General features: G+C 41.2%; 25 protein-coding genes and 1 pseudogene (2 of these 26 cut by a window edge). 24 read left to right on the top strand and 2 right to left on the bottom strand.

Annotated features, from left to right (window positions below):
- The 7 genes from eutH to sucD form a co-directional block, all read left to right on the top strand.
- Nucleotides 1–1,008, top strand: the 3' portion of a protein-coding gene (gene eutH, locus QZ995_RS05855; protein ID WP_301804301.1) for an ethanolamine utilization protein EutH. Its footprint begins 108 nt before the window's first position; 1,008 of the gene's 1,116 nt are visible here — the last part of the coding sequence; the start codon falls outside the window, past its left edge; it ends in the stop codon at nucleotides 1,006–1,008.
- A 1-nt stretch (nucleotide 1,009) separates the two neighbouring features.
- Nucleotides 1,010–1,483 (top strand): cupin domain-containing protein, encoded by a 474-nt coding sequence (locus tag QZ995_RS05850; RefSeq protein WP_301804298.1) that lies wholly within the window; start codon nucleotides 1,010–1,012, stop codon nucleotides 1,481–1,483.
- 257 nt (nucleotides 1,484–1,740) lie between these two features.
- Nucleotides 1,741–3,201, top strand: a complete 1,461-nt coding sequence (locus QZ995_RS05845) for a DASS family sodium-coupled anion symporter (protein ID WP_301804295.1) — start codon at nucleotides 1,741–1,743, stop codon at nucleotides 3,199–3,201.
- A gap of 165 nt (nucleotides 3,202–3,366) precedes the next feature.
- The gene (locus tag QZ995_RS05840) at nucleotides 3,367–6,213 is read left to right on the top strand and encodes a 2-oxoglutarate dehydrogenase E1 component (RefSeq protein ID WP_301804292.1); all 2,847 of its coding nucleotides are present in this window, start codon (nucleotides 3,367–3,369) and stop codon (nucleotides 6,211–6,213) included.
- A 5-nt stretch (nucleotides 6,214–6,218) separates the two neighbouring features.
- Nucleotides 6,219–7,460, top strand: a complete 1,242-nt coding sequence (gene odhB / locus QZ995_RS05835; protein WP_301804289.1) for a 2-oxoglutarate dehydrogenase complex dihydrolipoyllysine-residue succinyltransferase — start codon at nucleotides 6,219–6,221, stop codon at nucleotides 7,458–7,460.
- Between the two features lie 143 nt (nucleotides 7,461–7,603).
- Complete coding sequence (sucC, locus tag QZ995_RS05830) at nucleotides 7,604–8,764, top strand: ADP-forming succinate--CoA ligase subunit beta (RefSeq protein ID WP_301804287.1); 1,161 nt, start codon at nucleotides 7,604–7,606, stop codon at nucleotides 8,762–8,764.
- 20 nt (nucleotides 8,765–8,784) lie between these two features.
- Nucleotides 8,785–9,687: a succinate--CoA ligase subunit alpha gene (gene sucD, locus QZ995_RS05825; RefSeq protein WP_003336193.1), complete on the top strand. Its 903-nt coding sequence runs from the start codon at nucleotides 8,785–8,787 to the stop codon at nucleotides 9,685–9,687.
- A gap of 280 nt (nucleotides 9,688–9,967) precedes the next feature.
- On the opposite strand, the gene pabB is transcribed toward sucD, so the two are convergent.
- A complete protein-coding gene (pabB, locus tag QZ995_RS05820; protein WP_301804267.1) occupies nucleotides 9,968–11,509 on the bottom strand; it encodes an aminodeoxychorismate synthase component I in 1,542 nt (513 codons plus the stop codon).
- Nucleotides 11,510–11,792: 283 nt separating this feature from the next.
- On the opposite strand from pabB, the gene QZ995_RS05815 reads away from it, so the two are divergent.
- Nucleotides 11,793–12,443 carry an anthranilate synthase component II gene (locus tag QZ995_RS05815; protein ID WP_301804263.1) on the top strand — a complete coding sequence of 217 codons (651 nt, stop codon included), beginning with the start codon at nucleotides 11,793–11,795 and terminating at the stop codon, nucleotides 12,441–12,443.
- An 812-nt stretch (nucleotides 12,444–13,255) separates the two neighbouring features.
- Here the strand turns inward: QZ995_RS05815 and QZ995_RS05810 are convergent.
- Nucleotides 13,256–13,453, bottom strand: a complete 198-nt coding sequence (locus QZ995_RS05810; protein ID WP_301804260.1) for a hypothetical protein — start codon at nucleotides 13,451–13,453, stop codon at nucleotides 13,256–13,258.
- A 159-nt stretch (nucleotides 13,454–13,612) separates the two neighbouring features.
- Here QZ995_RS05810 and QZ995_RS05805 point away from each other — a divergent pair, with 159 nt between their 5' ends.
- From QZ995_RS05805 to QZ995_RS05730, 16 genes and pseudogenes are all read left to right on the top strand, one after another.
- Nucleotides 13,613–13,873: a hypothetical protein gene (locus tag QZ995_RS05805; protein WP_301804257.1), complete on the top strand. Its 261-nt coding sequence runs from the start codon at nucleotides 13,613–13,615 to the stop codon at nucleotides 13,871–13,873.
- A gap of 168 nt (nucleotides 13,874–14,041) precedes the next feature.
- Entirely contained in the window at nucleotides 14,042–14,626 is a 585-nt protein-coding gene (locus tag QZ995_RS05800) for a TetR/AcrR family transcriptional regulator (RefSeq protein WP_301804854.1), read from the top strand.
- A 19-nt stretch (nucleotides 14,627–14,645) separates the two neighbouring features.
- Nucleotides 14,646–16,205 carry an o-succinylbenzoate--CoA ligase gene (locus QZ995_RS05795; protein WP_301804254.1) on the top strand — a complete coding sequence of 520 codons (1,560 nt, stop codon included), beginning with the start codon at nucleotides 14,646–14,648 and terminating at the stop codon, nucleotides 16,203–16,205.
- 19 nt (nucleotides 16,206–16,224) lie between these two features.
- Entirely contained in the window at nucleotides 16,225–16,638 is a 414-nt protein-coding gene (locus QZ995_RS05790) for a MaoC family dehydratase (RefSeq protein ID WP_301804251.1), read from the top strand.
- Complete coding sequence (locus QZ995_RS05785) at nucleotides 16,635–17,678, top strand: 3-oxoacyl-ACP synthase (protein ID WP_301804249.1); 1,044 nt, start codon at nucleotides 16,635–16,637, stop codon at nucleotides 17,676–17,678. Before QZ995_RS05790 ends, QZ995_RS05785 begins: the two co-directional genes overlap by 4 nt.
- A gap of 1 nt (nucleotide 17,679) precedes the next feature.
- A pseudogene (locus QZ995_RS05780) lies at nucleotides 17,680–19,566 on the top strand (6-bladed beta-propeller); the annotation flags it as partial.
- 93 nt (nucleotides 19,567–19,659) lie between these two features.
- Complete coding sequence (fabG, locus tag QZ995_RS05775; RefSeq protein ID WP_301804245.1) at nucleotides 19,660–20,418, top strand: 3-oxoacyl-ACP reductase FabG; 759 nt, start codon at nucleotides 19,660–19,662, stop codon at nucleotides 20,416–20,418.
- 542 nt (nucleotides 20,419–20,960) lie between these two features.
- Nucleotides 20,961–21,911 carry a 2,3-diaminopropionate biosynthesis protein SbnA gene (gene sbnA, locus QZ995_RS05770; RefSeq protein ID WP_301804242.1) on the top strand — a complete coding sequence of 317 codons (951 nt, stop codon included), beginning with the start codon at nucleotides 20,961–20,963 and terminating at the stop codon, nucleotides 21,909–21,911.
- 108 nt (nucleotides 21,912–22,019) lie between these two features.
- Nucleotides 22,020–23,276: an ACP S-malonyltransferase gene (gene fabD / locus QZ995_RS05765; protein WP_301804239.1), complete on the top strand. Its 1,257-nt coding sequence runs from the start codon at nucleotides 22,020–22,022 to the stop codon at nucleotides 23,274–23,276.
- 56 nt (nucleotides 23,277–23,332) lie between these two features.
- Entirely contained in the window at nucleotides 23,333–27,070 is a 3,738-nt protein-coding gene (locus QZ995_RS05760) for a non-ribosomal peptide synthetase (protein WP_301804237.1), read from the top strand.
- 25 nt (nucleotides 27,071–27,095) lie between these two features.
- Entirely contained in the window at nucleotides 27,096–33,176 is a 6,081-nt protein-coding gene (locus QZ995_RS05755; RefSeq protein ID WP_301804235.1) for an SDR family NAD(P)-dependent oxidoreductase, read from the top strand.
- A 29-nt stretch (nucleotides 33,177–33,205) separates the two neighbouring features.
- Nucleotides 33,206–34,495: a diaminobutyrate--2-oxoglutarate transaminase gene (ectB, locus tag QZ995_RS05750; RefSeq protein ID WP_301804233.1), complete on the top strand. Its 1,290-nt coding sequence runs from the start codon at nucleotides 33,206–33,208 to the stop codon at nucleotides 34,493–34,495.
- 21 nt (nucleotides 34,496–34,516) lie between these two features.
- A complete protein-coding gene (locus tag QZ995_RS05745; protein ID WP_301804230.1) occupies nucleotides 34,517–35,485 on the top strand; it encodes a 2,3-diaminopropionate biosynthesis protein SbnB in 969 nt (322 codons plus the stop codon).
- 28 nt (nucleotides 35,486–35,513) lie between these two features.
- Complete coding sequence (locus QZ995_RS05740; protein WP_301804227.1) at nucleotides 35,514–43,277, top strand: non-ribosomal peptide synthetase; 7,764 nt, start codon at nucleotides 35,514–35,516, stop codon at nucleotides 43,275–43,277.
- Nucleotides 43,278–43,502: 225 nt separating this feature from the next.
- Nucleotides 43,503–51,266, top strand: a complete 7,764-nt coding sequence (locus tag QZ995_RS05735; RefSeq protein ID WP_301804225.1) for a non-ribosomal peptide synthetase — start codon at nucleotides 43,503–43,505, stop codon at nucleotides 51,264–51,266.
- 113 nt (nucleotides 51,267–51,379) lie between these two features.
- On the top strand, nucleotides 51,380–57,671 hold the start of the coding sequence (locus tag QZ995_RS05730) for a non-ribosomal peptide synthetase (protein WP_301804222.1). Its footprint extends 6,575 nt past the window's final position; the window shows 6,292 of its 12,867 coding nt (coding positions 1–6,292); the start codon lies at nucleotides 51,380–51,382; the stop codon falls past the right edge of the window.

Raw genomic sequence — 57,671 nt, 5'->3', positions numbered from 1 at the left:
GGTATTATGGCGATGGGTTCCTTAACGCTAGCCATGGTAGGTATTATCTCTTTGTCTCCGGTATTAGCCAAAGTGCTTAGTCCGATTGTTGTACCTTTATTTGGTGCACTAGGAGCAGACCCAGCAATGTTTGCTACTACGATTTTAGCAAATGATATGGGTGGCTTTGCTTTAGCGCAAGAACTAGCGAAAGATCCAGAAGCAGGAATGTTTGCAGGGGTTATTTTAGGTGCTATGTTAGGGCCAACGATCGTTTTTACGATTCCAGTTGCTCTAGGTATTATTCGTAAAGAAGATCACAAATTCTTAGCAACAGGTGTTCTATCAGGAATTATTACAATTCCGATTGGTTGTATTGCTGGTGGACTAGTTGCTGGTTATTCAATTGGCATGATTTTAACCAATCTAGTTCCAATTATCATTTTTGCGGCTCTTATCGTACTAGGATTAGTGAAATTCCCGAATGGAATGATCAAAGGCTTTACGATCTTTGGCCAATTCATCGTTATTGTGGCAACGCTTGCATTAGCAGCTGGCATCATTGAACAACTAGTGGGTCTGACTATTATTCCAGGACTAGCTCCTATCTCAGAAGGTATTCAGATTGTTGGAGACATTTCCATTGTCTTAGCAGGAGCGTTCTGTATGGTATTTGTTATTACAAAGGTGTTTAAGAAGCCATTGCTTAAATTGGGTAAAGTACTTGGAATGAACGAAGTTGCTGCAGCAGGCATGGTTGCTACTCTCGCTAATAACATTCCGATGTTTGGAATGATGAAAGATATGGATGATAGAGGTAAAATTATTAACGTTGCCTTTGCTGTATCAGCAGGATTTGTTCTTGGTGACCATTTAGGATTCACAGCAGGTGTTGCAAAAGATATGATCTTCCCGATGATTGTAGGTAAACTAGTCGGTGGTATTACAGCAATCTTTGTAGCGATCTTCATTTCGAAAAAGATGATTGAGGGAAAAAAAGATAAAGATAATAAAACGGAGGTTGCGTAAAATGGAAAACTTAGATATTAAAGCCATTGAAGAAATTGTCCGTAAAATCATTACTGAAAAAGTAGGAGCTACCACAGCATCAGCTCCTGAAGAATTCCCAAAACATCGGGATAGTAGTGGTGTTACCTCTATACCGTTACCAGTTGTGCGTGTAGCAGAAAAAGATCGTTTGGATACTGGCAATAAAGAAGATATCGTATATTGCAAAGATCTATTTTCATTAGAAGAGAGCCCGCGCTTAGGTTGTGGAATTATGGAAATGAAAGAGACAACCTTTGATTGGACCCTTAATTATGATGAAATTGATTATGTAATAGAAGGGTACTTGGAAATCATCATTGATGGCCGCAAAGTTAGCGCAAAAGCCGGAGAAATCATTTTAATTCCAAAAGGAACCAAAATCCAATTCTCCGTGCCTGAGTTTGCTCGCTTTATGTATGTAACTTATCCAGCGGATTGGGCTACTCAAAAGTAAAGCGAATATATGTGTGAAATGCACATTAATAACATTAAAAAAATAAATTTGAGTTGATAATTAGGTTGTCGAGTAAAATCGACGGCCTTTTATTTGTTTCCAGCTATGGAAATACCGTAGAATTCATATATAATTAAATTTGGTAAATAATAAAACAATAAAGTAAATTATAAAACCATCTTGTTTATTCTTTTATTCGTTATAATTTATAGTGTAACAACTTGGTTACACTATAACTAGACAAGGGGGGTATTATAGTGAGCTTTAGTCGAAAGAATATCATCTCGTTAAGCATCGCACTAGCTGTACTGGTTATTATTCTGTTACTCCCAACACCAGAAAGCTTACCACTTGCTGGTCAAAGAACACTAGCTATCCTTGCATTCGCCGTTATTTTATGGGTTACGGAAGCGGTTACATATCCGGTTAGTGCGGCTTTAATCGTTGGGCTTATTGCTGTTTTAATCGGATTTTCGCCAACAGTTGAAGACCCAAATGTCCTGTACACAACAAAGAAAGCGCTTTCTATGGCACTGGGAGGCTTTAGCAATTCAGCAGTTGCGTTAGTGGCCGGTGCATTGTTCCTTGCTGTAGCGATGGAAATTACTGGTTTGCATAAGCGTATTGCTCTATTGGTACTATCAAAAGTAGGATCCAAATCAAACAATATCGTACTCGGAACTATTCTTGTAAGCATTGTTCTTGCTTTGTTTGTGCCTAGTGCAACAGCTAGAGCAGGTGCTATTATTCCAATCCTAATGGGAATGGTAGCCGCTTTTGGGCTGGAAAAGAATAGCCGTTTATCTGCCTTGCTGATGATTACAACAGTCCAATCCATTTCAATATGGAACATAGGGATTAAAACGGCTGCAGCGCAGAATATGGTTGCCTTGGGATTCATGGAAACCGCTTTCAATTACCATATTTCCTGGGGAGAATGGTTCATTTATGCAGCTCCATGGGCTGTTATCATGTCTGTCATCCTATACTTTGTGATGACAAAATTAATCAAACCAGAGCTTAGTGAAATACCAAACGGTCGAGAGTTAATCAAAAAACAATTGGCCGAGCTAGGAAAGCTAACTCCAAAAGAGTGGCGTTTAATGATAGTTTCTTTGCTTCTATTGTTCCTTTGGTCTACAGAGGGAGTCTTGCATGCATTGGATTCCACTACGATTACACTTGCGGCAGTTGCCATCCTTTTATGCCCTGGCATTGGGGTGTATACTTGGAAACAGGTAGAGCAAAAAGTAGGATGGGGAACGCTAATTGTATTTGCGGTGGGAATGTCTCTAGGAAACCTCTTATTAAAAACAGAGGGAGCTCAGTGGATTTCCAAAGGACTGTTTGAATCAATGGGTTTAACTGCTATGCCAGTGATTACGGTTATTATCATATTAACATTATTTAACATTTTGATTCACCTAGGATTTGCTAGTGCAACAAGCTTGGCGTCTGCGTTTATTCCAATTGTTATTGCATTGGTAACCGCAATGGAGCCTACGTTTAACAAGCCTGGTATGGTCTTAATCCAGCAGTTTGTCATTAGTTTTGGCTTCCTATTACCAGTAAGTGCACCGCAAAATATGCTTGCTTACGGTACAGGTTCCTTTACGACCAGCGACTTTGTGAAGTCGGGTGTACCTCTTACAATAGCGGGCTTTATTCTCATAATTGCATTTAGTATGACTTATTGGCAGTGGATGGGTTTACTTTAGGACGCAAAAGGTTTAAATTGTTTAATGGGATTGATCTCCTTCTATTTGAAACCGCTTCGATTAGGTATTTTCATCCAAATGGGAGTTTAATTGAAATAAAAGGAGATCAACAAACCTCAATTTCGTGCAGGTCATGATCACAACAAGACTGTAGGAGGGTTACAAATGAGTATGAATAACAAACTGCCAGCTAGCCCTTGGGCAGAATTTTATGGACCGAATCTTGGTTATGTGTTTGAGCAGTATGAGATCTATATGGAAAATCCGGAAGAAGTACCTGCAGACTTACGAAAATTGTTTGATAATTGGGGATCTCCGGTTCTTCCAGAAAATGGTCTTCATGCTCGGGAAATGACACCTGAAAGCTCCGCACCAAGAACGTTACCATTTGCAAAAATGAAGAAATTCGTTGCTGCTCTTCAGTTGGCAGATACCATCCGTGGGTTTGGACACTTAGGTGCTAATCTTTATCCTTTGGAAGCTCAAGCTCCACAAGCGGATTTGTTAAATTTGGATCAATATGGTTTGACCGAGGCTGATCTTCGAGATATTCCAGCTGAATTCATTTGCAAGCATCAGCCGGAACGTTTCGCTAATGGCTGGGAAGCGATCCAGTATTTAAAAGAAACGTACACTAGCAATATTGCCTTTGAATTTCAACATGTGGATGAGGCAGAAGAAAAAGCTTGGATTCAAAGTATGATTGAGTCTGGCGAAGTAACTAAGGAACTCTCTTTACAGAAAAAGACTGATCTTTTAAAAAGATTGAATGAGGTAGAAGGTTTTGAAAAATTTCTACACAAGCAGTTTGTAGGGGCCAAACGCTTCTCCGTAGAAGGTTTGGATGTCCTAGTCCCTGTCATTGATGAGCTCGTGGAGCACTCCGTTCAAGCAGGCACAAGCGATGTAACCATCTCAATGGCACATCGTGGTCGTTTAAACGTACTAACTCACGTGCTGGGTAAACCTTACGAAGATATTTTCAGCCAATTCCAGCACTCACCAAAAGAAAAGCTGGACAAGGCCCAGGAAGCTCATGTCGGCTGGACAGGTGATGTTAAGTATCACTTTGGAGCAGTGAAAGAGATTAAGAATGGTGATAAAACCACACGCATCACGATGGCGCACAATCCAAGTCACTTGGAAGTGTCTGGTTCTATCGTGCAGGGCTACACAAGAGCAGCTCAGGATGATCGCTCTCAAGCAGGCTATCCAAAACAGGCTGTAAACAAAGCGATGTCTATTCTTGTTCACGGTGACGCTGCCTTCCCAGGGCAAGGTGTAGTGGCAGAGACTCTAAACTACTCCGGTATCAAAGGCTATAAAACAGGTGGAACAGTGCACATCATCGCTAACAACCGTGTTGGTTTCACCACGGAAAGCGAAGATTCCAGATCCACCAGATATGCGAGCGATCTTGCCAAAGGGTACGGAATTCCCATTATTCATGTGAATGCTGATGATCCTGAAGCATGCATTGCGGCCGCAAAATTAGCCTTCGAATATCGTAGCAAATTTTACAAGGATGTACTGATTGACCTGATAGGGTATAGACGTCTTGGCCATAACGAAATGGATGAACCAATGGCGACAAATCCGATGACCTACATCGTGGTTCGTAAACATCCAACGATTACTCAAATCTACAAAGAGCGTTTAATCGAAAGAAACGAGCTGTCTAAAGAGCAAATTGAAGCGATAGAAGAAACGGTTAAACAAGCATTTGTAAAAGCTTATGAGAAAGTAAACAAAGCACATGATGACTCTGGCTTGATTCCGGATCTACCAGATGCGGTCAAAATTGGTTATCCAAAGGTTAAAACCTCTGTTGATTTGAAAAGACTGACAGAGATTAACGCGGATTTATTAAAATGGCCTGAGGGGTTCCATGTCTTTGATAAATTAGAAAAAATCTTATCCCGTCGTCAGCAGGTCTTTACGGATAACGGAAAGATTGATTGGGCACATGCAGAAGTTCTGGCATTCTCCACTATATTAGAAGACGGAACACCTATCCGTTTAAGCGGTCAAGATTCTGAACGTGGTACGTTCTCTCACCGCAATCTAGTACTACATGATTCCAAGACGGGTGAAACGTATTCTCCATTGCACAGATTGCCAGCAGCAAAAGCTTCTTTTGAGGTGCGCAACAGTCCATTGTCTGAATACGCCGTACTCGGATTCGAATATGGTTATAATGTTTTTGCTCCTGAAACGCTTGTATTGTGGGAAGCACAGTTCGGGGATTTCGCCAATACGGCTCAAGTAATATTTGACCAATATATTTCAGCAGGCCGTGCAAAATGGGGTCAGAAATCAGGTCTTGTGATGCTGCTGCCACATGGATATGAAGGTCAAGGACCTGAACACTCCAGTGCGAGACTGGAACGTTTCTTACAGCTTTCTGCGGAAAACAACTGGACAGTAGCTAATCTTTCTTCTTCTGCTCAGTATTTCCATATCTTAAGAAGACAGGCTGCCATGTTAAAAAAAGACGAGGTAAGACCATTGGTGATTATGTCACCGAAGAGCTTGCTGCGTAATCCTTCTGCGGGATCAGCTATTGATGAATTCACCAACGGGGAGTTTAAAACGGTTATCGAGCAGCCAGGTTTGGGACAAAAACCTGAAGCAGTAGATCGTCTGGTATTCTGCACAGGAAGAATGGCTGTTGATTTGTCCGATCAGGTAGCGGACGTCGGAAAATTTGATTGGTTGCAAATTGTTCGAGTTGAGGAACTATACCCGTTCCCAACAGAAAAAATCAACGAGATCATTGGAAAATACAAAAACCTGCGTGAAATTGTTTGGACACAGGAAGAGCCAAGAAACATGGGAGCATGGACTTTTGTTGAACCACGTTTAAAAGCACTAGCACCAAAAGGAGTAAATGTATCCTACAACGGACGCATGAGACGCTCAAGTCCGTCAGAAGGAGATCCAGTTGCTCATAAAAAAGAACAACAACGTATTCTTGCACAAAGTGTTACTAGAAACTTGGTAAGGGTGTGATAGAGATGGCAGAGGTAAAAGTACCAGAATTAGCAGAATCCATTTCAGAGGGAACAGTAGGTAAATGGCTTAAACAGCAAGGTGAAGCAGTAGCCATGGGGGATATCCTGCTTGAATTGGAAACCGATAAAGTAAACGTAGAAATTATCGCTGAAAATGAAGGTGTGTTAACGCAAGTATTAAAAGAAGAGGGTGACACCGTTAAAGTGGGTGAAACCATCGCAGTTATTGATGAAGCTGGGGCAGCATCAACACCAAAAGCGGAAAGCAAACCAAAGCCAACTTCTCAACCTGCGCCAGAAGTCAAAGCGCAACCGGCTGTTACTCAAGAAGAAAGTAAACAATCTGTAGTAGCTTCTCCAGCAGCTAGAAAGCATGCTAGAGAACGTGGAATTGATCTTAATGAAGTGGCTACAATCGATCCGTTAGGCCGCGTTCGCAAACAAGATGTTTCTACCTTTGACCCAAGTCAGCAAGTGGCTGCACCAAAACAAGCAGCTCCTGCTCCAAAAGCACAACCGCAGGCTGAAGAGGTTAACCCTGCTAAACCAGTTGAACGTCAAAGAATGTCTCGCCGCCGTCAAACGATTGCAAAACGCTTAGTAGAAGTACAACAGACTGCAGCGATGCTAACTACTTTTAACGAAGTAGATATGACAGCGATCATGGCATTACGCAACAAACGTAAAGATGCATTTGAAAAGAAAAATAATGTAAAACTTGGCTTTATGTCCTTCTTTACGAAAGCTGTTATTGGAGCGTTGAAAAAATACCCGCTCCTAAACGCTGAGATTCAAGGCGATGAAATCGTAGTGAAGAAATTCTATGATATCGGTATTGCTGTGTCTGCACCGGAAGGCTTGGTAGTCCCAGTCGTTCGCGATGCAGATCGTATGAGCTTTGCTGAAATTGAAAAAGGAATTGGCGATTTGGCTGTAAAAGCAAGAGAAAACAAACTAGCCTTGTCTGACTTGCAAGGCGGAACCTTTACGATTACAAACGGCGGCGTATTCGGTTCACTATTGTCTACCCCAATTCTAAATGCTCCACAGGTAGGTATTCTCGGGATGCATACAATCCAGACTCGTCCAGTGGCGATTGATCAAGACCGTATGGAAAACAGACCGATGATGTATATCGCACTTTCCTACGATCACAGAATTGTTGACGGTCGGGAAGCAGTAGGTTTCTTAGTAACAGTGAAAAATCTATTGGAAGATCCAGAATCTCTATTGCTAGAAGGCTAACATCCACGTGTGAATACGGTCTGCCTCTTCTTTGCCTGAGCGCGGTGAAGCAAGTGAGAGGAAGGGGCAGACCCCTATTATAAGCAAGTAGTACAAGATAGTTGAATTACAATGGTTCCTACCAGGTAACAGGAGGATAATAGATGAACATTCATGAGTATCAAGGAAAAGAGGTTCTGCGACAATATGGGGTTACTGTTCCAAACGGGAAAGTAGCTTTCACAGTTGAAGAGGCCGTAGAAGCAGCAAAAGAACTAGGTACAAAAGTATGTGTAGTAAAAGCTCAAATCCACGCAGGTGGACGCGGTAAAGCTGGCGGCGTAAAAGTAGCGAAGTCTCTGGATGAAGTAAAAGCTTACGCAAGCGAAATTCTGGGCAAAACGTTGGTAACTCATCAAACAGGTCCAGAGGGTAAAGAAGTAAAACGCCTTTTAATTGAAGAAGGCTGCGATATTAAAAAAGAATATTATTTAGGTCTAGTTTTAGACAGAGCTACTTCTCGTGTGGTATTGATGGGCTCCGAGGAAGGCGGCACAGAGATCGAAGAGGTAGCAGCCGCAACGCCTGAAAAAATCTTTAAAGAATATATTGATCCAGTAGTTGGTTTAACGCCATTCCAAGCTAGACGCCTAGCATTTAACATCAATATTCCTGCAGAGCTGATCAATAAAGCTGCAGCGTTCATGACTGCTTTGTACACTGCCTTTGTTGAAAAAGATTGCTCTATCGCTGAAATCAATCCATTAGTTGTAACAGGTGACGGCAACGTAATGGCATTGGATGCAAAATTGAATTTTGACTCCAATGCACTGTACCGCCATAAAGACATCATGGATTATAGAGATTTGGAAGAAGAAGATCCAAAAGAGATCGAAGCATCCAAGTATGATTTAAGCTATATTTCCCTAGATGGTAACATCGGTTGCATGGTAAATGGTGCAGGTCTGGCAATGGCTACGATGGATATTATCAAACACTTTGGCGGAGATCCTGCCAACTTCCTTGATGTAGGGGGCGGTGCTACTGCTGAGAAAGTAACGGAAGCCTTTAAAATCATTTTGTCTGATAAAAATGTAAAAGGAATCTTTGTTAATATCTTTGGCGGTATCATGAAGTGTGACATTATTGCTACTGGCGTAGTTGAAGCGGCGAAACAATTGAGCCTTGAAGTTCCATTGGTTGTTCGTCTGGAAGGTACAAATGTTGAATTGGGCAAACAGATCCTAAAAGACTCTGGTTTAAACATTACCTCTGCTGATTCAATGGCAGACGGCGCTCAAAAGATTGTATCACTCGTGGGTTAATGGTTAGGGGGAAAAAATAAGTGAGCGTATTTATTAATAAAGATACAAAGGTAATCGTCCAAGGTATTACAGGTTCAACAGCGTTGTTCCATACAAAACAAATGTTGGAATACGGAACCAAAATCGTAGGTGGGGTAACTCCTGGTAAAGGTGGTACAGAGGTAGAAGGCGTACCTGTATTCAACACCTTGTCAGAAGCAGTTGAGAGCACTGGTGCAACAGCTTCCGTTATTTATGTACCAGCTCGTTTTGCGGCAGATGCGATCCTAGAAGCGGTTGACGCTGAATTAGATTTGGTTATTTGCATCACGGAGCATATTCCAGTTCTTGATATGGTTAAAGTAAAACGCTACATGGAAGGCAAGAAAACTCGCCTAGTAGGTCCAAACTGCCCGGGTGTCATTACTCCGGATGAGTGCAAAATCGGTATTATGCCTGGCTATATTCATAAAAAAGGCCATGTAGGAATCGTATCCCGTTCTGGTACTTTAACGTACGAAGCGGTACACCAATTAACTGTTGAAGGCATCGGTCAATCGACAGCAGTTGGAATTGGCGGAGACCCGGTAAATGGCACGAACTTTATCGATGTGCTAAAAGCTTTTAATGAAGACCCGGAAACATATGCGATCATTATGATCGGTGAGATCGGCGGTACAGCTGAAGAGGAAGCGGCTCTTTGGGTAAAAGAGCATGCAACTAAACCAGTAGTAGGCTTTATCGGTGGACGCACAGCACCTCCTGGAAAACGTATGGGACATGCTGGTGCTATCATCTCTGGTGGTAAAGGAACAGCAGATGAAAAAATCCGTGTCATGAACGAATGCGGTATTAAGGTAGCGGAGACTCCTGCAGTAATGGGTGAGCTATTAATTTCCGTATTAAAAGAAAAAGGCCTATATGACAAGTGTAAAACTCACTAATCGTATCTAGCTAAGCTAGTAGATTAGGGGCTGTAAAAGGATAGAGCGAGCAGATAAAAGCTTGGCTCTATCCTTTTTATATTATTTGACGTTAAAAGCATTGATTTATTCAGTGAATCCCCTTTTTGAAGGAGAGTTACTGTCATTTTCACAACAGTCTCGCCATCAAAAAGGTACGATGATAAATAGCTGATAAAATAAATGGTAATAAAGTAAATACATCAGAGCTGTTTTGTTCCATTCATGTTCTAAGCGCTGATCTTCGGGTTATATACGCAATTTAGGACTTCGTCTCATGCAACCTCCATAGCTGATCGTCAAATTTGCCGTAACGTGAAATCGTTAGAGCCTTGATCAAAGCATGTCCTTTTAACAAAATTTCTTCAAATTCCTGTTCTGGATCAGAGAGACTTACAATGGCGCCTCCTACACCTATTGTCGTCGTTTGTGGGGACATTACAATGGTTCGTATAACAATGTTGAGATCAATTGTCCCGTTTAATCCGAGAAATCCAATAGCTCCGGAATAGATGCCCCGAGCGTTGGTTTCCAATTCGTCGATGAATGTCATTGTGCGCAATTTCGGAGCCCCGGTCATTGAACCTCCGGGAAAAGCAGCACGTATGCAATCGATTGCTGACAGCTCAGGTCTAAGCGTTCCTTGAATTGTAGATACCATCTGGTGTACCGTTTGATAGGATTCAATGGCCATTAATTTGGGAACATGAACGCTTCCTGGTTCACATACTAGCCCTAAATCATTGCGCAAAAGGTCAACAATCATGAGATTTTCGGCCCTGTCTTTTTCACTGCTGCGTAATTTTTCTGCAAGACGCCTATCCTCCTCAAAATCAGAGCCGCGTGCTATTGTACCTTTTATAGGCTTGGCCTCAACCAACCGATTTTGATCGATTTTTAGAAATCTTTCTGGAGATGAGCATAGGATACTTAGGTCGTGAAACTTGAAAAAAGCAGAGTAAGGAGCTGGATTAATCTCGCGTAGAATTCGATATGTCAACAATGGATCGAAATTCTCCTGCGTATGGATTCTGTTAGTTAAACAAATTTCATATGTTTCACCATCCAAAATATATTGCTTGCACGCTTCTATGCTATCTACATATTGTGAATGTGATTGACTTAATTGAAAGGAAAGCGGGTGGTTGGCATCACCTGTATCTGGAATTTCTAAAGCTGGCTGAAGGGGAAGGTTTTTTAGTTTTTGTTCCATACTTTCAAACCACTGGTCAGCTAAAGCAAGATCATTAATTGGGACAATGCTAACCAAATACATACACTTTTCCTGATGATCAAAAGCAATCAGCCGATCGGCATAGATAAACATTGCGTCAGGGGTTGCTGCGGTGTGGTGTAGGGATGCGCCGCATTCTGCTTTTAATTCATAGCCAAAGTAACCAACGAACCCTCCGTTAAAATCAAAAGGCAAGTCAGTAGATTCTTGTTGCATGCTATATAATTCCCGGTCTAAATAATCAAAAATGCTCTCAGTGATTTCATTTTGTCCTGTAGAATGTTTTATTTTGATCTGCTTGGTCGCTGTTTCATAGGAAATAACCCGGCTTAATGGACCATCGTTTGTTCCCATAAATGAAAAACGGGATAAATTAGATTCTACGCGACTGCTATCCAGCCAGTATGTATATGCTTCTTTTGAGAATAAATGAAGAAAGACTCTTTCTGGTTCTACATACATCGTTAATTTTCGGCTGATAACCTTGACAGTTGGCAATGTATCTGTCTTTTTGCGTGATATTCCCTGAGGGACAATTGAATGAGGTGAAATGTTAGACAAAATACACATCTCCTTGTATATGTTAGTCACGTAATTATTGTGTACAGGAAAATTCCTCCCTTAGATAGTTACATAAAACAGATCCCTATTGCAAAAATATTTTTTGAGAAGTCCAAAAGACTTGTAAAAGCATCAAGGGCATCTGGATGGAATTACTTATCCTAAAAAGATTTATTGATAGTCTAAATTCGCGTATGATTGATACAGCAAGTTTCCTGAAACGATACATTTACGAAAAAATAATCCCAGTCAATGTGGGGATGCCCTTTTGCAGTGGAGAGGAGTAAAGACTGTGAAGACTTTATTAATTGACAACTATGATTCCTATACGTTCAATCTTTATCAACTTTTCGCGTCTACAAGTGGAGTGTTGCCAACAGTCGTCCGTAACGATCAATTTACATGGTCGGAATTAGAGAACCTGTCGTTTGATAACATTGTCATTTCACCTGGACCAGGAACCCCTACAAATGTAAAGGATTTTGGGATTTGCAAAGACGCCTTGCTTAACGCTGAAGTTCCCATTTTTGGGGTCTGTCTGGGACATCAGGGAATCGGTCATATATTTGGTGCAAAAATCATTCATGCACCAGAGGCGATGCACGGGAGATTGAGCAACATATGGCATAATGATTCAGCGTTGTTTAGAGGAATTCCACAAAGTTTTCAGGTGGTCCGTTATCACTCTTTAATAGTTGAGGATAGGCTCCCTGAATGCCTTGAGAAAACGGCATGGACAGGTGATGGCATCATTATGGGATTGCGCCATAAAGAACGGCCTGTTTGGGGAGTACAGTTCCATCCTGAGTCAATTTGTACTGAATTTGGGCAGCAATTAGTTGAAAACTTTACAGAGCTGACCAGAAAATATCATTCTTCAGAAAAAGGACAGCCAGAGGACTCTGAGAATGAAACCTTACATCCAAAATGTCTAGTCATGTAAGTTGAACATCATGTGGTTGCATGATGAAGATTCCCTTCCTGATAGCATTAGTTTGCGCATGGGAGGGGATTTTTTATTTTAGCAGCTTATTCATAGAATCGGATGTCCAGACTAGTGCAGAAAGCTTTTCAACTTAGATCATTCCTGAGGTTTTTGCCTTTTAACAAGCATTTCACTAATAGTTTCAGCAACCATTTTAGTTTGAGAAATAACATCTTCAGATGATTGCACTCTAACAGATACATGGATAAGTCCAGATACCATATTACCAAGATTCATAACATGTAAAGTTTTGATCCCTTGTTGCTTGCCAAATCAAGATTGCCGATTTCAACGTACTATGCTGACCTTAGTTCAACTTTTTTAACAGAGGTTGGATTTCTTCACGTAGCAATAGACTTCAATTTGTCTAACTTTACTTGACACCTTTTAATAGGTGTCATTTTATAAATAGAATTGTTTAACTCAATTGTATTTCAAATTATGTGTCGTTGCCTGAAAGATGTATAATAAAGAGTACAGGTTCCTTATTGAAAACGGAATTGACCGTGCATCACAAACCAGCTATTCATGTTAGAAACAGGAGAGTAATGAATCTAGACGAATGGAAAGAAGCAAACGTAGCTTATTAACTAGATTAAGAAACGAAGTTAAGCAACCAGAGAAAGTTTAGAATATCGAAATGGGAGCTTAGCAGTCTAAAATTCGTGTGGTGCAATTGGAAATGAAGGGGTAGCAAATATAGATGGTAAGCTTACTGGAAGTAGATAAATAAGTACCCATTATCCCCCGCCTTCACCTATTTATATTATCTATATTATAGCAGCCTTTAAAATCTCATTTCTAAGATGTTCAGAATGAGAATCATAGCGTGAAAGATTTATATACTCACGACTTTGATCCTGAAGCTGTATTTTTTCCTTTTCCAATTCTCTTTGTTGATTTTCTATTTCTTTTAATTGTTCTTCATTGTTGACACCAGCAGAAAGAGCGTCATTATAGCCTTCCATTTATGGAAAGAATCATCTCAGATACTTGGACCCACTAAAATTTTCACCCGTTTCCTTATTGATTAAATCAGCAATTTGATTCCAATTAATAGGGTAGAGGTGTTTTATGTTACCTAATCTAAGTTTATATGCCCTAATAGTCTCATCAGGAGAAAACTGATGGGATTAGAGTTTTCTTTTAAACAAATCAAGGACAAAAAAATGTATACAAATATGAAAAAGAGCGGGCATGCTCCTTTCGAGCGGATAGATGGCAAGAGATTTGTTGTTAAAGTTACACCGGTAATCATAGAAGGCAGGGAAGTATTAAAAACGGAGCCGTATAAAATTGATGAGGAAAAGAGTTCACCAAGAGAGCCGGATATCACCTTAGAAAATGGAGATGCTCAATATCTAGATAAGGTCAAACCTATAAGCTAACTAGCATAGGAAAGGGATGGGGTGAGTCAGAATAATCTGCACTTTGTCCTTTTTCTTTTTAAGAGATAATAATGTTGAAAAAATCTGAAAATTAATTATAATAAAAACTGAGAGGTGATTCAGGTGTCAGAAACAAAGCGAGAGCTAGGGCAAACAGCCACGGCACACATGACAAAAAAAGGGCTAGAAACCAAACAAAAATTATTGACGGCAGCCGAACAGGTCTTTGGTGCAAATGGGTATTATGAAGCGTCCATCGTTATGATTACCCAAGAGGCCCAAGTAGCTCAAGGCACTTTTTATAATTACTTTTCTTCTAAAAAAGCAATTTATGAAGAGCTAATCAGACAACTAAGCCGTGATTTACGTTCCAAAATCAAGCTGGAGGTGGCAAAAGCTCATTCCCATGAAGAAGCTTTGCGACTTGGCTTCCAAGCATTTTTTCGTTGGGTAAAAGAGCATCGGAACCTATACGGGATCGTACAGCAGGCTGTGTTAGTAGATGAGGCGTTGTATCGCTGGTACTATGATAAGCTGGCGAGTGGCTTTATCAAAAGCTTGACTGCTGCAATGGAGGAGAAGGCTTTTCGCTCACTAGACAAGGAGACATTAGCTTATTGTCTGATGTCAATTGGACAGTTTTTAGGCATGAGATGGGTTTATTGGGAAAATCAAGAGGTGCCGATAGAGGTATTTGAAACAGCGATGAGTTTTATTCTGCAAGGTATGGGGAAACAAGCTGAGAACAAGTAATCAGGAAAGGAGGATGTCTATGCAAGGGATTGCTTTCTGGATTGACCAGCGAGCACAGAATACTCCTAATCGAATAGCCATCATTACAGAAGAACAACAGCTTACGTATAAGGAAATGGGACAAAAGGTGAATCAGTTCGCCCGGTTTCTTCAACAGGAATGTGACGTCGAAGCTGGAGTCCGAGTAGGGATTTTAGCACAAAATAGTCTGTCTTATGTAGTATTATTGTTTGCTATTGCTAAGCTGGGCGGTATTGCGGTTCCGCTGAATATAAGATTGACCGCAAATGAGCTTGCTTATCAGCTAGAGGATAGTGGGACAAATGTATTGTTTACACAACATGAATTTCAGCCTGTCATCAAGCAACTGGAAACGAAGGTGAGTTTGAGACAGATTATCTGGATGGATCACAAGAAACATTTTTCCGGTGAAGAAGCACTAAATCGAGCAGCCATTGCTATTGAAGCTGATTTTGAAAACGCTGTCAATCTGTTATCAAGCGAACCTCTCATTTTTGAAAAGATAAATGCTAAAGAACCTTATCTCATTTGCTATACCTCTGGCACCACAGGACGCCCAAAAGGAGCCGTATTAACACAAGAAAATATGTTTTGGAATGCGATCCATAATTTGACCTCTTTAGATATTACTTCGAGTGATCGTTCCATTGTATTACTGCCTTTATTTCATATCGGTGGAATTGGACTGTTTGCTTTTCCAACGTTGTTTGCAGGAGGAAGCATTGTTATTTTGGGCAGGTTTCATCCAGACAAAGCCTTAGAAATGATCCAACAGTATCAAGTGACAATCGTCATGGGGGTTCCTGCCATTCATGATGCACTTAGAAGGAGTGAATTATTTCCCACTACAGACCTAAGCTCCGTCCGCTGGTTTTATAATGGAGGCGCCCCTTGTCCACATGAGCTGATTTTGTATTATCAAGACCGAGGTCTCCCTTTTGGACAGGGTTTTGGTCTAACCGAGACATCCCCCACTGTTTGTATGCTTTCAGCTGAGGACGCACACCATAAGGTTGGCTCTATTGGCAAGCCTGTTCTGTTTTGTGAAATTAAGCTGGTGGATGAGCATGATCAGGAGGTGCCAAACGGGGAAGTAGGCGAACTGGCAATAAAAGGTCCACATGTGATGAAGGAGTATTGGAATTTACCCAATGAGACGGCAAAGGCAATGCGCAATGGCTGGTTTTATACAGGTGATTTAGCAAGAAGGGATGAAGAGGGCTTCCTCTATATTGCTGGACGTCGTAAGGAAATGATTATATCCGGTGGCGAAAATATTTATCCTTTAGAGGTAGAGAAAGCGATTGACTCGTTACCGGAAGTAGCTGAAGTGGCTGTGGTTGGTGTAGCAGATGAGAAATGGGGTGAGGTGGCAAAGGCTTTTGTAGTCATAAAAGAAGGCGCTACGCTTACAGAGGAAATGCTTCAGCATGCGTGTCAAACGAGAATCGCAAAATATAAAATACCTAAATATTTTGTCTTTTTACCTGAATTGCCTCGAAATGCGACAGGCAAGATCAATAAAACTGCTTTGCAAAGGATAGAATCAAAACCTTGATAAGGAAGGTGACTGCACAGTGAGTTTTAAGATTGGACAGAGTGCCTCATTTAGCCGAACCATGACAGAAACAGATTTCGTGATGTTTGCTGGATTAAGCGGGGATTACAATCCCATCCATGTTGATAAGGAATATGCAGGTGATACGCGGTTTGGACAGAGAATTTCCCATGGACTGCTAACAGCTAGTCTGTTATCCCGTTTACTAGGAATGCATTTGCCAGGTAAAGGGTCTGTTTATAAGGATCAGACCTTGCAATTTAAGGCTCCTGTGTTTATTGGAGATACCATCACAGCGACTGCTACTGTAAAAGAGTTTAATGAAGCACGAAGAATGTTAACTTTAGTAACAGAATGCACGAATCAGCACGGCATAGTAGTTCTTACTGGGATAGCTATTATGGTGGTGCCAAAAGAAGGGGAGAAGATATGAATAGAAAACAGAGTAACATAGCAAGTGTTACTATCGGGATTGAGGAAACGGGTGTTTATTTCCCCCCTCACATAGAAACAGCAGAGATGCTCGCGCAAAAAACGGGTATTCCTGCATCAGTTATCATAGAAAAGTTTGGACTTTATGAAAAACATGTAGCAGATGACACGCTTCACGCATCTGATCTGGCGGTAGCAGCTGCTAAATCATTTGTAGGAAAGAAAATTAGTCCGGAAGAGCTTGATGTCATTATCTATTTTGGCAGCCCACACAAGGATTATTACGTATGGTCGTGTGCAGCTAAAATTCAGCATGAGCTAGGGGCTACAAACGCCTATGCTTTTGAAATTATGAATGTAAGCTCCTGTTTTCCTATCGCTTTAAAGGTAGCAAAGGATATGCTAACGGCTGACAACAGCATTCGGAATATTCTGCTTGTTGCTGGATGTAAAGAATCACATATTATTGATTACGAAAATCCGCGATCCCGGTTCATGTTTAACTTCGCTGATGGCGGAACTGCCGCATTGGTTACACGCGGAGCTTCTAAGAGTCGAATTTTACAATCAGCGATGATAACGGATGGATCATTTCACGATGATGTCAAGGTACCTGGGGGTGGCAGTAAAAATCCGGCAAGCCACGATACGGTGGAAAATCGTCTCCACTATATTGACGTAACGAACCCTTCCAGTATGAAGGAGCGTCTTGATCCCGTATCCGTTTCTACTTTTGTGGAAGTGATAGAACGAGCACTACAAAAGAGCAAAAAGACCATTCAGGATATAAAGCTGCTTTTACCGCTGCATACCAAGCGTTCCATGTATAGAGAGTTATTACAACGGCTAGGCTTAGCTGAGGATCAGGCGATTTATTTAGATCACCATGGACATATGTCAGCATTAGACCCATGCATTGGTTTGCATTTTGCACAGGAGAAGCATCTGTTGCATAAAGGAGACACTGTAGTAGCAGTAAGTGCTGGTACGGGATATACCTGGGCAGCTACTGTTCTTGAATGGAGAGGTGAGGATTACTAATATGAAAAGCCCGGAAAATCGCCCTTTTTGTCATAAGCGATCAAGGATTCATACGCTTTTCGTAACCAAGCTGCTTGCGGTAATCTGTTCGTTTTCCTTATTTTTCCCAGTGGTGTCACCTGCTTTTGCCTCAAGCTTTACGTATTCGGAAGTTTGGGGAAGTGAAGCAGATGATCCTTCGATGTTTCGAACGCCAGTCGCTATGGCAAAGGATCGTACTGGCAACATATATGTGGCTGATATGGGGAATCATCGGATTGTGAAAATGAATAAGTCTGGTAAGGTACTAGAGACCTTCGGCGGTCTTGGCGACAAACCTGGAAAGTTCAACATGCCGTTTGGAGTCGCTATTGATAAGGAGGGTAATATTCTAGTAGCAGATACGGGGAATTATCGGATACAAAAGTTTGATCATCAATTCCATTTTGTAAAAAGCTGGGGAACCCGTGGGAAGGGGGAAGGAGAGTTTGGCTTTCCACGTGAGCTAGCGGTTGACAGCAAGAATAACTATTATGTTACGGATGAATATAATCATCGTGTCCAAAAGTTTGATCAGGCTGGGACGTATTTACTAACGATTGGCACATACGGTAAAGGACAAGGGGAGCTTGCCCTCCCGCAAGGAATCGCAATTAGTCCGACTGATGAGGTATACATTGCTGACACATTTAATAATCGAATACAGGTTTTTAATGATAAAGGTAAGTTTCAAAGACAGATTGGAAAAGGTGAGTCTGGCCTTGGACCCTACCAGTTTAATTTTCCGAGAGGCATTAATTTCGATTCTTTATCAGGTGCATTCTACGTGGCAGATACCTTTAACAATCGTATCATGAAATTTGATCAGCAAGATCGCTTTTTGTATACTGTTGGACTATTTCCGATTTTAATCTATCCAAATCAGGTGTTGCCGGATGGGGATGGAACGTTCTACGTAACAGATACGGGGAATAATCGGATTGTTGTCTATAAAGACTCTGCTTTGAGTGCTGTATTAGATCGCTTTATCGGAAATTCTCGTGGTGACAAAAAGCAGTACGCGGGTCCTTTTGATGTGGAAATTGACAAAAGCGGCAATATCTTTGTGGCAGATTCATTTAACCACAGGATTTTAAAGTATAATTCCAATGGAGTGCTGGTTGGAAAATGGGGCAATAAATTCGGAAATGGCGGCCCCAATGCTTTTGGCAGTTTGCCTGGTCAATTTATCGTTCCACGCCAGGTCGCTATAGATGCCTACGGATTTGTTTATGTTGCTGACTCTGTGAATCACCGCATTCAGAAATTTACCAACACAGGTGTCTTTGTAGCTACCTATGGGTCGATGGGCTATCTCAGCGGTTTTTTTCAATTTCCAGCAGGAGTAGCAGTTGATAGTAAAGGAAACATTTTTGTCGCTGATACACTTAATCATCGTATTCAAAAATTTAATCCATTTTTCATCTATATGAAAGAATGGGGCCAAAAAGGAACAAAAGACGGCCAATTTAACCAGCCAATGCAATTGGCGATTGATTCAAAAGACAACATATATGTGGTGGATCGGAATAATCACCGGATTCAGAAATTTGATAATAGCGGCCGTTTTCTAGCTAAATGGGGAACAAATGGTGGCGCAGGTGCAACAGACCCATTGGGAAGTTGGAAGGAAGGAAAAGGGGATTTGTTCCTCCCAATCGGTATTGCCATAGATAAACAGGATCGTGTCTATGTCACGGATACCTCGAACAATCGGATGGAATTGTACGATCAAGAGGGAAGGTTTCTTGAGGAGTGGGGGCATTTTAGTGGAGCAGACGGACATTTTTTCTCTCCGCAGGGATTAGGGATTGATTCGTCAGGAGCACTTTGGATTGCAGATGGGCTGCTGCAACGGATTCAAAAATTCGTCCCATCGGACCATCGGAGTAAAAATGTGGTGCATGTTGATTTATCGAGTGAATATACTCCAAATAGCTGATAGAGAGGAGAAACAGTTGCTATGAGTCGTAATACACAGAGGCTGCAAGGTAAAGTAGCAATCGTAACAGGAGGAGCCGATGGTATAGGTAAAGAGACGGTGAAGCTGTTTTTAGCTGAAGGCGCAAAGGTGGTCATCGCGGATTATAATCAAAGCGCGGGAATCACCTTATTGGAAGAGTGCCAGCAGGCTGGTTTTGAGCATGTTAGATATGTACAGGTAGATGTCTCAAATATGGAGAGTGTCGAGAAGCTGGTACAAAGCGTAATCGAAGCATTTTCCACTGTGGACATTCTAATTAACAATGCGGGTATTACGCAGGATGCTATGCTAGCAAAAATGACGGTAGAACAATGGCAACAGGTTATAAATGTTAACCTGAATGGGGTTTTCTACTGCACAAAAGCAGTCACTCCGCATTTGATCGAAAAAGGCTCGGGTAAAATTATTAATACATCATCCATTGTCGGCTGTGCTGGCAATATTGGCCAAACCAACTATGCTGCATCGAAAGCAGGAGTAATTGGCCTGACTAAAACTTGGGCTAAGGAACTAGGGAAAAAGGGAATCACGGTCAATGCGGTCGCGCCCGGCTTTATTGAAACTTCAATGGCTCTAAAGGTACCCGAGAAGGTACTGACAAATTTAGTTGCCCAAATCCCTTTACACCGTCTTGGGAAGCCATCTGATATTGCAAAAGCATACCTATTTTTAGCTTCAGAGGATGCAGATTATGTAAACGGTACTGTATTAGAAGTGGATGGCGGACTGTCTATTTGAACATGTAACGATAAAGCGCGCTGATCTCTGGGAGAGATGACGCGCTTTATTAACAAAAATTAATAATTTCTTTATTAGATAAAAAAACACTGGAGGAAAAATTTTATATATAAAAGATAAGGGAGCGTTTATTTATAATATATTCTTAAAATTCAATGATGGCCTATTTTTTCATAATAATAAAAGAATTATCTTTTTGGAAAAAAGTGAATATAGTAAATTTTGGCTTTTCGTGATATAGACATCGCTGGAAAGTTTAGGTATATTAAAAATATGGAAAAAATTTTTCAATAATATGCTTTTATAGTAAATATTATCTGAAAAAGTAATTTTATTTCATAGCAGGAATGTGAAGATATTGTCGTTTGTTGCGAATTTACTCATAATTCAATTTTTGATTATTCGCTTTTAACAGAAAGTAGCCAGAGTACTTTATTTTGTTTGATTGAAGGTGATAGCTTAATCAGCATGCACTTTTATGAAAAAGAATGCAAGCGAAGTGTTGCATGGGGGCAATACGAATCCAAAGGGAGAGGTAATTTATGCTATCAAAACTAGACGAGCTACAGTCATTTATTGGTGATACACCTCTTTTGCATTTGAAAAGCGATACGATTAACCTTTATACCAAGCTGGAATTTCAGAATTATAGTGGAAGTGTGAAAGTTCGGCCGGCTTATTACATATTAAAATCTGCGATTGAGAGAGGCGAAATCACCTCTACTACTACTGTAATTGAATCTACTTCCGGAAATTTTGGCATTGCATTAGCCTATTTATGTAAAAAACTCGAAGTTCCCTTTATACCTATTATTGATAATAATATTAACGAGATATACGAAAAGATTTTACGTATCACTGCTACAAAGGTAATGAAAGTAACTGAACGAGATGAGACTGGTGGTTATTTATTAAATCGAATAAGAAAAGTCAATGAACTTCTACGTACAATCAAAGATTCATTTTGGACAAATCAATATGCAAACAGGGATAGCTTCCTTGCCCATTATCATGGATTAGGCAGGGAAATTGCAGACGCCTTTGAACATCTGGATTATGTGTTTATCGGTGTTAGCTCGTGTGGAACCATTGCTGGTGTATCCCGCAGATTAAAAGAAAAGTTTCCATTCGTTAAGGTTATTGCAGTAGATACAGAGGGATCAGTGATATTTGGGAATAGTCCCAAAAAACGCTTTATTCCGGGGATTGGATCTAGCATGGTCCCAGAAATACTGAAGGAGGCTATGATCGACGAGGTCATTCATGTACCAGAGTATCGAGCAATCCAAGGCTGTCACGAACTGCTAGAAAAGCACGCTTTATTTGCAGGAGGCTCATCGGGCAGCTCCTATTATGCTATACAGCATTATTTTGCAGACAAGACATTTCAAACACCGCCGAATGTAGTCTTTATTTGTCCTGATAGCGGTTTATCTTATGTGGATACAATTTATAACAAAGATTGGGTAGAAAAATTCTGCTTACATCAATAATAACGAGATAAAACGTCCCATCACGATTATCTATCATCAAGCATCTATTTTTGGGGGCGTTATTTATGACTAGTAAACCAAAATACATAATGGGGGAGTGATGAATACATGAGAGATTTAGCATTTGTGTTTTCTGGACAAGGATCACAATATGTCAATATGGGAAAAGAGCTATGCGATCATTATGCCATTGCTAGAAGGACCTTTGAAGAGGCCGAGCAGATTCTAGGCTTTGATTTACGTAAACTATGCTTCGAAGGCGATCTTGAGGAACTGACCAAAACGGCTAATGCTCAACCAGCTATTTTAGCCACAAGTATTGCTCTTTGGCGTGTTTATATGCAGGAGATAGGTATCAAGCCTCGTTTTGTCGCTGGACACAGCTTAGGTGAATATTCTGCACTTGTTTGCGGTGGAGCAATGAATTTTTCCCAAGCAGTTCGTTTAGTTCATAAGCGCGGTCTTCTAATGCAGGAAATAACGGCTCAAGGAACTGGAGCGATGGCGTCTGTTTCGGGAATAGACAAGGCAGACATTGAAAAGGTTTGTTATGAATGTTCAGATGAGGCGAACTTTGCGAATCTTTCTAACATTAATTCCTCACGTCAAGTAGTTATTTCCGGTCATCGCCAAGCGATTGAAAAGGTAGCAAAAAAACTTGAACAGACGGGTGCTACAGTCATATTCTTGCGTGTCAGTGCCCCGTTCCACAGTCCACTGATGCAATCAGTTGCTTCCTCTTTACAGACGGAGCTTCAAAAATATCGCTATCAGCCTATGCGATATTCTGTCATTGCGAATGTCGATGGGCAGCCATACACAAGCAGTGATCAAATTGTAGAACATTTAACGACACAAGTGACGGCACCGGTTCAATGGCTTGCCACTATGCAGTTTTTATACCAAAAGGGCATTCGAAAAGTAATTGAGTTTGGACCGAATAAGGTCTTGCGCAATTTAATGAAAAAGGAATATCCTGATGTACTTGCCTATTCATATGATGTAGCACAGGATGTGGTTGGTGTGAAAGAAATGATGGGATTCCCGACGGATTATCAACCATTTATTCCTAGCGTAATTACAAAATGCCTAGCTGTTGCTGTTGCAACACCAAATCGAAATATGGATGCTGAAGAGTATCAAAAAGGTGTGATTGAGCCATATCGACGGATTCAAAAGCTACAAAATGAGCTGGAACAGACAGGTGCAGAACCGACTGTACAACAAATGCGTGAAGCCCTTGAAATGCTGACATCGGTATTTTTAACCAAAAAAACTCCAACTGAAGAACAGAAAAAACGTTTTGAGGAAATTTTAGAAGAAACGGGGACGGGCTATCTGCTTCCTGAGTTTCAGAATTACTGATTTGAAAATTGATTGTACCGTCACCTTTACTATGGGAAGGAAAAGGAGCTTTTCACTTGGAAAAAAAACCAGAAGTAACCAAAATTTATCCGCTGACTCCCTTACAAGAAGGCATTTTATTTCACTCCATTGTACATAAAGAATCGGGTGCCTATTTTCAGAGCTTGACCTTTTCGATTGAAGGTCATGTAGATATTGATCTGTTTTTAAAAAGCGTCAATGTCTTAATTGAGCGACATGATATTTTACGAACAGCTTTTGTATATGAAAAAGTAAAAAAGCCAATGCAGCTGGTGCTTAAAAAACGGGAATTGACTGGCATTCATTTTGAGGATATTTCCAGTATGCGTGATCAGGAGGAATATGTACAAAATTATTTGAAAAAAGACAAAGCACAAGGATTTCATTTATCTAAAGAAGTCCTTATTCGTCTTGCAATATTTCAAACATCACCAGAGTGCTATAAAGTGGTTTGGAGCTACCATCATTTAATTATGGATGGCTGGTCACTTGGTATTATGTTCCATGAATTTCTACAAATTTACGACTCCTTTGCGTTTCAAAATACGCTAAAGCTGGAACCGGTCCATTCCTATCAGCAATTCATTCAATGGCTAGAAAAACAGGATAATGAGCAGGCCAAGGAATACTGGAGAGGTTATCTGGAGGGCTATGATCAGTTGGCCGTAATACCAAGTTTGATCAATAAAACGAATGCTAGTGGATATGAAGCACAAGAAGCGGAATTTGAGATCGATATTGAAAAAACACAACAGCTTAATAAGATTGCACGGCAAAATAATGCTACATTAAGCACGGTATGGGAAGCATTATGGGGACTGGTGCTCCAACGATATAACAATGTAGACGATGTAGTGTTTGGATCTGTTGTGTCTGGTCGAAATGCTGAAGTAGCAGGCATTAACCAGATGGTCGGATTATTTATTAATACAGTTCCTGTGCGTATTAGGACAGACCGGGTAGAAACGTTTGCACAGCTTGTACAAATGGCTCAGGAAAGCTCAACTAGAGCAAAGATGCATGATTTTTTCCCGTTATATGAGATGCCAGTAGGCACAAAGATGAGTCAAGGCATCATTGACCATGTTTCTATTTTTCAAAAGTCACCAATTGATATGAGTGAATCTAGCAATGATTCAGGCACAAGGGGACTTGGTCAAGCAATCACTCATATTGAGCTATTGGAACAAACCAACTATGACTTTAGCATTATGGTCATCACGGGAGAGTCCTTGATCATTCGGATGGGCTACAACGCGAATTTACATAGCTGCGACTTTATCAAAAGAATCTTTGGTCATATCGAAGAATTGATAGAGCAAGTTATCGCGAATCCAGAAATCAAGCTTAGCCAGCTCAAGCTTACGACTCCAGCAGAAGAGATTGAGCTGCTTGAGCGATTCAATGACACCATGCTTCCATATGATCGCAGTAAAACGATTCACGAATTAATTGCGTTACAAGCAAAAAAAACACCGGATCAGATAGCGGTGGTATGTGAAGGAGCTCAGCTAACATACCGTGAACTGGATGAACAAGCCAAGAAAGTCGCTTGCAGTTTAATCGATAAAGGAGTAGGTCCCAATACGATTGTTGGGTTAATGACCGAACGATCATTGGATATGATGATCGGCTTACTTGCGATTCTTAAAGCCGGAGGAGCATATTTGCCAATTGATCCGACATATCCTGAGGAGCGTGTGAAATACATGCTTACAGATAGTGGCGCTTCATTGGTCCTTACCCAACGGCACTTCGTCTCAGATAACCTAATGGGGAAGGAATACATTTATCTCGACGAGGAGTTAGCACATGAAGAAGACTCCTTGTGGACTGCAGATACTGCCGCGTCAGAGGATTTAGCGTATGTGATTTACACTTCTGGTTCAACGGGGCAGCCAAAAGGAGTCATGATTCCCCATAGAGCGGTTCATAATTTTATCCAAGGAATCACTGAGAAACTTGCTTTTACTGAAGGAAAATCAATTCTGGCTCTTACTACCATTTCCTTTGATATTTTCGTATTAGAGACGTTAGTACCACTCACTCAGGGAATGCGTGTAGTTATTGCAACAGAAGCACAGCAGCGTGATCCAAAATTGTTAAATGAGCTGATCAAGGTCCAAAATATCAATTCCTTGCAACTCACACCTTCCCGACTGCAATTACTTTTATACAGTGAGGCAGATTGTTTAAGCCAATTAGAACAAATCCTGATAGGAGGAGAAGCTCTTCTACCTTCCCTATTAGCTCAGCTTAAAGAGCGTACCCAAGCCCAGATATTTAATATGTACGGTCCTACAGAAACAACGATCTGGTCGTTAATACAGGATGTGACGAATGCAACTGCCGTTACAATTGGAAAACCCATAGCCAATACACAAGCTTACATTCTCAATAGGCACAATAGCTTACAGCCAGTCGGCATGACAGGCGAATTATGTATAGCAGGTGACGGCTTATCCAAAGGTTATCTGAATCGAGAAGAACAGACTTCTGAAAAGTTTGTTATAAATCCATTCCAAACAGATCGAATGATGTATCGCACTGGTGATTTAGCAAGATGGCTTCCAGACGGAACGATTGAGTTTAAAGGTAGGATTGACCATCAAATCAAGATTAGGGGCTTCCGAGTTGAGCTTGGTGAAATTGAGAATTGCATAGTAAAACACCCAGCGATTCACGAAGCAGTGGTGATGGCGGAGGAGGTTGGCGCTTCGCAGAATCTCTGCGCTTATTACGTAGGGCAGCATGATGTAAATCCGCATGAGCTTCGTCAGGTACTTAGTCAGGAATTACCAGAATACATGGTTCCGGCACACTTTGTTTTTCTTGAGGAGCTTCCGCTTACAGCTAACGGGAAGATCGATCGAAAGCAATTACCTAAACTAAGCGAAGATGTACGATCAAGCGAAGTGTTCATTCAGTCTCCTCATACAGATGTTGAGCGAGAGCTAGTGGAGATTTGGAAAAATGTATTGAAGCGGGATGTCATTGGTTTACATGAAAGCTTTTTCGATTTAGGTGGAAATTCCGTTCTACTAGTTCAGATGCATGCCCAAGTAGATAAAAAATATGCGGGGAAAATAGATATTGGGGATGTTTTTTCCTACTCTACAATCGCGAAGCTAGCCAGCTATATTGAGTCGAGGACAGTAGAGAATCTACCATTGATTCAAATTCCAGCGATCCAGCTCCCGCCGGAATATTTTGATGTAAGTGAGGGGAATAAAAGTACCCTATTTACTTTTGCTTTTCAGGAAGAAATGGTTGCTGGCCTACATATGGTAGCAGATCGGTACAGCGTCGAGATAGCTGATATTTTATTTGCCATGAATCTGTATTTGTATGCGGAAGTCGGAGAACTGACTGATGTCACCCTTCAGTTACAGACAACGGATAACAGAACCGTAGCTATTCGCGTCAATATGAACAGCATTGATGACTTTGGCGACTTATTTAGACGTGTAAGAGAAGCGCGCATACAGCCAAATCCCCTTTCTCTACATTCTATTCAAGCATTAGAAAAGAGCTATACAAGTAAAACGAATGAACAAATATGGCCGTTATTTACCGAATATTTTTCCCAGTCAAATGAATTCAATCGCTTGTTTGATCTCATATTTGAATTGCAAATCGAGCCAAAAATGATTTCTTTTGAATGTCGATATGATCAAAACAAATTAAATCATGGAAAAGTCGAAGAACTCATTTATGGGTATCTCAAGCTACTTTCTCTCATGCTAGAAAATGAGCATCATGCAACTATTTAATCGAGCTGGAAAAGAGGGGAGATAAGTGAAGAAAAAATTACTGGATTTAACCGGGGTGAACTTAACACAAAAAGACGAGCGTACGGTTGTTCAGATGAAAAGTGTGAAAAAAAACGACATTGCTATAATCGGAATCTCTGGACGCTTCGGCGAAACGCAGAATTTGGAGGAGTTTTGGGAGACGTTACGTAATGGAAGCGATTGTATTCGTACGATCCCAGAGTCACGACAAAAGGATATTGATCGATTTATTAACCATGTTCAGCCGCATATCCAAAAGCGGTATTTACATGCTGCCTATTTAGAAGAAATTGATCAGTTTGATTACCAGCTATTCTCAATTTCACCTAAAGAAGCCAGTTTAATGGATCCTAATCAACGTCTATTTCTAGAAGAAGCATTCTCAGCAATTGAAGATGCTGGTTATGGCGGTCAAAAAATTATGGGAAGCAGAACGGGTGTTTTTGTTGGTTATAGCGCAGATGCAGACTCAGGGGAGGACTATAAGCAATATATTAAAAATGTTGCTCCAGCTCTGTCCGGGGCAGCCGTTCCCGGTAACATAAAGTCTATCATTGCGAGCAGAATTGCCTACACGCTCGATTTGCACGGACCAAGTATGGTAGTTGACACAGCTTGCTCCTCTTCTTTGGTTGCTGTTCATCTGGCGTGTCAGTCGATCATTAATGGCGAATGTGATATGGCTCTTGCAGGGGGAGTCAAAATTATCATGCTTCCCTTAGATGGAGACTTTAATTCAGGAATCGGCATTTCTGCACAAAACGGACGGGCGAAAACCTTTGATAATCGATCAGATGGAACTGGCTTTGGTGAGGGTGTTGGCGTTGTAATGCTAAAAGCCCTTGATCAGGCTATACAAGATAAAGATCATATTTATGCCGTAGTCAAAGGCAGTGCTTTCAACCAGGATGGTCATTCAATTGGAATAACGGCGCCTAATTCACTGGCACAGGAAGACGTGATTGTCAGGGCTTGGAAACATGCAGATATAGAACCGGCGACTATTCAATATATTGAGGCACATGGGACCGGAACCTCGCTAGGTGACCCTATTGAAATTAAGGGGATTCAGCGAGCTTTTGCAAAGTATACAAATCAGCAGCAATTTTGCGGTATCGGTTCGATAAAAACGAACTTTGGACATCTCGACCATGCAGCAGGAATTGCTGGTTTAATCAAAAGCATTTTATCGCTAAAACATAAGGAACTTCCTCCTACAGTCAATTTCCAATTTCCCAATCAAAAAATCCCGTTCGACAGTTCACCTGTCTACGTTAATGACTGTTTAAGGGAATGGGAAGCGAATGGGCATCCGCGCCGTTGTGGAATCAGTTCATTTGGCTTGAGTGGCACGAACTGTCATATCGTTTTGGAGGAAGCACCTGCACCTAAGCCGCGTCCTCAATTATCAGATCATTTATCTAAGCCGCACATTTTGTCCCTCTCCGCAAAAACTGAGGATGGATTGCGTCAGCTAGTGGATGCTTACATTCAGTATATTGAGAAAAATGAAAGGGTAAGTATAACTGATCTTGTCTATACGTCTAACACAGGCAGAGGACATTATGAATCGCGATTGGCGCTGGTAGTATGTGATCGCAATGAATTAATAGAAAAGCTTTCCTTATGTAAAAAGGAATTATTTGCTACGGATGAGCGGGTTGGTTGCTATTCAAATTCATTTAAGATCATACATGATCAGAAACCAAACCCCAGTGAAAAAGAGATTACGGAAGCAGATATCAGACGATTGAGCGAACAGGCAAATGCTTTAATTAATCAGCTTGTTATGGCAGAGCCTTCCGAAGTGCTTCTTCATCAGTTGAGCCAATTATACGTCCGTGGAGCAGAGGTGGATTGGGATAGGTTGATGCAGAAAGAACATGCTCATAAGATAAGTCTTCCCGTATATCCATTTAATCGAAAGCGGTGCTGGGTGGAGCCGGAAGCCGTAAATTCTTACCCGCTTATAAAAAGATCAGAAAAAGAGCTTGATTTGCCTCTGCTGGATCGATTAGAAGCAGAATCTATAGATACTATTATTTATGCAACTGATTTTCATGTAGATAAACACTGGGTACTACATGAACATATCGTCAATGATAAATTTGTTGTGCCGGGAACTACCTATCTCGAAATGCTGCTGGAAGCCTGCTATCAGCAAATACCAACTAAACAAGTTAAAGTAGAAGATATTGTTTTCCTTGCGCCATTAATTTGCGAAAAAGGAGAGTCTCACAAGGTCCAGACCATTTTAAAAGAAAATGGCCAAGCTTATGACTTTATCATTGCGAGTCGTTACAACGGAGAGTGGGTGCGGCACGCTCAAGGGAAAGCAATAGTTGGCGTAGATTATCATGCTCCGAAGGTACAACTTGAAGAAATAAAAAACAGATGCAGCATTGAGCGTAAAGAATTTATTCAATACGAAGAGGATTTCTCTGGTTCAGGGGCTATCATTACAGGACCTCGTTGGAATAATGTGCAGCAGATATATGTTGGTGATGGTGAAGTGCTCGCACATTTTAGTCTGCCAGAACGCTTTGCAGCAGATAAAGATTTGTATCATTTCCATCCTTCTCTGATGGATAATGCTGTTAACTTAGCGATTAATACAGTTAGTCAGGATTTTTATCTGCCGTTTACCTACCGTATTTGCAAAGTGTACAACACAATGCCCAGCAGGTTTTACAGTCATCTCAGACTAAAGCCTGATCAGTCTGATAGTAAGGAAATTATTAATTTTGATGTGACACTGGTAAATGAAGAGGGCGTCGTATTTGCAGAAATTGAAGATTATGCAATAAAACGTGTACACCAAATGGATTTGGGAGCCAGCAAAGCAAAAAATGCTAGCTTTTATTATGGCCTGAACTGGATTGAGAAGCAGATAAATCCTGAAGAAGAAAGCTCCCAAGATATGGGGACTGTCCTTATCTTTAAAGATGAGACAAGCATTGGTGAACAAATGATTCAAGCATTTGATTCCACGGGCAGACCGTGGATTCAGGTTGAATTGGGAGCCGAATTTGAAGAGCTTGACCAGCGAACTTATAAAATAAACGGCCTTCAAACGGACTATATGGCTTTAATCGGATTACTAAAAGAAAAAGGCATTACTCAAATCGTGCACTTGCTATCTGTTGTGAAAAAGCAGGCGGTCAACGATCTTGCGGACTTGGAAGAAACGCAGAAAAGGGGCTATGAGAGTCTCGTTCGTCTGACGAAAGCCCTTTTAGAGCATAACATTCATGATCAGATCGAGATTTTGCTTGTGGCTCCTTATGTATACGAGTTGAATGAACAGCAGGAAGACATTCAGCCACATCACGCTACCTTGTTTGGATTGGGAAAAGTGGTAACGCAGGAGTACCCGCATCTATTGTGCAGAGCAATAGATATTGACAATTTTACTACTGCAGAAACCATTCTTGCTGAACTAGGGAGAAAAGACAAGGATTATCTTGTGATGCATCGTAAGGATCAACGATTTGTGGAGGAATTCTGCGAGTGGAATTTAGATGATATTGCAGATGATTCTATCGAAATTCGTGAAAATGGAGTTTATTTACTTACAGGTGGTCTTGGTGCAATTGGGCTCGAAATGGCTAATTATCTTGCTTCGCAGGCTTCTGTCAATCTTGTATTGATTAATCGCTCTTCGTTGCCAAGTAGAGAGCTTTGGGATCAAGTAGAAGAGAAGTCCCAGCCAAAATTATATCGACAAATCACAGCTATCCGCCAGATTGAAGCGTTGGGAAGTCATGTCACGGTACTAAGCGCCGATATTAGTGATCAGGCTGAATTGCAAGCTGTACTTGCTCAAGTTCGATCACAATTTACGACGATCAATGGCATCATCCATAGTGCTGGTGTAGCTGGCGAGGGATTTATCCTGCGTAAAGAAGAATCTAGTAGCCAGCCGGTGTTATCTCCAAAAGTAAAGGGGACCTGGTTATTAGACCATCTGACGAAAGGTGACCCACTTGATTTTATGGTACTGTTTTCCTCAATTAACTCACTGTACGGTGGAGTTGGACAAGGAGACTATGCGGCTGCCAATGCTTACCTGGATGCATTTACCTCCTATCGCAATCGCCATTCCGGGAAGACATTGACGATCAATTGGGCGGCATGGAAAGAAGTGGGGATGGCTGTAGAATACGGAGCTAATCATGATGTGGGATTCTTTAAATCCTTGTCAACTCATCATGCCATCGAAGCATTTCAGCAGGTTTTGCATAAAAAACTGAAAAGAGTAACCATAGCTGAAATCAATTATGATAACACCCCTGAACCTTTAGATGCTCTATCATTTAATGTGGCAAACCCAATTAGAACCAAATTGGCAAAAATGGGGAGATTGAAAGAAATAAGACAAGGAGCAATGCCAGCCCAAGCATTACCAGCCCAAGCATTACCAGACATTACGTTGCTAGGGCGTAATGCCGGTGAGAGTTATTCTGCCAATGAGCGATTATTAGCGCAGGTTTTTTGCTTGGAATTAGGACTGGCTGAAATAAATATCTACGATGACTTCTTTAGTCTCGGTGGAGATTCTATTATTGCCGTCAAGATTGTCAATTCGGTTCAAAAGTATCTGAATAAGAATATTGGGATAAGTGAAATATTCCAAAACTTAACGATTTTTTCACTTGCGGCACATCTTTCTTCTCAAGAAGAGGGTACGAAAGAAAGCACAAGCTCTGAGCAAGCTACAGAAGAATCGAATTTGGTGCCGAAGTCAGAGGAAGGAATTGAGCTTACGGGTATGCAACGTCATATCTACTTCCTTCAATCCTACAATCCTTTGATGACTGAACTTACCCTATTGATTGAACAAGAGCTTTCTTCATCTATTGACATTGAGTTGTTTCAAAAGGCGATTGACGTAGTTACTCAACAGCACGAGGCTCTGCGGACAATTTTCCGTGAAGAGAATGGACTACCCAAACAAGTTATTTTGCCAGCTTTGAGTGTAGAGACAGAATATGAGGACCTCTCCTATAAGTCAGATGCACATCAATTAGCTAGAAGAAAGCTGAAAGAAGCTAGAATTCAAGCTTGCGAGCTGTCAAAGTCAACATGGCGTCCCATTTTATATCGTTTTCCAGAAAAGAAAACGCTCTTTGCTCTCATTATCCATTCACTGATTGCAGACCAATGGAGTGCGGAGTATATTGCGAGTCAGATTCTTCAGGTCTATCACGATCTAAAAGAAAATAAACAAATCGTGCTTTCACCAGCGCGTAGTTATATCTCCTGGATATGCGATCAGCTTAGCTGGGAAAAGAGTGAAGGGTTTCAAACAGACCAGGCATACTGGCAACAGGAATTGCGTAATCCACTTCCTCAATTAAACCTAGCAACGGATTTTCAACGTCCGAAGACTCCAAGCTATCAAGGAAGCTTTTTTCCTTTTCAGGTAACGGATAAAGAGGCCTATAAATCCATTCAAGAAGCAATCAAACGAATAGATATTCCTTTGGAAACCTATCTATTGTCAGCCTATTATCTTCTGTTACACAAGCTTACTCTTGATAAGGATATCATCATAGGGATGACAGCTCGTCACCAAGGCCATTCAGATAGCAATGAAATGGTGGGAGCACTAACGAACATCTTCTGTATGCGTATGAAGATAGAAGAAACAGATACAATCGAAGAATTATTTGCCAAGGTAGAAAAAACGAGAATGGCTGCTTCTACACACAGCCGTTACCCATTTGATGCTATCGTCGCCCAGGTTAATGCTCAACGCAGTCAACGAAGTCCGATCTTTTCTACTATGTTCCAATGGCATGAATCAATGCCTGCTAACAATGATGGCGTAAGTTTGTACGATCTCAGCTTGGTAGGCGGAGCTGACACAAAACAACTGGATTTTAGATTCGAGTTCGATACGAATCTTTTCAAAATAGAAACAATAAGTAAGCTAGCCGACTATTATTTGAATATCTTGTTTGAAATCAGCAAGAGTGGTTTGCGCATTCCTGACGTACAGCTTTTGTCCCAAAATCAGATGCAGGAATGGAAAGAATCACAGGTATCAAGCAACATGGGAGATTTTGAATTTAATTTCTAACTTATAAAACAAACTAGAGGAGAATCTCTATGCTTACGCAACCAACTTCCATATTCGAACAACTAGAATCTAATGTCCGTTCTTATTGCAGATCCTTTCCGGATGTATTTATAAAAGGAAAAAATTCAACGATGTATACCAGATCAGGAGCAAAGTTCATTGATTTCTTTGCAGGAGCTGGGGCTCTCAACTACGGGCATAATAATGATTTTATTAAAAAAAAGCTTATCGATTATTTAGAAGCGGATGGGCTTGCTCATGGTCTAGATATGCATACCTCTGCCAAGGAAAGCTTTTTGCAAACCTTTGATGAGATGATTCTTCGTCCCAGAAATTTAGAGTATAAAGTTATGTTTTGCGGTCCTACGGGAGCAAATGCGGTAGAAGCGGGACTAAAGATCGCCCGCAAGACCAAGCAACGCTCAGGTGTTTTTGCTTTTACAGGTGGCTTTCATGGGATGTCTTTAGGTGCTTTGTCTGTTACCGCCAATAGCTACAATCGGCAGGCGGCAGGTGTTGATTTGCCTCAGGTCACATTTATGCCGTACCCTACTGATTTTTCGTTCGATACGATCGATTATATGGATAAAATGCTTAGCGACAGCCATTCGGGTATTGCTAAACCAGCCGCAATCATTTGTGAGACGATACAGGCAGAAGGGGGGATTAACGTTGCCCCTATCCAGTGGCTTCAAAGATTACGCCAATTGTGTGACAAGCATGATGTGCTGTTGATTTGCGACGAGGTTCAGATTGGATGCGGTCGAGCAGGTTCCTTCTTCTCATTTGAAAGAGCGGCCATTGTTCCGGATATTGTCGTACTTTCCAAATCTATCAGCGGTTATGGTTTGCCAATGTCTCTCCTGTTATTCAAACCAGAATTGGATATCTGGCAACCTGCGGAACATAATGGAACATTCCGCGGGAATCAACTAGCTTTTGTTGCTGCCGAGGCCGCCTTACATTACAGAGAGCAAGAACAATTAGAAGCAGAGGTGCTGCGTAAAGAAAGGTATGTAAAGCAATTCTTACATGAACAGATTGCGAGCCTGAATGACCAGATTGAAGTTCGTGGGATGGGATTAATTTGGGGTGTGGATGTGGCTAAAGTCAGTGGTTCAGATATAAACGCTGCGAAAAAGATAGCAAAACGCTGCTATGAGCGCGGTTTAATCATTGAGTGCGTAGGGCGCAATGATACGGTGGTTAAGCTTCTGCCGCCATTAACCATTGAATGGGATGAATTACAAAAAGGCTGCGCTATTTTGCAGGAATCAACACGGGAGATCTTGGGCGGTTTAGAAACAAGCAAGCTGTAAAAAAGAAGAGGAGATTATCAAATGAGATATCTACATGAAAAGGACCTGCTGACCATCGGAATTAACTGGGATGAAACGACTTCTGTTATTGAAGAGGTAGTGAAATGCTTACAGCAGGATGACTTTTCCCAACCAATAAAACCTTATTTACGCTATGGACAAGAGCAAAATCGAATTATTGCTATGCCGGCTTATGTAGGCGGTACGATTAATCAAGCAGGGATTAAATGGATTGCTAGTTTTCCAAATAATATTCATCAAGGTATTCCACGAGCGCACAGTGTCACTATTCTAAATAACGCAACGAATGGGGTTCCGGAAGCCATTGTTAACACAGCATTACTTAGCGTTATTCGCACGGCTTCTGTCAGTGGAATGATTATGAAACATTATGATGACGTTCGCAAGCAAAAAGATATCACGGTTGGCATTATCGGCTGGGGTCCGATCGGTCAATATCACTTTAAGATGGTCACTTCATTACTGGGAGATCGAATTAAAAATATTTACTTATATGATCTCAAGCCAATTGACATCACATCGATTGACCCATCTGTGAAAGAGAAGGTTATCATTGCAAAGGACTGGAAAGAAGCCTATCAACATTCGGATATCTTCATGACATGCACAGTCTCTAAAGCACCGTACATTGATGCAGCACCAAAAGCAGGCTCACTTCTACTCAATGTTTCGTTACGAGACTTTACTACAGAGATTTTCCCGCATGTAAAAGGCTCAATTATTGTAGACAACTGGGAAGAGGTATGTCGGGAAAAAACGGATATAGAGTCTATGCATTTGCAATGTGGTTTGCAAAAAGAAGACACAAAATCGATTATTGATGTGGTTTGTGATAATGCCATGTCTAGTTACCGTGAAGATCAGGCTATTATGTTTAATCCGATGGGGATGGCTGTTTTTGATATTTCGATGGGGCGTTATTTTGTGAAAAAAGCAGAGGACTTAAAGGTAGGACAACTATTGGAATAAACATAGCATGTAAAAAGGGGGGATTCCAATGAGCACCAGTTTTTTGCATAACATTCTACTTTCAAGCGGTCAATTTGAGCAAGAGCGCTCCTACTGGCTACAGCACTTGGAGGGTGTCGCTGATTTTAGTGGTTTCCCCGTTGAAACACGCCCTCTTGTCAATAAAGCAGAGGACATGAATTCAGTCAGTTATCCAATTCCACCAGCGATAGTGGAAAGGATTATACGAATGAGTAACAACTCAGACTACGGCATATACATGTTTCTGCTTGCGGGGATCAAGTATCTATTGTCTACCTACCAACAGCGTTCCGATATTATTGTCGGAATGCCTGTTTTTCAACAAAAAGAGGGTGGTAAGCAGGCTTTTTCCAATGTCTTGCCGATCCGCAGTTCCTTAGATCGTTCCCTAACCTGGAAACAGGTGCTTCCTACATTAAAAGCTACGATAACAAATGCAGTGAAACATCAAAGTCTGCCGCATCATTTACTTGCTAGCTTATTAGGGATGTCAAATGAGGAAAAAAGCAGACCGATCTTTGGAACCATCGTGCTACTAGATAGCATACATGATCTAGCAAGTATAGAGTCTATTCCTGCTGATATGGTATTTCATTTTAAAAAACAAGATGAGCGTCTCATTCTCCAAGTAGATTATCACCCAGCTCTCTACAGTGATGAGGGTGTTGGACAGCTAGTGAATCGTTTGTTTGTTGTTTTGCACTTGATTACCAGTAAAACGGGGGATTCACTTCAAGCAATGGATCAACTCCTCACGCATTGGAATGGGTTACTGACGGGTGTTCCTACCTTACAGCTGCCATTGGAGCATTCACTTTTGCAACATGCCCCAAACAAATGGGGAAGGGTAGAATTTACCCTCTCAAATGAGGAAAGAAAGCAACTTACAAAACTAGCGGAAATAACCGGCAGCTCTCTTTTTGTTACGCTATTAAGTGTCTGGCAATTGCTTCTTCACCGTTATACAGGTGAGAATGGCATTTTAAGCGGATGGATGAGACAGAATGATCCTAGCAAAGATTCTCCGATCTCTATATACAGTGACTTTTCGGGCAATCCAAGCTTCAAGGAATTGCTTCTGCGTGTCCAACGTACAGTAGACACTATCGCTTTTGAGCAGGAATTTTGGGTCTATCGACAGTCTGCCTTTCAGATTTTATTTGTAACGGGTGAGATAGATGATCCTTCCTGGAGCGATGATACAGAGCTTGCTCTTGCTATTTCCCAACGAGAAGCAGGCTTAGCAGGAACCATCTTTTTTGATACGGGACGCTTTGGAGAGGAAACAATCAATCGTTTAACAGGGCATCTGACTACAATGTTAAGAGATATCATGGTTCACCCGGATACTTCGATTGGGCAGGTTTCTCTACTAGATGATTCCGAACGTAACCTACTACTTACGACGTGGAATGAGACGAATATTCCATTTCCTACTCAATCGCTTGTTCAAGAGTTATTTGAAGAGCAGGTTCGACGATCTCCAGACCACATCGCAATTATTGACGGAAAAACTCAGCTTACCTATCGAGAATTACATGAGAAATCCAATCAGATGGCTCATCGACTTCAACGATTAGGTGTGCAGCCAGACTCGCTTGTGGGAATTAGTATGGAACGATCGCCAGAGATGATCATCGGCATTCTAGCGATACTTAAAGCGGGAGCAGCGTATCTACCGATTGATCTTACCTATCCTGAGGAGAGAATTTCCTTTATTATAAAGGACTCTCAATTATCTGTGCTGATTACGAAGCAGTCTCATTATCAGCAGTTTTCAAATTATGATTTGACACTAGTTCTACTAGATAGCGACGATCAGGATCTTGATCAGGAAAGCGTATCAACACTTAATAGAAACGCTGAGGCTATGAATATGGCCTATGTTATCTATACATCAGGATCAACAGGTATCCCAAAAGGGACACGGATCACTCATCAGGGGATTGTTCGTCTCGTAAAAAATCATTCCTATATAGAATGGAAGCCTAGCGATCGTTTAGCACAGATTAATAACACGTCCTTTGATGCATTTACCTTTGAGCTGTGGGGGACGTTGTTGCATGGTGCGACGCTTGTGCTTATTGCGCCAGACGTTGTTTTATCTCCGTATGCTTTCCAGAAAGAGATTCAACGTTATGGGATAACCGTAATGTTATGCACGACTGCCCTGTTCAACCAATTTGCAGGGGAAAGTCCTGACATGTTTAAAAATATTACGGTTTTATTCGGGGGAGAAGCTGCTGATGCGAAATGGGTAAGAATAGCCTTAGAAAAAGGGAAGCCGAAGAAGCTGATTAATGTATATGGTCCGGCAGAATGTACAACGTTTACTACGACCCATCATGTTACGCAAGTCCCTGCTGATGCATTATCAATTCCAATCGGGAAGCCTATCGCAAATACCCAAGTCTATGTTCTCGATCAATATTTACAAGCAGTCCCTATCGGAGTTCCAGGTGAGCTGTATGTGGGAGGGCCCGGTCTTGCCCTAGGCTATTTACACCGACCTGATATTACAAATGAACGCTTCATCAAGAATATATTTTCGCCAAACGAAACAGATCGTCTATATAAGACTGGGGATATTGTCCGATACTTGCCAGATGGGACTTTAAGCTACATCGGACGCAAGGATGATCAGGTGAAAATCCGCGGATTCCGAATTGAATTAGGTGAAATTGAAGCTGTTTTGGGGCAGCATCCAGAAATTCGAGATGCCGTAGTAATCATGCGAGAAGATCAAAATAGCAACAAGCAACTGATCGCTTATTTTACTACCTACAATCAAGAGATGCTTTCCGCTAGTGAGCTTCGCAGCTATACGGAGAAGAAGTTGCCAGTGCATATGATCCCTGCTGCGTTTATTTATTTGGATCATGTACCGGTTACTCCAAATGGAAAAGTAGATCGAAAGGCACTGCCAGCTCCTTTGATAGAACGAGAGGAAAGCAATACACCGTTTATTGAACCTATTACAGAAACAGAGGTCATTTTATCTGGATTTTGGAAAGAAATAGTAGGAATTGATCGCATTAGTATCATTGATGATTTTTTTAATAGTGGTGGACATTCTCTGCTTGCCACTCAGTTGTTATCAAGAATCTATCATACGTTTCATATCGAAATATCCTTGCGAACGTTCTTTGAAAATCCAACGATCCAAGCAATGGGAAAACAAATTGACGAAATCATAGCTTCCGGAGAGCAATCGGTATCAGTTCCACTAGTTCCTGTTTCACGCGATAGTGATCTTGTCCTTTCGTATACACAGCAGGGAGTTTGGTTTATTGAACAGCTTGAGCCTGGAAGTGCAACCTATAATGTCCCAGTGGCAAATACACTCAAAGGGAATTTGAACATTGATGCTCTGGAGCGTGCAGTAAATGAGATTATTCGCCGGCATGAAATTCTACGCACCAGCTTTATCTCAAAAGATGGAAAACCTTATCAAGTCAGTCATCCATTCCAGTCTATTCGCATTCCGGTGATTGAGATGAGTGACGTTCCAGCTTCAGAACGGCATCAGTGTATCATTGAGATGGCCAATGAAGATGCTAATCGACCGTTTGATTTAACGAAATGCCCGTTGGTGCGTTTCCTATTATTCAAAAAAGATGATGAGAATTATGTCTTTTATTACACCATGCATCACCTTATTATGGATGGTTGGTCCTTGCAAATATTTACACATGAGTTATCTGTTTTATATGAAGCATTCAGCCAAGGAAAACAGTCACCTTTACCAGAAATGCAGCTACAATATGCCGATTTTGCCGCATGGCAGCGTAAGTGGCTAGACGGTAAAGTAATGAATCAGCAACTAGCCTATTGGAAAAAACAGCTGGCTGGAGATTTGCCTGTTTTGCAATTACCAATAGACCGGACTCGACCGAGTGTAGCAAGTGGTGCAGGTCAGCGGGACACGTTAGTTATGCCGAAAGAGCTTGTTGCTAAATTACATGTTCTTTGCAAGCGTCAAGGCGTGACTCTTTATATGGCTTTGCTGTCAGCATTTAAAGTATTGCTTAGTCGATATTCGGGTGAAACAGATATACTAGTTGGTTCTCCGATTGCCAATCGGACACGCTTGGAGACAGAGGGTATGATCGGATTCTTTGCTAATACAATCGTATTACGCTCTCAATTGGCGGATAATCCAACATTTATTGAACTTTTAAAACAAGTGCGCGAGGTTACGTTAGAGGCATTTTCCAATCAGGATGTTCCATTTGAAAAATTAGTGGAAGTTTTACAACCTGAACGTACAAAAAACATCACGCCCATTTTTCAGGTGATGTTCACATTGCAAAATACTCGTCGTACCGATTTTAAACTCTCTGATGAGACATTGGTTCATCCGGAAATTGATAGAGGCACGTCTATGTTTGACCTTTTATTTGATATCGCAGAGCATCCAGACGGTCTGCTGTTGGTAGCGGAATATAACATGGATATCTTTTTTTCTACCACCATTAGCCGGATGATGGAGCATTATCGAGAGCTGCTTGAATCCATTGTGGAGCATCCAGAACAACCTATTTCTGATCTTAATATGTTGACAACACAAGAAAAGAAACAAATTCTCGATGATTTTAATAACACCACATGTGATTTTCCAATGGACAAAACGGTGCATGAATTATTCGAAGAGCAGGTGGAATGTCGACCTACTGACATTGCTGCGATACATCGGGATCAACAAATCACGTATGAAGAATTAAATGCTCGGGCAAATCAAATAGCGCGGTTTATCCGTAGAACAGGTTTGCAAAATGAAGAGATCGTTGCTGTTTTCTTAGAACGCTCCATTCCAATGATGGAAAGTATTCTGGGGATTTGGAAAGCAGGTGGGGCTTATATCCCTATTGATACAGCCTATCCTATACAGCGCATTATAGGTATTCTCGAAGATTCAGGAGCGGCGGTACTGATTACGGCATCTACATTTGTAACTCCTGAGATTATACAAAACTACAAGGGCACTATTCTTTGCCTCGATGCTCAAATGGATGCCATCAATCAGGAAATGAAAGATAATCTCAGAATGAAGGTTGAGCCTAATCAACTTGCTTATATCATTTATACATCAGGATCAACGGGCAAGCCAAAAGGATCCATGGTAGAGCATATCGGACTTAATAATCATCTGCACATGATGAAACAACAGCTTAAATTGGGCGAGGATTGCCGGATTGCTCAGACAGCTTCTCACTGCTTTGATATTTCAGTGTGGCAATTCTTTACATCCGTTATCTTAGGTGGAACGACCATCATCTATGATAATCAGATGACAATGGACCCTAACTCTTGCATTGAACAGATTATTCAAGATCGGATAAATATTTTCCAAGTTGTTCCATCTGTTTTATCCGTGATGCTAGATCATGTAGAAGAAAACAAATTATCGTTAGATTGTTTTCGCTGTGTAAGCGTCACAGGGGAAGCAATTAAACGTAGCCTGGCAGCGAGATGGTTTAAGCTCTTCCCGCATATTCCGTTAGCGAATGCTTATGGGCCTAGCGAGGCATCAGACGATGTTACGATTCATATCATAGATCAATTGCCTCAGGGCGAAATCGTTCCGATTGGTAAACCTCTGCACAATTTTAAGGTTTACATCGTGGATGAAAAAATGAATCTTTGCCCGGTTGGAATTAAAGGCGAAATTTGTGTGTCGGGTTTAGGAGTTGGACGAGGCTATTTAAATGATCCAGAAAGAACAGCTAAAGTATTTATGGACGATCCATTTGCTGATCATAAAGGGATACGACTTTATAAAACAGGAGATATGGGACGCTGGCTCTCTGATGGAACTCTTGAGTTTTTTGGGCGTAAAGATTATCAGGTTAAAATTCGGGGATTCCGCATTGAATTGGAGGAAATTGAGAATCAGATCAACAATCATCCCAATATGTTAGAAACAGTAGTAATGGATATTGAGGATGCAAGAGGTCAGAAGAGCTTATGTGCATATGTGGTGCTAAAACAAGATGTGCCAATTAATCAGTTGAAAAGTCATTTAGCAAATACATTGCCTGACTATATGATTCCAGCCTTTTTCGTAAAAATGGAGAAACTTCCCTTGACTACAAATGGGAAAGTAGATCGCAAGGCGTTGCCAAAACCTGATCGGAATGTAATAGAAAGCAAATACGCAGCACCGCGTAACAAGATTGAAGAAAAAATAATTGCGATCTGGGAAAGTGTGCTTGATACGACCGGAATAGGTATTGAAGACCATTTCTTTGAAAACGGTGGTCATTCACTCAAGGCAACGACTGTTATCTCGCGTATCAATAAGGAGCTACAGGTAGATATCTCATTACGAGAATTTTTTGACAGACCTATCGTCAAGGATTTAGCACAGTTAGTAGAAAGTAGCGGAAAAAAAGCTTATCCGATGATCCAACTTGTCAAAAAACAAGAAGCCTACCAGCTTTCTTCTGCACAAAAACGGATGTTTCTTGTAAACCTACGGGATTCAGAGAGTATCGCCTATAATATCCCGAATATGTTTATTATTAAGGGAAAACTGGACAAACAGCGTCTTCATCAAGCCTTTCAAAAACTGGTGCAGCGACATGAGATTCTTCGCACTTCTTTCGGGTGGGAAAGAGGAGAGCCTGTTCAATATGTTCAGGAGAAGCTGGAGCTAGACATACAAGAGATAACATCAACACACGAACAGCTTCATACCGTTGTGCAGTCACTTGTGGCTCCTTTTGACTTGAGCAAGGCACCACTACTGCGTGTTTTCGTGGTCAAAGTGGAAGATGAATACCATGTGCTTGTCTTGGATATGCATCATATCATCGTGGATGGGTCATCCATAGCCATTATGTTAGATGAACTGGTGCAATTCTATCAAGAAAAGCAACTCCCAGAACCAAGAATTCAATACAAGGATTTTTCAGCTTGGCAAAATAAGCTACTGGCGTCTGAGGTCATGCATAGTCAAGAGAAATACTGGTTAGAGAAATTTAGCGGTCAATTACCTGTACTTGGGTTGCCAACAGACTATCCGCGTCCGTCTGTGAAAAGCTTTGAGGGTAGTTTTGTTGAGTTCTTTGCTGATAAAGAATTGACGTTAGGATTGCGTAACCTAGCTAGCTCTACTGGTACAACACTTTACATGGTGTTACTTGCTGCCTATCATGTGCTGCTATCCAAATACGCTCATCAGCAGGATATCATTATCGGAACGCCGATTGCTGGCAGGCATCATGCAGATTTGGAAAAGGTAATCGGTATGTTTGTCAATACACTGTCCATCCGTTTGCAATCTGATACGCAGCAGACATTTACCGAGTTCCTGCTTACGGTTAAGGAGCATGTGTTACAAGCCTTTGATCATCAGGATTATCAATTTGACATGCTCGTAGAAAAGCTAGACGCAGCAAATGATGAGTCCAGGAATCCTTTGTTTGACACCATGTTTATCCTGCAAAATATTGAGCAGCCTTACATCACAGAAGGTAATGATGATACTGATAAGCTATCCATATCTCGCTTTGATTATAAATATCGTATGTCCAAATTTGATGTAAGTGTCATTACGATAGAAGCTGATGAGGAGTTAGTATTTCAATTTGAGTATGCCAATAGATTATTTACAGAGAGTACGATCACCATTCTCGGAGAATCCTTTCTTAAGCTGCTAACGATAATTGTTAATGAAGCGGGTAAAAAATTAAGTGATATCGAGATTGCTGAAACTTATGACTTAATTGATATGGATATTTCTGATCAATTGGATTTTCAGTTTTAAATAAAATGGCTTAGAAGTAAGACCTTGGGATAAAAACCACGGTCTTACCTCTCTTCCTTATTTTATTATAGTATTAGTGAAATCTTTTTAATTGTATGATATTGTTAAGTCATGGAATTTTCTGGCGTATGTAAAATTTTTCTTTTTCATCAACTTCTGTGTTTTTATAAGTGCGTTTTTTGACTGAATAGAAGGCCGACAAGAGTACAAATGGAGTGGATGTATATGGGGGAAACAATGAAGATTGACAAATCGAACGTCGAAGAAATTTTGGGATTAACGCCTTCTCAAGAAGGGATATTATTTTACTATTTATATAATCTTGAAAGTAGAGAGTATTATGAACAGTTGTCGCTGAATTTGGAAGGCAGTGTTCAACCAGAGCTAATGAAACAAGCTTGGGATTACATGGCCCAACGGAATGAGATGCTGCGCACAATTTATCGGTGGGAAAATTTGGAAAAACCAGTGCAGATCATTTTAAAGGACAAGCCTGTTTCTTTTAGACAGATTGACCTGTCAACAGTACCTGCAGAACAAAAAATGGAGAAGCTTGCAAGCGTAAAGCAACAAGACCTCCAGGAACCTTTGCATCTGCATATTGAGCCGTTCCGTGTTACTTTATGCAAATTGACGGACAATCAATATGAAATGATTATTACGAATCATCATATTTTGTATGATGGCTGGAGCAATGGTGTTTTACTGAATGAATTTTTTCAAGCTTATCATAATCTTAAAGCGGGACAGGAACATACGGTAAAAGAGAAAAGTAAATTTAAAGATTTTATCAAATGGAGTCAATCTCAGCAGAAGAAGGAAGAAGTTCCTTTATTTTGGAAAAACCTGCTTGATGGATTCGACACAAAATCAGACATACTTGCCCGTAAAGAATATAGTCATGAAGCTATGAAACAGGGGAAAAGCTATACATACGGTTTCACACAAGGCTTGACCAAACGTTTAAAAGCATTTGTCAAAGAGCGGAATATTACGATTGCTACCTTTTTTTATACCGTTTGGGGAATGGTGTTGCAACGCTACAATAATAATCAGGACGTTGTGTTTGGCGTAACGAGTTCGGGACGTACAGCGCCGATTAAAGGGATCGATCAAATGGTGGGTCTCTTTATCAATACACTACCGTTCCGTGTAAAAAACCGTTCAGACGAGACAATTACCGATCTGCTGCAAATGGTTCACCAACAAGTGAAAGCACGAGAAGCTTTTGAAGCAATTCCACTTGTTGATGTTAAAAAATGGACCCAACTGGATAATCAGGAGTCGATATTTGATTCTATTATAATCGTTCAGAACTACCCAATGGATTTTAGTCTGATGAACAAATTTTCCGATTTGTCAGTACGGTCCTATGAAATGAACGAATTAACCAACTATCCGCTTTGCTTGGAAATCGTCATGAAAGAGGATGTAGAATTACGAATTACTTATCACCACAATCGCTTTGACGAATCTACCATCGAGCGTATCGCTGGGCATGTGCTACAAATGACAGAAGGGGTATTAAACGACCCAAATGCAAAACTCTTCTCGGTTGAGATGATGACTCCTCAGGAGAAAACGTTGATCCTTGAGAAGTTCAACGATACAACAGTAGAGAATCTGCAGGAGCAAACCATTCACCAGTTGTTTGAGAGTCAGGTTGAGCGTACCCCAGATCAGGTAGCTATCGTCTATGAAGGAACGCACCTTACATACCGGGAGTTAAATAATCGAGCAAACCAATTGGCACATACTCTGCGGGCAGAAGGAGTAGGTCCTGATCAACTGGTTGGTATTTTGGCCGAGCGTTCCTTGGACATGATGGTCGGACTGCTAGGAATCTTGAAGGCTGGAGGGGCCTACGTTCCGATTGATCCAGGGTATCCAGAAGAGCGCATACGCTACATGCTAGAGGATACGGGTGCCAAACTGGCAGTGGTACATAGTCATTTACAAGAGAGAATCACCTTTGCTGGAAAATGTCTCGTTCTGGATGACGAATCTTCCTATCAGGATCTCACAACCAATCTTGAACCGATTAGTACCCCTTCTGATTTAGCCTATGTTATGTACACATCAGGTTCAACAGGCAGACCTAAAGGGGTTATGATTGCTCATCAGTCAGTTATCAATCAGGTGGATGGGATTACAGATCGGATTGATTTTTCCCCAGGGAAGTCTATCCTTTCTATCACGACAATTTCATTTGATCCATTCATTTTGGAGACGTTCCTTTCGCTAAGTAAAGGAGTAAGAGTTGTCATAGCTAGTGAAGCTCAACAGGCTGATCCGAGTGCATTGAGTGAAATCATTTGGAAAGAGAAAATTGATATGCTTCAAATGACACCTCCTCGTATGCAAATGTTATTGTCTTCCATGCATGGCACAGAGCGTGTCAAATGCTTAGAGGGAGTTCGTGAGATTATGCTGGGGGGAGAAGCCCCACCTGTTTCATTGCTGCAAACCTTGCGCACCTACACTGGGGCACGATTGTATAATATGTACGGTCCTACGGAAACCACTGTTTGGTCATCTGTTGCAGAAATAAAGACTGGTGAGGCTATCACAGTCGGTAAGCCGCTCATGAATAAATACTTCTATGTTTTAAGTGCTCAAAATCAGCTTCAACCAATAGGTGCGGCAGGCGAGCTATGCATTGCGGGTGAAGGACTGGCAAAGGGCTATTGGAACCTTCCGGAATTAACAGCTAAAAAGTTTGTAGAAAATCCATTTGTGCCGGGAAGCCTGATGCATAAAACAGGTGATTTGGCAAAATGGCTCCCAGATGGGACCGTCGAATGTTTGGGGAGAATCGATCATCAAGTTAAAATTCGAGGCTATCGCATTGAGCTTGGAGAAGTAGAAGCGCAGCTTGTAAAGATAAAAGAAGTGCGGGAAGCTGTCGTAATCGCGCGGGAAGATCAAGACGGGACTAAGCATTTGTGCGCTTATTTTGTGGCGGATAAACAATTAACGGTAAATGAACTAAAAATAAGCTTGTCGTCTGAGCTTCCTAATTACATGGTTCCCTCTTATTTTATGCAGTTGGATAAATTACCTCATTCACCAAATGGAAAAATCGACCGTAAGTCTCTCCCTGCTCCAGAGGGGATTAGCATCCACACGGGAGTAGAATACGCAGCGCCTCGTACAGAGCTAGAAAGCAAAATGGTGCAAATCTGGAGTGAAATTTTACAGGTAGAAAAAATAGGAATTCACGATAATTTTTTTGAACTGGGGGGGCATTCTCTTAGAGCATCCCAATTTGTCTCGAAATTACGAAAAGTCTCTAACAAACAGCTTTCGCTGCGAGCAGTATTTCAAACGCCAACCATTGCAGCATTAGCGTCATTGGTAGAAAGGGAAGCATCTATAGAATACGGGCAAATTGAAAAAGCACCTGTACAGGATTATTATCCGATTTCCTCTGCACAGAAGAGATTGTTTGTGTTAGATAAAATGGAACAGGGATCAACAACCTATAATATGCCAGGAATGATCACACTAAAAGGCAATGTAGATCGTAACCGAATGGAAAAAGCATTTCATCAATTAATTGATCGCCATGAGGCTTTACGAACATCCTTTCATTTTATAAATAATGAGGTTGTTCAACGGATTCATTCGAAGGTTCATTTTTCCATATCCGAACACTCATTGCGGGAGAATATGGATGGAGAAATAGATCAGTCTGAATTGATCGCACAAATAGCAGAAGACTTTGTGCAGCCGTTTGATTTACAACAAGCCCCACTCTTAAGAGTCAAGCTAGTACATATAGAGAAGGAAGAATATCTACTCTTGTTTGACATGCATCACATCATTTCAGACGGTTCAACTCTTGAGTTATTCATCGAAGAGTTCATGAGCTTATATGCAGGCAAGTCATTACCTGAATTGACCATTCAGTATAAAGATTACACGGTTTGGCACAATTCACAGGTAGCCTCAGAGGAATGGGCTAAAAAAGAGCAATATTGGCTGTCACAATTTGCTGATGAAATTCCAATCTTGCATCTTCCGACCGATTTTGCCCGTCCTCCATTAAAAAGCTTTCGTGGAGATTCCGTATGGATGGGGTTAAATAAAGAGGGGACTGCCGCGATAAATCAATTTGCTTTCGAAAACAACGTGACACCATTTATGGTGCTTCTTGCAGCATATCATTTCTTACTGGCTACATATTCAGGACAAAATGATCACGTGATTGGATCGCCAATTGCAGGAAGAACACATGCTGATTTACAAAACGTAATGGGGATGTTTGTAAATACGTTGCCGATTCGTAATCGTGCGAATCAAGAGGATAGCTTCGTTTCCTTTCTTGGAAGAGTGAAACAAAACGTATTGCTAGCATATGAGCACCAAGAGTATCCGTTTGAGGAATTGGTCCAAAAGCTGGATGTTGAACGGAATGTAGACAGAAACCCTGTGTTTGATACCATGTTTATTTTACAGAATATGGACAGCAAAGAGCTGACATTAGAGGATATTTCCATTAGCCAATTGGAGTTTCCAAATAAAACATCTAAATTTGACCTAACCCTTGAAGCAAAAATAAGGGAAGGACGATATCATTTCTGTCTTGAATACTGCAAAGATTTGTTTCTGAAAAGAACGGCAGAGCAGCTATTAAAACATTTTATCCATTTAGTACAAATGGTTACGAAGAATCCTGATTTGACGCTTGAAAGTCTAGAATTATTATTGCCTGAAGAAAAAAATCAGCTTCTCGCTGAATTTAATGATACGGCAATGTTCTATGACAAGGATAAAACGATTCATCAATTATTTGCTGAACGTGTAAAGCTAACGCCTAATCAGGTCGCTCTCATGTGTGAAGAACGATCGTTAACGTATCAGGAATTAGATGAGAGGGCTAACCAAATCGCTCATTATTTGCTTGAGCATCATCGGGTACAACCGAATCAATTAATTGGAATCCTGATTGAACGGTCTGAATTCATCTTAATTGCAATGCTTGGAATTCTAAAGGCAGGAGCCGCTTATGTACCAATTGATCCCGTATTACCCGATGAACGAGTAAAGGTAATCGTAAATGAAGCAAACATAAGTGTTGTCCTATCAACTTCGCGTTTTATCCATCAGCTTAATGCGTTGCAATGGGAATGTCCAACTTTAGATACCTTTGTTTGTCTTGACAAAGACGAAATTACTTCCATAGACTCCAGTCAAACGAACGAGCTGATTGATCAGAAATTATGGAATCATATCGGTTCAGTTGGAAATGATGAGATTTCGATTGGCGGCTGGGTAAGTAGCTATACAGGACAGCCCTTCTCTTTAGAGGAAATGAGTGAGTATAGCAAAAACGTGCTGCATAAGCTAAAACCTTATCTAAATTCTCAGACGCGAGTTTTGGAAATTGGATGCTCATCAGGTTTAACAATGTTTGAGCTTGCTCCATATGTTGGTTCTTATTATGGTACGGACTTATCTGATGTCATTATTGAGAAAAATAGGCAAAGAATGCTACGTGAAGGTGTTTCGAACATGAAGCTTGCCACTTTGCCTGCTCACGAAATTGACCAATTGGATGAACGCGATTTTGATGTAGTGATTTTAAATAGTGTCATTCAATATTTCCCTAATCATAATTATTTACGCTTTGTCCTAGCAAAAGCGCTAGAACTGATGGCGAAAAATGGGATTTTATTTGTTGGCGACATTATGGATTTGTCGTTGAAGGAAGAGATGATACGGTCATTAACGGAGCATAAGAGAACACAGATTCGAGATGATCAGCATCGTACAAAAACTGAATTTACAACCGAATTGTTTATCTCGCGTTCTTTCCTAGAGGATTGGCTATCAAAGCATGACGAGGTTACACATGTGACTTTTTCTCAAAAAGAACACACCATCGAAAATGAGTTAACTCGATATCGATATGACGCCTTATTTACGATTGATAAGGCATGTCTATCAGAGAATTCTTTGACGAAAAAGAGTATGAGCATTCAACGCAGGCAACAACATGGTGCTTCTATGATAAATAATCAATCTACAGAAGCAATCAATACTCCAATAGACGCTAATTCGCTTTGTTACGTTTGCTTTACTTCCGGTTCAACCGGGAAGCCGAAGGGGGTAATGATTGAGCATCGGGGAGTTCATAATTTTATAGAAGCTGCTGTGAAAATCATGCCGTTCCAAGAGGGAAAAAGACTTGTCTCTGTTACGAATATTAGCTTTGATGTGCTAGTGCTTGAGACCTTTGTCCCATTGTTAAAGGGAGTTACTGTTGTTATCGCTACGGAAGGTGAGCAACGTGACCCTAAACGCTTGAGCAGGTTAATTATCAACAAAGAGGCAAGCATGATACAGGTCACCCCATCACGTCTTCAGCTTCTGATGAATGATAAGGAATGTCATCACAGCTTACACTTGCTTGAGGTCATTATGATTGGCGGAGAAGCTTTTTCAACTGTTCAATTAAACGGACTGCAAGCCATCACAGGGGCCAAGCTGTTCAATTTGTACGGGCCTACTGAGACGACGGTTTACTCGGCGATTGCTGATTTGACCAATAAAGACACAGTAACCATCGGACAGCCAATCGGAAATACTAGTATTTATGTTGTAGACAAACATAACAAGCTAGTCCCCCTTGGCGTCCAAGGAGAATTGTGTATAGCGGGGGATGGTGTAGCAAGAGGTTACTTGAACCAGCCTAAGCTAACCTCTGAAAAGTTTGTGTCCGATCCGTTTCATGCTGACAGCACTGTTCGCATGTATCGTACAGGTGACATAGCAAGATGGTGTGAGGACGGAACGCTTGAATATTTGGGTAGATCTGATCATCAGGTAAAAATTAGAGGATATCGAATTGAATTAGGGGAGATTGAGCAACAATTACAAAGCCATGATGAGATTACGGAAGCGATCGTTCTTAGTAGCGAGGATACGTTTGGCAACAAAATATTGATTGCCTACATTGTCGCTCAAGCCGAGCTTTCGGTTGCTCCTCTGCGTGAGTTTGTAAAAGAAGCACTGCCAGAATATATGGTTCCGGCACATTTTGTTCAAATAGAGAAGATGCCACTTACACCAAGCGGTAAGGCTGATCGTAGGGCACTTGAAAATACGACATCCAGACTTTCTACAGGTACGGCATTTGTCGCTGCCTCAAATGAGATAGAGGAAGTGCTGCTTTCTATTTGGGAAGAATTGCTTGGAGTCACTGGCTTTGGTGTTCACGACAATTTCTTTGACCTAGGTGGAAATTCTTTATTATTGGTGCGGATGCACAGCCGTGTGGATGAAAAGTATCCAAATCATGTGACGGTTACCGATATGTTCACTTATCCATCGATTAGTAAGATCGCGAGTCTAATTATGCATGGGGATAAGGAGCAAGCCAGAGCCTTTACACTACCAAGCATCTCTATGGGGCGAGATTATTTTGCTAGTAATCAGATGAGCGAGCCGGGTTCTATATTTGAAGCAGAATTAACATCCGCCACTGTGCTGAAATTACAGCGATTGGCGGAAGTAGAACAAGTGAACATAGATGATGTATTTGTCGCTGCTTATGCATTTTTGCTATCGCAAATAAGTGGGTCCGAGCAATTGTCTGTTCAGCTACTGATGCAAGCTCCTAATCAGTTTATGTCACTAGATGTGGATGTAAGCTCAATGACTAATTTTTCTGAGTTGTTCCGCTATGTTCATCAGAAGCAAAATGCGGAAGAGGATATCAAGGTATATGAGGCAGACAGGCTTTCTGGACTTGTTATGTCCAAGGAACCATTTACTGTTACTCCGTTGCTTTACCGAAAAGGACTTGCAACGAAACGCAGTGAGATAAATGACATATTTGATATCCTGCTTGAAGTCGAGCCAGGCAACAACCAGATAAACTTCCGTCTCGACTATCAGCCTCAAAGGCTTAGAAGTGAAAAAATGAAAGAATTACTTCATGCTTATATGAAACTCCTTGCAATGATCTTAGAAAATTATTAACTTTCGACAGGATCGGTATTTTCAAAAAGATTGTTGCCTGATTCAATCGGTTTCATCTATCGAGTGATCAGGCAACAGTTCTTGTAACCTGAAGAAGTAGGAGTGAGACCTCTTTGCTTAATTTTCATTCATTTAAACTAGATAGCTTAATCAACGAAAATGAGAGTGACATTAAAGCTGTTGATAAAAAATCTATCGCAATCATAGGTATGTCTGGTCAATTTCCTAAGGCGCCTCATTTGGAGGCTTTTTGGGATAATCTCTGCAATGGAGAGGATTGTATTGGCTCTTTCCCTGAATCTAGGCAGGCCGATACAAAAGCGTATCTGCGTACGATTAAATCTGCTGCTGAAGCTACTTATTATGAGGGTGCCTTCTTAGAAGAAATCGACAAATTTGATGCTGCATTTTTTCGACTTTCACCTAAAGAAGCCTCATATATGAGCCCAAGCCAGCGTTTGTTTTTGGAAACAGCATGGCATGCGCTTGAGGATGCGGGCTACGGTGGTGAAACATGCAAAGGCAGCAAGACAGGCGTATACGTGGGCTTCAGTGGAGATGCTTTGCATGATTACAAAGGGTTGATAAAAGAAGTGGAACATGAATCGATCCCGCTGTTTATACCAGGCAATTTATCGCCGATTATTGCCAGCCGAATCGCTTATTTATTAGATTTGAGAGGCCCGTCATTAGCAATTGATACGACTTGCTCCTCATCGGCGGTGGCTATTCATACCGCTTGTCAAGCTCTCCGCAACGGGGAATGCAATATGGCCATTGCGGGCAGTGTAGGCCTGCATTTTATGCCGTTAGACAATGAATTAAAACTGGGGATCGAATCATCAACACGACGTACACGAGCTTTCGATAGGAATTCGGATGGAACAGGGGTGGGAGAAGGTGTGGCCGCCCTTATCTTAAAACCGCTGCACCAAGCCATTCATGATCGCGACCATATTTATGCGGTGATTAAAGGAAGTGCGCTTAATCATGATGGTACGTCCAATGGTCTGACAGCACCTAATGTGCTGGCTCAAAAAGAAGTAATTCTTGCTGCTTGGCAGGATGCAGGCATTGAACCTGAAACCATTTCTTATATGGAAGCGCATGGTACGGGTACGGCGTTAGGTGATCCTATCGAAGTGGAGGCCATCCAAAAAGCATTTCGTACATTCACGGATCGACGCCAATTTTGTGCAATCGGTTCTGTTAAATCAAACATTGGTCATCTAGGAACCGCAGCAGGCATAGCGGGGATTATCAAGTCGGTTTTAGCATTAAAGCACAAGAAAATCCCACCGACTCTCCATTTTGAAATGCCGAACCGTCAGATTGCATTTGAGGATTCGCCGGTATATGTTAATACCGCTTTGCGTGCATGGGAAGCAAATGAAGAACCTTTACGTTGTGGCGTTAGTTCATTTGGATTAAGTGGAACGAATTGCCATATCCTCTTAGAGGAAGCACCCGTACAGGAGGGTGAGGTAGCAGACTATTTGCCTCAGCGGAATGAGATTTTGGCCATTTCTGCCAAAAGTGTGACCTCTCTTCAAGCGCTGGTACAAGAATATATCCGTTTTTTGCCAGATAAATCAGATAAAAGTCTATCTGATATTTGTTATACGGCTAATAGAGGCCGCTCGCATTATTCTCACCGTCTTGCTCTTACATTTTCTACAAAACAGGAATTGATGGAGCAGTTAGAACAAGCAACTACCGTATTATCAGCAGTTCATCCAAACGAATCCAGATCATATGTGGGTCATAACTTATTCTATGGAATCCATAAGATCGTACGCGAACAGCAGAGTGATCCTTCGAGAGGAAAAGTTAGCGAACGCGAAATTCAAGGATTTACGCAAGAAGCAAAAGAAGCGGCCGAGATATACCTAGATACAGACCGGACAAGTTCTGAAGCCTTAGTCAGCTTATGTCAGGCTTATGTGTCAGGAGCGATTATTGACTGGGACCTAATCTATAGGAAAGAAAGTCGAAAACGGATCAGCGTGCCTGTATATCCTTTTGATCGCAAGCGACATTGGATTGAATCCCGAACAGCATGTATCGACGAAAGCGAGGGAAATATTGTGAATGCACAATCTAACATCTCTGAAATAAACAACGATCATTTCGAGAAACAGAGAGTGGAAATGATTTTACAGAACGTAAAACACATAGTGTGCACGCAAGCAGGAATAGACGAGCAAGAATTTGATGTGCATGCTAATTTTTATGATCTAGGATTTGACTCTATTCTATTTATTCAACTGAACAACCAAATTAAAGATACATACGGTGTTCAAATATCCTTTAATCTGTTTTTTGAAGAATTAAATAACACATACAATGTAGCAAATTATCTAGCGCAAGTTTTACCTGACAGTTTCTTTGTCACTTCCTTGAAGTGCGAAGCTATGCCTGCGAAACCATCTGAAGAAACTGTACAGGAAGCAAGTAGCAAGTCTTCTCACCCCCACGTTCCTGACTATCAACCAGTTCTCACGGGTAAAGGACAGACCGATCTAGGCGGGCTTGAGCAATTGATGAGTCAGCAATTAGAAATAATGGCAAAACAACTGGATGTATTTCGTTTACTGCAGCCGAATGGTCAGAGGGAGAACTTAGCCCCGGCTCCCGTAGCAATGGATGAGCGTCGTGTACAAACTAGAGGAGAAGCTACGAATGTACAAGAGACTCCCGTTGGTTTTAGAAGTCTAGCAAAAGAAAACAACAAAAAAGAAGTGTTTGTTCCCTATCAAAAAGTTTCTTTTGGGTCAACGCATAACATAACAATGCAGGAACGTAGCCATCTACAGGATTTTATAACTAGATATTCTGACAAAACTCGCTCCTCCAAACTGTTAGCGCAAAACTATCGCAATGTACTTGCAAATAATCGAAATGTGGCGGGATATCGTTCCAACTGGAAAGAAATGATCTACCCAATCGTTAGCGACCGAGCTATGGGTTCTAAGCTGTGGGATATTGATGGAAATGAATATATAGACATATGCATGGGATTTGGGGTTAACCTGCTTGGACATAATCCTGCCTTCATCACAGAGGCTGTCAACGAAGAGTTGAAGCGAGGCTTCCCTGTAGGTCCTATGTCCCGATTAAGCGGAGAAGTGGCTCAATTAATTTCTGAAATCGCAGGAGTAGATCGGGTTGCCTTTTATAACTCAGGTACGGAAGCGGTTATGGTTGCTGTCCGGATAGCGCGGGCTTATACGGGACGCTCAAAAATTGCAATCTTTGCAGGCTCTTACCATGGCAGCTTTGACGGTATCTTAGCTCGCACTGATACAGCTAAAGACGATGGCAGCTCCAAACCGATGGCTCCAGGTGTTCCGACAAGCATGAGTGATGATATTTTGGTGCTTGAATATGGCAGTGAGAAGGCCTTGCAAATCATCCGGGAAAATGCCGATGATCTAGCAGCGGTATTGGTTGAACCAGTTCAAAGCCGTGATCCAGAATTACAGCCAAAAGAGTTTTTGCACTCCTTGCGTGCTCTGACAACTGAGCTTGGAACAACCCTCATTTTTGATGAAGTGATTACCGGTTTCCGTATCCATCCCGGAGGTGCCCAAGCGTGGTTTAGTGTTCAGGCTGATATGGTTACCTATGGGAAAATTGTCGGGGGCGGGATGCCTATAGGTGTTGTTGCAGGAAAAACTGCCTATTTAGATTGTATTGACGGAGGATACTGGCAATACGGAGATCAGTCTTATCCACCAGTTGCGGAAAAGCGTACATTCGTCGCAGGTACATTTTGCCATCATCCCTTGACCATGGCAGCTGCAAAAGTGACTCTAGAGCATCTGAAACAACAAGGAAGTGCTCTGCAAGAAGAGGTGAACCAACGAACAGCACGTATGTGCCAAACGTTAAACGCTTATTTTAAAGAACAGAATATCTCTATTCGAATGGTTCATTTTGGCTCTTTATTCCGTTTTGTATTAAAAGGTACGCAAGAAATATTATTTTACCATTTGCTGTCACGCGGTATTTACACCTGGGAAGGAAGAAACTGCTTCTTGTCCACTGCGCATAGCGATCAAGATGTCGAAAAGATCATTGACGCAGTTAAAGACAGCTTAGAGGAGATGAAGAAAGCAGGTTTTTTTCCTAACACTCCCTTAGAAGAGAGCCTAGATAAGGGAGTGAAAGACAAGCTACAGGTGCCACTATCAGAAGAACAAAAGCAATTATGGTTTTTTTGTCAATTAGGAGAGGAAGAGTCACGTTCGTATAATGAATGCTTCGCGCTTCAACTAACAGGCCAATTCAATTTGGATGGCATGCGTCATGCAATACAGCAACTCGTTGACAGACATGAATCCCTACGAACAACGATAAGTGCAGATGGCGAATATCAGTGTATCCATCCCAAAATGGTAATTGACGTTCCATTGGTTGATTTTTTAGATCAAAAGGGCATGGATGCCAAAAAACAAGCACAAGCTTGGATGGACAACGAGGGTAAACAAGTCTTTCATCTGGAAAAAGGCCCTCTATTTAAAGCCTATATCCTGCAAATAGAAAAAGATGTTTATCAGCTAGTTTTCATTATTCATCATATTATTGCTGATGGATGGTCAGTGGGTATTCTTGTTAAAGAACTAGAGTCCCTTTATACAGCTGCCTATCATAATCAGAAAATAGTTCTCCCTGAGCCTATGCAGTATCGAGATTTTATCGCATGGCAAGATAAGCAGCAGAATCAATTTTCAGAAGCAGTAACTTTTTGGGAGCAACAGAGTACAAAACCGTTTGAAGTGCTCGATTTTCCAAGTTCAAAAATGAAGCCTGCAAAACGCAGCTACATAGGAAATCGCACAACTTTCATTCTACAAGCCGATGTAGTAAACAAATTAAGAGAGTTTAGTAAGAAACAGAGAAATAGCTTATTTATGACTCTTTTAGCCTCTTTTCAGGTATTTTTGCATAAGATAACAGGTCAAAATGCGATGTTTATCGGTATCCCGAGTGGAGGACAAGCGCTTGCAGGCTCCTCACATTTAGTAGGGCAATGCGTAAATATGCTGCCGATTCATGGGCAAATTGAGCCAGATATGACCTTTGAACAGGTTAGTAGCCTAGTGAAAAAGAATGCCTTTGAGGTTTACCAATATCAGCATTGCTCTATGGCTTTAATTGGCAAAATGCTAGCAGCACAATCGAATAGTTCTAAGCTACCTGGAATTACTGCAACCTTTAACATGGATCGGCCTACAGGCAATTTGCAATTTCCTGAATGTGCAGTAGAGCTTGTGCCTTTTCCAAAGGTTTCAACCAAGCAGGATATCGGACTTAATGTTATTGAAGTAGGGACCGAATTACATCTTGAATTTGAATACAATGCTGATCTCTTTGAACACGGAATCATAGCTGGCTGGATCAATGGATTTGCTAGATTAGTAGAGGACTTGGTACGTTATTCTGATCGCTCGCTTTCAGGTATACCACTGCTTACAAATCATCCGGTAGCATCGCAGAACCTGAAAGAGCAAGTCCTTCCAGAAAGCAAGGGACAACTGTTTATTCATCAGCAGGTAGAAAAATGGGCGTTGGAGCATCCGAACAAGAATGCTGTTTTATGCGGTAATAGCGAAATTACGTATCAATCACTTCATGAACAGTCTAATCAATTAGCGCGTTGGATACAGCAGATGAATATCGAACCAAATCAGCAAATGATCATTTGCTTGCCTACTACTATTGAAGCGATTGTAAGTATTCTTGCTGTGCTCAAAGCAGGCTACACCTACACCTATCTGAATGAAGAAGCAAGCGATAAATTACAGCATGCAGTAGTTATAACGCGAGAAGCGACCCCATTTATCAAGGAGCACGCCAAGCAAATTATTGATCTTCATGAAATACAGGAAGATGTAAAACAGGTAACCTCTTCAAACCTACAATCGGAGAATAGCGAAGACAAAATAGTGCAAATTGTGCAGGGTGTTGGCGGCTTTACGCATCAACAGCTCATGTGTTATGCAGCGGCAGTAAAAGAGAAATGTGAACTCACAAGCACTGATTGTGTGTATATTGCTTCGTCTAATGAAGTAGACTTCTGGGAAAAGCTGTGGATACCAGTTCTAGTAAATGGAGCGACTCTAAGAATTGCTCATCAAGAAGATGCTTTCCTTGCTAAAAGCAATGACACTGGAAAATTTATTTTCATTCATAAAGGTAGTCAGCTAGGCGAGGATACAAGGCGTATACTTACTTCCCTGCAAGAAGTTGATTTGCTCAAGCTGGTTGTCCTCGATGCAGAAGTATTATTTTATCAACACCTGCCTCAATGGAGGGAACTATTGCCGAATGGTTCAAGGCTGTTGCGCACCTTTAGCATGAAGCAGGTTCCGATGTTTATTACAGCACATAAAGTATCTG

It is taken from the genome of Brevibacillus laterosporus, assembly GCF_030489605.1.
Classification (GTDB): domain Bacteria; phylum Bacillota; class Bacilli; order Brevibacillales; family Brevibacillaceae; genus Brevibacillus_B; species Brevibacillus_B laterosporus_E.
The sequence above is the reverse complement of the archived record's forward strand: the minus strand, read 5'-3'. Positions and strand labels throughout refer to the sequence as shown.

Coding starts and splice junctions, on each gene's coding strand:
- QZ995_RS05850 (WP_301804298.1), top strand. CDS start 1,010: ATGGAAAACTTAGATATTAAAGCCATTGAAGAAATTGTCCGTAAAATC.
- QZ995_RS05840 (WP_301804292.1), top strand. CDS start 3,367: ATGAGTATGAATAACAAACTGCCAGCTAGCCCTTGGGCAGAATTTTAT.
- odhB (WP_301804289.1), top strand. CDS start 6,219: ATGGCAGAGGTAAAAGTACCAGAATTAGCAGAATCCATTTCAGAGGGA.
- sucC (WP_301804287.1), top strand. CDS start 7,604: ATGAACATTCATGAGTATCAAGGAAAAGAGGTTCTGCGACAATATGGG.
- pabB (WP_301804267.1), bottom strand. CDS start 11,509: ATGTGTATTTTGTCTAACATTTCACCTCATTCAATTGTCCCTCAGGGA.
- QZ995_RS05810 (WP_301804260.1), bottom strand. CDS start 13,453: ATGGAAGGCTATAATGACGCTCTTTCTGCTGGTGTCAACAATGAAGAA.
- QZ995_RS05805 (WP_301804257.1), top strand. CDS start 13,613: ATGGGATTAGAGTTTTCTTTTAAACAAATCAAGGACAAAAAAATGTAT.
- QZ995_RS05800 (WP_301804854.1), top strand. CDS start 14,042: ATGACAAAAAAAGGGCTAGAAACCAAACAAAAATTATTGACGGCAGCC.
- QZ995_RS05795 (WP_301804254.1), top strand. CDS start 14,646: ATGCAAGGGATTGCTTTCTGGATTGACCAGCGAGCACAGAATACTCCT.
- QZ995_RS05785 (WP_301804249.1), top strand. CDS start 16,635: ATGAATAGAAAACAGAGTAACATAGCAAGTGTTACTATCGGGATTGAG.
- fabG (WP_301804245.1), top strand. CDS start 19,660: ATGAGTCGTAATACACAGAGGCTGCAAGGTAAAGTAGCAATCGTAACA.
- sbnA (WP_301804242.1), top strand. CDS start 20,961: ATGCTATCAAAACTAGACGAGCTACAGTCATTTATTGGTGATACACCT.
- fabD (WP_301804239.1), top strand. CDS start 22,020: ATGAGAGATTTAGCATTTGTGTTTTCTGGACAAGGATCACAATATGTC.
- ectB (WP_301804233.1), top strand. CDS start 33,206: ATGCTTACGCAACCAACTTCCATATTCGAACAACTAGAATCTAATGTC.
- QZ995_RS05745 (WP_301804230.1), top strand. CDS start 34,517: ATGAGATATCTACATGAAAAGGACCTGCTGACCATCGGAATTAACTGG.
- QZ995_RS05740 (WP_301804227.1), top strand. CDS start 35,514: ATGAGCACCAGTTTTTTGCATAACATTCTACTTTCAAGCGGTCAATTT.
- QZ995_RS05735 (WP_301804225.1), top strand. CDS start 43,503: ATGGGGGAAACAATGAAGATTGACAAATCGAACGTCGAAGAAATTTTG.